Origin of the sequence: Aequorivita todarodis (assembly GCF_028561335.1) — a bacterium.
In the GTDB taxonomy this organism is placed as follows: Bacteria; Bacteroidota; Bacteroidia; order Flavobacteriales; family Flavobacteriaceae; genus Aequorivita; species Aequorivita todarodis.
This window is the reverse complement of record NZ_JAQQTG010000046.1, coordinates 1-57,671: the sequence shown is the minus strand read 5'-3', so window position 1 is coordinate 57,671 and position 57,671 is coordinate 1. Positions and strand designations below refer to the sequence as shown.

The following is a 57,671-nucleotide window of genomic DNA, read 5'->3' as shown; positions in this document are numbered from 1 at the left end:
CTCGAAGGGTTGAGATGGCGTTCGTGGTTGCCGTATTGCAGGCCACAACAATTATTTTGCAATCCAGCCCCAGCAATTTTTCAACATTTTTGATACTGAGTTCGGTGATTTCTTCGGAAGACTTATTTCCGTAGGGCGCATTTTTGCTATCGGCGAGATAGATGCTATTTTCCAACGGAAGCAATTTGTGGATTTCCTGCCAAATGGAGGAGCCGCCAACGCCCGAATCAAAAACACCTATGGGACTATTTTTATCCATAGCGTAAAAATAGCCAATTACTTCAAAATTTGGGCATAAAAAAACTGCCCGTTAGTAGCGGACAGTTTTTTAAAATTTTATCAGTCTTAAAAAGAATTACATTCCCAATTCTTTTTTAACATCGGCCATAAGGTCTTTTCCATCGGCAAGGATTACGCCACTCCCCACGGTTGAATCCAGTACATACTGATAGCCTTGGGCTTTGGCCACCTTTTGGATGGTAGATTGGGCCTTTTCAAGGATTGGCTTGAAAATGTCCGTTCTTTTCTTGTCAAGATCCTGAAGGGCCTGCTGACGGTATGCCTGAATGTTGTCTTGCATGCCTTGAACTTCTTGGAATCTTTTTTGGTTTTCCTCGTCGGTCTTGGTAGTGGCTTCAGCATCATACTGCTTCATTTTGGTCTCAAGTTCCTTGGCCATTGCCTTGATTTCGGTGTCGTACGTTTTTTGCACTTTCTCCAATTGGCTCTGCGCTGCTTTGTATTCTGGCATAGCTTCAATTAACTCTTGTGCATTGATATGTGCAATTTTTGATTGGGCATTCACAAAACTTGTAGCTCCCACGAAAAGTGCAATTGCAACTAATAACGTTTTCATTTTTTTCATTGTAAGTGTATTTAATTTTAAGTGTTATTTTGTTTTAAAAAAGTAATTGATTATTAAGTTATTAAGTTATTTTTTTGACTACTGACTACTGACTACTGACTACTGACTACTGACTACTGACTACTGACTACTGACTACTGACTACTGACCATTTTCACCACCCTCGCCTTCATCTCCACCGCTTGGGGGATTGTTTTTGTTTTGGCGGGCATTCATAATGGAATCTCTCCTTCGCTCTCTTTCCTCAATCAAGCGTTGTCTGCGTTCTTCAAACTCTGCTTTCTTAACGGCGCGAATAGAGTCGCGTTCTTTTTGGCGTTGGGCCATCATTTCTTCGCGCTCGGTTTTTTTGGCTTCAACTATTTTTTCGCGTTCTTCTTGCTTTTCTTGAATTGCCTTTTCTCTTTCGGTAACTGCCCCTTCTTCTTCAAGTGAAAGTTTTTCACGTTGCTCTATTTCACGTTTTTCTTTTTTGTCTGCGGCTTGCACCCTTCTGCCGGCGCGCTCAATGCTGCGTAGCACCAAATCGCTGATATCGTTTCTTTTAGCTGCAAAAAGCATTACAACATCTGCAGATTTATCAAAGATGAAATCATACTTTTTGTTTTCCGCAATTTCCTGAACAATATTGAAAACCTGGTCTTGTATGGGCTGAACCAATTGTCTGCGCTGTATCATCAAATCGCCATTGGGGCCAAAACGGTCCTGCTGATATTTAAGCATTTCGTCTTCCTTGATTTTTATTTCCTCTTCACGCTCATCGATCAATTCTTTTGTCAATAGGACCCGTTCATTTGCCAGGTTCAATTTCATTTGATCAATTTCCTTTTGTTTTTTCTCAATGTCCTGTTTCCAGCGTTGCACCTTCCCTTCTAACTGAATGGAAGCCTCTTTGTATTCGGGAACACTTTCTAGGATATATTCCATATCAATATATCCTATTCTAACGCCTCTTTGTGCTTCTGCCATGAAGGTGAAGCAAAAAAGGGCAAGGGTGAAAAAGAGTATTTTTTTTGTCTTCATATTATTTGGTTGTTGTTTAAGAAAATATCGTGCCAGTTTTAAAATTGTTGTCCAATGATAAAGTGGGTTTGCCATCCGTTTGGTTCTGTTCCGCCCAAAATAGGGTCAAATCCATATCCAAAATCAATTCCGAGCAATCCAAATGCGGGCATAAATATACGCAATCCTGCGCCAGCGGAACGTTTTAGTTCAAAAGGATTGTAGTCCTTGAATCCATCAAAGGATGCTCCACCCTCCGCAAAACCAAGTACATAGATGGATGCCATCTGTGCAAGGGTAACAGGATATCTTACCTCTAACGAAAATTTGTCATAAATCGTATTTCCGTCAACATCAGATAAGGATTGGTTGGGGTAACCTCTTAATTGAATTACCTCGCGGCCGTCCAAACTATAAGCCCCTAGGCCATCGCCACCCACAAAAAATCGTTCGAATGGTGGAACGCCGCGGTCTTTGTTGTAGGCTCCCAAAAATCCGAGTTCGGTATTGGTACGAAGCACTAATTTTTCGTAAAGACGGGTGTACCAAGTGCCCTTGAATTTGATTTTATAATACTCTAGCCATTTAAAACGCTCTTGGTCAATTTCAGAAATCCGTTTGCTGGCATCTACATAATTTGGATTATCCCTTGGAACACCTTCAAGTTGATCCCTTTCCTGGGATAGCGCCTTGTAATCTACATTGTTAAATGACGAATAGGGCAAGGTCAATTTGGCCGTAATACTAAAATCGGAACCTTGGGTAGGGTAAATGGGGTTGGTGGCGGTATTGTTTCGGCTGATGCCGATGGTATATGCCAAGTTGTTTGAATAACCATCGCCAAAGGTAAATAGACCTGTGTTATAATTATTCAAATTATAGTGTTGGAAGCTGATGGCGTTGGACCAAACAAAATAATCATCAGGCCATTTCACTTTTTTGGCAAGACCTACGGAACCGCCTGTTATGGTAAAACTTCGAGATTTGTCCGCCCGCCTGTTATTGTAGTCATAAAAATTCTGGATGGTATGCGAAAAAGACGTGGATAACTGCACGGGCTTTTTACCTCCCAACCAAGGTTCGGTAAGGGACAGACTATAGGTTTGATAGTAACTACTTGCTTGCGCTCTAAGGGATAGCTTTTGCCCATCGCCCATTGGCAAAGGCTTATATGCTTTCAGGTTGAAGAGATTGCGAAGCGAAAAGTTGTTGAACGAAAGGCCCAATGTTCCCACAAAGCCGCCACCGCCATAACCTCCCTGAAGCTCTATCTGGCTGGAACCTTTTTCGACTACGGAATATTCCAAGTCAACAAGGCCGTTGTTTTCATCTACTTTTTTAAAGTTCGGCGTAAGTTGCTCTGGATCAAAGAAACCCAACTGGCCTAATTCACGGATGGTTCGAATAACATCGCGTTTGCTGTATTTCTGATCGGGACGTGTTCTTAATTCTCTATAAATAACGTGGTCGTTGGTGCGGTCGTTTCCTACTACCGTAACGTGGTCAAAGTAGAACAGGCTGCGCTCCATGATCCTGATTTCAAAATCTATGGTGTCGTTGCGAATGGCTACTTCCACAGGGTTTATACGGGCGGCAAGGTAACCGTTGTTTTGGTATAGATTGGTCATGTCTTCTGCGTCTGGAGCCGAATCGTCCTGAATACGCTCCTGCAGCAAGACACCATTATAGACCTCGCCTTTTTTTATTCCCAAAATCTGGCGCAATTGGTTATCTGTAAAAACGCTGTTTCCGATAAATTTAATATCGCCAAAGTAATATTTGTCGCCTTCTTCAAGTTTTATGTCCAAGGCTATGTTTTTCTTGTCGAGCACCCTAAGTGTATCGCTGATTATTCTGGCATCGCGGTATCCGTTTGCTTTGTATTTTTTAAGAATTGATTCTTTGTCTTCCTCAAAGCCTTCTTCGGTGTATTTTGAACGTTTCCAAATACGGACAAAGTTTTTGCGTTTTGTCTTTTTCATGGAACGTCGCAATTTACCATCGGTAAAATGCTCATTTCCTTCAAAGTTGATCTTTTTTACCTTAACACGTTTTCCCCGGTCAACAGAGATAATCATGTCTTTTGAAATTTCCGTGCCTGTTGAATCTGTGACGGCAGGAGTGCTGATGGTTACAGCGGTATTGTAAAAACCTTCTTTTTTGTATTTGTTTGTAATATAATTTTTAGTGGTATTAATAAGGTTTTTCGTTATTTTGGTTCCAGCTTTAAGGTCGTTGTCTTTAATAATTTCCTTTTGCTTGGCCTTGCGCATGCCCTTGCCTTTTATTACTACCTCGTGTAGTTTTGGCAATTCTACAATGTGAAGTTCCAAATCTACATTATCGCCATCAATGTTGGTAACATAAAAAGCAATATCGCTAAAGAGGCCCTGTTCCCAAAGCTTTTTGGTTACTTGGCTGAGTTTTTCACCGGGAATGTAAAGGCGGTCACCTTTTTTAAGGCCCGTAAAAGCAATTACGGTCAGTTCGTTAAAGCTTTGCGCTCCAGAAACGGTGATGTTGTTTATGGTGTATTTTTTACCGCTGTCAAGTTCTTTTTGCTGCGCCTGTAGTGTAAAAACGGAAAGTATTGTAAATACTAAAATACAATAAGATTTTCTGTATGTATGCAATAGGGAACTATTGATTAAGTTGTTCACTGGTTTTTCCAAATCTTCTTTCTCTGTTTTGATAATTTAAAATTGCTTCAAAAAGATGGTTTTTAGTATAATCCGGCCAAAGCGTTTCAGTAAAATACAGTTCGGCATATGCAATTTGCCAAAGCAGAAAATTGCTGATACGCTGTTCTCCACTGGTGCGGATCAATAAATCTACATCTGGTAAATTTTGCGTGTAAAGATGATTATTTATTACCGTTTCATCAATATCATGCGGCGAAATTAGGTTATTTTTAACTTTAAGACTAATCTCTTTTATTGTTTTTGTAATTTCTTCCCTGGAACCGTAACTGAGCGCGAGGGTAAGGGTCATCCGCTTGTTATCCTTTGTTTTATCCATCACATCCAGCAATTCCCTGTGTGCCTTTTTGGGCAAGGCGTCCAGATTGCCGATGGCGTTTAGTTTTATGTCGTTGTCGGAAAGGGTTTTTATCTCTTTTTTGAGGGAAGTGACCAAAAGCTTCATCAACAGCTCTACCTCCATTTTTGGGCGGTTCCAGTTTTCGGTTGAAAAGGCGTAAAGCGTTAAAAACGGGATCCCTATTTCTGCGCTTCCTTCTACAATTTCACGGACGGCTTTGGTGCCGTTTTCATGGCCAATGTAACGAAAAAGACCTTTCTGTTTTGCCCAACGCCCATTGCCGTCCATAATTATGGCAAGGTGCTGTGGCAATTTGTCTTTGTCTATTTGGTCCATCTTCAATTTAAAAGTTACAATAACAAGGTTTTCTTCCGAAGGCAAAAGTAACAGTTATTCCAGTAAATACGTACCAATCGTCGCTATTTGTATTCCCAAATTTAAGGTTTTCAGCATCTGCCAGTCCTTTTACGGGGTTGCTGCCGTCCAGATCATCCGTAAAGGTATAGCGGGCGCCAATTTCAAAACCTATCATGGCATTTTGGCTGATGGTTGCTTTGTAGCCTATGACCATGGGTATGGCAATGCTTGCGGCATTATCATACTCTGTTATTTTTCCGGTCCCTCTTTTATAGAGTGCGGTATAGGTAAAGCCTGTAAGACCCGTATATAAGTAAGGGGTAGAAATGGATTTCTGGGCATGGACATCAAAATCCCAAAAGGTGTATTCTATGCCAATTGATAATTCCTTTACGGTGTTTTCAAACGAATAGCCACGCTCTTTTCTTCTATTGTTGGAGCTTTTTGAGTCGTCGCCCTTTATTTTCGCGACCATAATCGAGCCTCTAAATGCATGCCGTGCGCTGCGGTTCCACTTAAAGATGCCTCCCACTGCAAAACTATTCGGGTTGATGTAGTTGGTGCTCCCAACATCGCCAATATAGTTGGCGCCGCCAATCATTCCGCCTACTTCGTAGGTTTGGGAATGCGCAAAAAACACAGTTGAGAGTATTAAAAATACCGTAGCGAAATACTTCATATACTTTAAAAGTTTGCAAATATAACAATAAACTTGGCTTGACATTATTGGAAGCCAATTTGTCTCTGTTGATTAACAAATTTTGGTTGAATTTATTGTTTGTCCCAAAGGTTTTAAACATTCAAGCACATATGGTAAAGCCGTCGGGATGATTTTCCCCCGCCGCGGCAGGTTAGGGGCATTAATTCCGCTTGTCCTCGCCCCACAAAAGTTTTTTGCGTAGGGTTTTAATGAAGCTGTCATCGTGAAGTTGCAATAATTTGATGGTAAATGGCGCTTTCTTGATAATAATGCTTGTTTCGTTTTCCAAAGTGGCAATGCGTGAATCCATGGAAAGCAAAAAGGAGTTTTCCCTGCCGGAAACCTTTAACGACACAACACTGGAATCGGGCAGTACCAAAGGCCTTGCGTTAAGGTTGTGGGGCGCAATAGGGGTGAGTAAAATATTGTTGGCCTCTGGATCTATCACCGGTCCGCCACAGCTTAGGGAATATCCAGTGGAGCCTGTGGGTGTTGCAACAATTAATCCGTCGGACCAATAGGAGGTAAGGTATTTTTCGTTGACAAGTGTTTCCACCTTTATCATGGAGGTTGTGTTCCGTCTGTTTACCGCAACTTCGTTTAAGGCGAAATTTAGGGGTTGGATTTCTTTGCTCTTCGGAAAAGTTTCTACGGTGAGCAGGCTTCTTTCCGAGATGGAATATTCGCCTTCCAGAATCTGGTTCAGGCTCTCGGTCATTCCTTCCTTTTGAATGGTCGCCAAAAAGCCAAGCCTTCCCGTGTTTATACCAACAATCGGAATGCCCAAATTCCTTACAAAAGTTACGGCTTTCAATATGGTTCCATCTCCGCCAATGCTGAAAAAAAGATCAAAACTGGAATCCAATTCAGTGAAAGTTGAAAAGCCGGAAAAGTTTTTTGTGATGTCCTGATTTTGGTTGATGATGCCCAGAAAATTAACTTCAATAAGCACTTCGGCCTCTTTCTTCTGAAGCGCATCCAGTAACATCTGAATATAGATTTCAGAATTTTCGTGATAAAACTGGCCGTAGATACCTATTTTCATTTAAACTAAACTATTTGTTGAAAGCTGATGTTTTTATTTCTTTTTTACTGAACACTAAATATTAAGGTATTTATCCAAATATTCAGACCGCTCCTTCAAATCTTCCAAAAACTTATCCTCTTCGTGATGGCTTATTACGTTGTAATTATATCTTCGGAAAGTTTGAACAATACTGTTTAGCGCGGTATGGCCCACTTTTAAGGTAACTTGCACAATGTCATTTTCAATTTTTGAAATAAACACGCCAAATATCCGTGTTCCGTTAGATTCCACAATTTGGCAAACTTCGCTGAAAGAATAATCCTGGATTCCCTTTTCAACCACAATAATTCCGCCCGTTTCGTTCAAAAAAGGCGTATTGTTGAAAAGACTCATAATATCGCCCAATTCGTAGTACCCCAAATATTCGTTCTCCATGCCCAACACTGGCATAATATTGCTGTTGTTTAAGGCAAAGGCTTCCAAAATATCCAGCCAGTTGGTATCCTCAAGAACGTGAAAGGGCTCCAGGGCATACTGAAAATCGCTGAGCATTTTGGTGTTGTCAAAGCAATACGCATCGTTTTCAGAAACACAACCTACAAAATGGCCGTCCTTTTCCACGGGAACATGCGAATAGGTAAGCTGGTTGAATACCGTCTGCACATCCTTTATTTTAGAAGAAATATCAAACGGTTCAATATCGTTGATAATATAATTTAGGGTTTCCATCGGAACTGATTTTTAATGCAAATTACTTAAAATAAAGGTTCGTTAGCTTTATGAAGGTTTGTATTTTTGTTAAAAAAAGCCCCATAGTCCCCGAAGGGGGAATCGGAGCACAAAAAAACTGATAACTTTTTTCATGACAAAACTAAGCGTAAACATAAATAAAATAGCCACGCTGCGCAACGCGCGCGGCGGCAATGTGCCCAATCTTTTAAAGGTTGCAGCAGACATTCAGCAATTTGGCGCACAGGGCATCACCATCCACCCAAGACCCGACGAACGCCACATTCGCTATCAGGATGCCTATGATCTGAAAGCCATTGTTACTACGGAATACAATATAGAGGGCAATCCGATGGACAATTTCACGAAAATGGTTTTGGAGATAAAACCTACTCAGGTTACGCTCGTTCCCGATGCCGTGGATGCCATCACTTCCAACGCGGGTTGGGACACGGTGAAACACAAAGATTATTTAAGGGAAATTATTTCTGAATTTAAACGAAACGGGATCCGCACCTCAATATTTGTGGATCCAACCCTGAAAATGGTTGAGGGTGCCGCCGAAACGGGAACCGATAGAATTGAACTCTACACCGAGGAATTTGCAAAGCAATACGCTTTGGGAAACAACGAAGCCATAAAACCTTATGCGGAATGTGCGGTTCTCGCAAATAAACTGAATTTGGGCATCAACGCAGGCCACGATCTTTCCTTGGAGAATATTGCGTTTTTCAAGGAAAACATCCCAAATCTTTTGGAGGTGAGCATTGGCCACGCCCTTATTAGTGAGGCACTTTATGATGGGCTGGAGAAGGTTATTTCAGAATATTTAAAAAAATTAAGCTAATGGTCTTACACTCCCAAATTTTAGGCTCCGGCAAACCTTTCGTAATCCTCCACGGCTTTCTCGGCATGGGCGATAACTGGAAAACCCTCGGCCTGCGCTGGGCCGATGACGGTTATGAAGTACATCTTTTGGACCAGCGCAACCACGGCCGCAGTTTTCAGAGCGAGACCTTTTCCTATAGAGCGATGTCCGAAGATTTAAAAAAGTATTGCGATGAGCACGGTTTAAAGGAAATAATCCTGCTCGGCCATTCCATGGGCGGCAAAGTTGCGATGCAATTCGCAGTAAACCATCCCGAAATGGTTTCGAAGTTAATAGTTGCCGATATTGCGCCAAAAGCCTATCCGCCGCACCATCAGGATATTTTGAAAGCGCTTTCGGCCTTGAATTTTTCAAAAATAAAGTCCCGTGGAGATGCCGAAGATGTGCTTTCAGAATATATAAAGGATGCTGGCACGCGACTCTTCCTTCTTAAAAATCTGTACCGAAAAGATAAAACCGAATTTGCACTTCGCATAAATCTGCCCGTACTTTCTGAAAAAATTGAAGAAGTGGGCGTTGCGCTGCCCGAAGATACTGTCTTTAATGGCGAAACACTTTTTATGGGCGGTGAGAAAAGTGGTTATATTGAACCGTCGGACGAGATTTTGATAAAAAAACATTTCCCAAAGGCAGAAATCAAAACCATTTCAAATGCAGGGCATTGGTTGCATGCCGAAAATCCCGAAGAATTTTATAAAGTGTGCCTTAAATTTCTGGAATAATACGAAATGATTTTTATTGGATATATTCGCTTCGATAGCTTTTAAAAATTAAAAAAAAGGGACTAAATTGTTGTAATTTTTTTATAATATTGTAAAACGATTTCTTATGCACGCATAAGAAATTTGCGAAACATAATTCCTAACTTTTTTAATCCTCAGAATTAACTCTAAAGAAATAATAATTATGAAGAAAGTATTAGTACTTGCCGTTTTTGCACTTGCGAGCGCGGTTACTTATGCGGGCGGTTACCGCGTAAGTTTGCAGGGCAATAAGGCCCTGGCGATGGGCCACACGGGCGTTGCTGTTATAAACAGTAGCGAACTTGTGTTTTTTAATCCAGCCGGATTGGTCTATTTAGAAGATAAATTTAACGTCACTGCGGGTATGCATGGAGTATTTTCAAACATCGCCTACCAGGACACTGAAACGGGGGCTCATGCCCAAACCGATAGCCCGATGGGCACGCCGTTCTATTTTTACGCATCCTATAAAGCCACAGATTGGTTGGCTTTTGGCCTTGGGGTTTATACACCTTACGGAAGTTCAGTAGAGTATGAAGATGATTGGGCAGGCTCGCATTTGGTAAATAATATTGATCTGAAAGCAATTTACTTCCAGCCAACGGTTTCTTTTAAAATTAACGATAAGTTGAGTTTCGGCGGCGGTCCTATCTACGTAACAGGATCCGTAAATTTCAACAGAAACCTGAACCGTACCCTTGCCGATCTTGATGGAAACCGCGCAAATGTTACCATTGATGCTTCTGGGGTTAGCAACTGGGGCTGGGTGGCCAGTGCAATGTTCAACCCAACCGAAAATCTTCACATAGGTGCTACATACCGTTCCGAAATTATTCTGGATGCCGAAGATGGTTCTGCCGAATTTGAAAATATCCCAAACTCTCCCTTAACGCCTTTTGAAAATACTTCCATTAAAGCTTCGTTGCCATTACCTGCGGAAATGACCGTTGGTATGTCTTACGATTTCTGTGAAAGTTGGACCGTCGCGTTTGATTTCAACCGAACTTTTTGGGATGTGTATAAATCGTTGGATATAGACTTTGCCAATGAAGCTATTCCAGATTCAAAAAACGCACGTAATTATAAAAACGCCTCCATCTATCGTTTCGGTATGCAATATGACGCTACTAAAATGTTTACCTTGAGAGCGGGTTATTATTTTGATGAGTCTCCCGTGCGTGAAGGTTATTTCGCTCCCGAAACGCCGCGTAACGATAGCAACAACTTTACGGCTGGCCTTACCGTAAATCTTGGCGAACACTTACAGATTGATGCTTCGTTCCTTTATTCACACTTTAAGGAAGTGGATGCGTCTTACAATTACTACTTTGAGAATGGTGTGGCTGTTCCTTTTAAGGGAACCTACAAAACCAATGCTTTCGTTCCAGGATTGGGGCTAACTTATAAACTCTAATTGAAAAAATCTAAAAGATGAAAAATATACTTAAATATACATTCGCGCTTTTGGCCATTGGCTTCGTAAGCTGCGAGCCCGAATTTGACAGTCCTGTAACCGATAGTGGATTTTACAGTAGCGGCACGGCAAACCTTTCCAAATACGTTTCGGTTGGAAATTCCCTGACCGCGGGTTATGCTGATGGCGCTCTTTACATCACAGGCCAAAAAAACAGCTACCCAAACATTATGGCGCAACAATTTGCCCTTGCAGGTGGCGGTGAATTCTACCAACCTTTGATGAGCGATAACATTGGTGGCTTGCTTTTAAATGGCAGCCAAATTACAGAAAACAGATTTGTACTGGCGGTAGATGCCAATGGAAACCCCGGTCCGGTTCGTTTGGATGGAAATCCAACTACCGATATAACCAATCATCTGTCCAGTACATATAACAATATGGGGGTGCCCGGTGCAAAAAGTTTCCATTTGGTAACGCCGGGGTATGGTAATATTGCTGGAGTTCCAGGTGCTGCTAACCCATATTTTGTTAGATTTGCAAGTAGCGAAAGTGCTTCTGTAATAGGTGATGCAGTGGCTCAAAACCCAACTTTTTTCAGTCTTTGGATCGGAAACAACGATATCTTGAGTTATGCAACCTCTGGCGGCTCTGGAGTTGACCAAACGGGAAATATGGACCCAGCATCTTATGGGCCAAATGACATTACGGATCCGAACGTATTCGCTTCAGTTTACAGCCAAATGGTAGATGCCTTGACCGCCAATGGGGCCAAAGGGGTATTGATTAATATTCCAGAAGTAACTTCCATTCCATTTTTCACAACAGTTCCCTTTGCGCCGCTAAGCCCATTAAATCCTGATTTTGGCCCGCAAATACCAGCCTTGAATGCACAATACGCTCTGTTGAACCAAGCTTTTGCATATTTAGGTGTGCCCGAACGATCTATTCAATTTTCACTCACAGGCCCAAGCGCAGTGGTTGTTCAGGATGAATCGCTTGCAGATATTTCAGCACAGCTTACCCAGGTTTTAATAGGAGGAGGTCTTGATGTGCCTACTGCCACCATTTTTGGCATGCAATACGGACAGGCAAGGCAGGCTACTTCTGCCGATTTGTTGGTGCTTACAAGTTCGTCCGTTATAGGGACTTTAAATACTGATAGACTTGCGCAATTAATGGCGATGGGCGTGCCCCAAGAACAGGCCGCCCAACTATCTGTGAATGGCGTAACCTATCCAATGCAGGACCAATGGGTGTTGATTCCAGCCGAACAGCAATCCATTTCCACAGCTGCTGCATCCTACAACGCAACTATCGAAGCACTTGCGGGTGCAAAAGGACTGGCATTTGTTGATGCAAAAACCGCTTTGGCAAGAGTGGCAAATGGTGGTGTAGCCTATGATGGCGGCGTGCTTACTTCACAATTCGTTACAGGCGGTGCGTTTTCTTTGGATGGGGTGCACCCTACGCCAAGAGGATATGCTTATACCGCAAACCTTATAATCAAAGCAATCAACGAAACCTATGATGCCACCATCCCGATGGTACATATTGGTAATTACGGAACCATAACGGTTACCAACAATTAATATTTGAAGATATATTTAGTAAGGGCCGCTCTCACTTGAGGGCGGTTTTTTTGTTATATTTACTCAAATCTTATCCATATATTTCGTAATACCTCCAACTATGAAACTAATAATCAAATTACTCCTCACGGCCATAGCAGTAGTGGTTTTGGCAAAAATACTCCCCGGCGTGGCCGTTGAAGGCTATGGTTCCGCAATTATCGTTGCTATTGTCATTGCCCTATTGCGATTGTTCGTAAAACCGATCTTGGTCATTTTAACTTTGCCAATTACTATTGTAACCTTTGGGCTGTTCTTGCTAATCATCAACGCCATTATTATTTTATTGGCAGATTATTTCATCGGCGGTTTTATGGTAACGACTATCTGGTGGGCACTACTTTTCAGCCTTTTGCTTTCGCTTTTCCAATCCGTGCTATTTTCGCTTTTACCGGAAGATAAATAATTGGTTGAACAACAGTTTGTAAATGTTTGTCGGGTTTTGCAAAAAGCCGTACTTTTGCATCCCGAAATTCAGAAGAGAAAAAATGAACATTACAAAAAAAGACATTGACAAGCTGAACGCTGTGCTTACGGTTGAGGTTTCAAAAGACGATTATTCCAGCAAAGTTGAAAAAGTGCTGAACAATTACAGAAAGACCGCCAATATTCCAGGTTTCAGAAAAGGTCATATCCCGATGGGAATGGTAAAAAAACAATACGGAAAGGCCGTTTTGGTTGAAGAAGTAAACAAGATTTTGCAAGAGGCACTCCACAAATTCCTTACCGAAGAAAAACTGGATGTGCTGGGCAACCCACTTCCGAAGAATGAAACAGAGATCAACTGGGATGCAGATGATTATTCCTTTGAGTTTGAATTGGGCCTTGCGCCAGAATTCGAAGTTGATGTAAAGGGCAAGGAAGTGGTCCACTACAAAATCATCGCCGATGATGAAATGCTGAACAACCAAGTAAAGACCATCCGCAAGCAATACGGCAAGCTGATTTCCAAAAACGAAGTGGAAAAGGGTGACGAGATAACGGGAACTTTTACTTCAACTGAAAAAGACATTGAAAAGAAAACCACGCTTTCCACAGATGCGATTGCGGGTAAAAAACAGCTTGCAAGCCTAATTGGCGCAAAAGTTGGCGATACGGTTACATTGAAAACAAAGGGAATGTTCGCCGATGACCACGACAACCAGAAATATTTGGGCGTTTCCCACGACGACGCGCACGGGTTGGATATTGAGGTTTCCTTCAAAATTGAAGAAGTGAACAAACGCGAAATGGCCGAATTGAACCAAGAATTGTTCGATAAATTGTTCGGGGAAGGTGTGGTTACTTCCGAAGCGGAATTGAAGGCCAAAATAAAGGAAGATGCCGAAGGACAATTTGCACAGCAAAGCGACCAAAAATTGTTGAACGATGTGATTGATTCATTGATTGAAAACACAAAATTCGACCTTCCGAAGGAATTTTTACAGCGCTGGATTGCAATGACCGGCGAAAAGAGACTGTCCGAAGAAGACGCAAAAGCCGAATACGAAAGGAGTGAAAAAGGCCTTCGTTACCAATTGATCGAGGGAAAACTTCGTGCGGAAAACAATCTGCAAGTAACTTTTGAGGAGTTGAAAGACCATTCAAAAAATATGATAAAAGCGCAGATGGCACAGTTTGGCCAAACCAATCCTACGGAAGAGGAGCTGGAGTCAATCGCCGCGCGTATTCTTTCAAACAAAGAAGAAGTAGAGCGTTTGGGCGAGCAATTGAACACCGCAAAATTGCTGAATTTCTTTAAGGAAAACGCAAAATTGAAGACCAAAGAGGTTACCTACGATCAATTCATTAAGGAAGCCTACGCATAATTCAGCGAAGAAATAGTTATCTTTAGGCGTTGAATTGTTTAATTTAACGCCTTTTTCATTCCCGCGCAGGCGGGAATCTTTTGAGGCTTTCTAAAATCATTTTCGTATCTCTAAAAAAACGGACAAACATTTATGAACTACAGTAACGAATTCAGAAACTTTGCTATAAAAGATCAAGGCATCAACAATATGTACTACGATAAAATAATAAGTAGTATGTACCCTACAAACTTGACCCCAAATATTATTGAAGAACGCCAGATGAACGCCGTGGCAATGGACGTTTTTTCCCGTTTGATGATGGACCGGATCATTTTCCTCGGCACCGGAATCAACGACCAAGTGGCAAACATCGTGCAGGCCCAATTATTGTTTTTGGCAAGTACCGATGCTTCACGAGACATTCAAATATACATCAACTCTCCCGGCGGCAGCGTGTATGCGGGCTTGGGAATTTATGATACCATGCAATTCATCAAACCGGACGTGGCAACCATTTGCACGGGAATGGCAGCCTCCATGGCAGCCGTACTTTTGTGTGCTGGCGAAAAAGGAAAACGCAGCGGGTTGACGCACTCGCGCGTGATGATCCACCAACCTCTGGGCGGTGCGCAAGGCCAGGCGAGCGATATTGAAATTACCGCCCGCGAAATAATTACCCTAAAGGAAGAACTTTATAAGATAATTGCAAAGCACTCTGGCCAAACCTATGAAAAGGTTTATGAGGATAGTGATCGCGATTACTGGATGAAAGCCGATAAGGCTTTGGAATACGGAATGATTGATGAAATTTTGACCCGAAATTAAAGAAAGGGGTTTTTGAAAAAAGATATTATGTCAAAAGAAGATTTAGAATGTTCCTTTTGCGGTCGTAAAAAGTCGGAAACCAACTTGCTCATTGCAGGATTGGACGCGCATATATGCGACCGTTGCATTGAACAGGCCCACGGAATTGTTGTTGAAGAGGCCTTGCATTCGGGAAATACGGAATTGTCCAAGGATTTAATGCTGAAAAAACCTAAGCTCATAAAAGCGTTTTTGGATGAATACGTGATTGGGCAGGAATTCACCAAAAAAGTAATGTCGGTCGCCGTTTACAATCACTACAAAAGATTGCTTCAGCCTAAAAGCGACGACGATATTGAAATACAGAAAAGCAACATCATCATCGTTGGACAAACCGGGACGGGAAAAACCTTGATCGCAAAAACCATTGCAAGAATGTTGAACGTTCCCTTGGCTATAGTTGACGCCACCGTTTTAACCGAGGCTGGATATGTGGGCGAGGACGTCGAAAGTATTTTAACGCGTCTGCTCCAAGCCGCAGATTACAATCTCGAAAAAGCCGAAAACGGAATTGTTTTTATTGACGAGATTGATAAAATAGCCCGTAAGAGCGACAATCCGTCAATTACCCGGGATGTAAGTGGCGAAGGCGTTCAGCAGGCGTTGCTAAAACTTTTGGAAGGAACTACGGTAAACGTGCCACCAAAGGGCGGAAGAAAGCATCCGGACCAAAAATTCATAGAAGTAAATACCGAAAACATACTTTTCATAGCTGGCGGTGCCTTTGATGGCATAGAGCGTCATATTTCAAAAAGATTGAATATGCAGGCTGTTGGTTTTTCAGCTTCCTTAAAGGAAAACCAAATGGAAAAGGACAATATGCTGCGCTACATCATTCCGAAGGATTTAAAGGATTTTGGCTTGATTCCCGAAATAATCGGCCGACTTCCAGTTTTGACTTACATGAATCCGTTGGACAAAGAAACCCTTCGTGCAATCCTTACCGAGCCTAAAAACGCCATCATTAAACAGTACAGAAAATTGTTTGAGATGGACGGGATTGAATTTGTGATTACGGAAGAGGCACTGGATTTCATCGTTGAACAAGCAATAGATTACAAACTGGGAGCCCGCGGACTTCGTTCCTTATGCGAAGCGGTGCTAACCGATGCAATGTATGAAATGCCCGGAACGGATGAAAAGACAATACACGTTACAAAAGAATATGCGGAAGAGAAACTCAACAAATCAACACTTAAAAAGTTGAAGGCGGTTTCATAAAAACTAAAATACCGCTAAAAACAAAAATCCCGATTTTATCGGGTTTTTTTATACCTATACTCTTTTAAGGGGTGGCGAGCAAAGATTTATTCTTGCTGTGAAGAATCTTATTGTGCATCTGCTCTTTTTTGCTTTTCAGATTATAGCCAGCTACTTCATTATCGGTTTTTTTTACCGCCTGTGTGGTTGAACAGGAAGCGAACAAAACCGTAAAAACTAAAAAACAAGCTATAAAAAAAATCTGTTTCATCTTGAAATACCAATGATTTTATAGGTCAAAAGTACTTCGGAAGCAATGCGCCCACAAAAGTTTTAGTTAAAGGTATCGGTAAACTCGTTGAAATGCAATTTTCAAAAAAAGCAGTCGTTAAAGTGTTTAAAATCCACGATTTACAACATCTTGGGGTTTTTTTAAAAGCCCGTTTTTTCTACAAAGTAGAAGTTCGCACTTGCATCCCTAACGTTTTCGCTTTCGATTTTGAACATACGCCTCCACGGCTTCTTTGGTCGTGAACCAATTTCTTCCTTCCTTATGGGCGTCGATCTTTCCCTGGCGTGCCAATAAACTGATGTATTCCTGGCCATAGGGCAGATCGGCTTCCTTTACCAAATTCGAAATTTCGGTATATTCCGTATCATTTCCCGGAATTGCCGATAGGTAAATATTCAGGGTACGCTCCAACGCCTGTGCCATCAAAAGACTAAGTTTTTGGTAGTTTCCGTTGTTTGCACTATTGAGGCCGTCATAATATTTTGCGCGATCGTTCTTCAAAATAATGGCTGGCGGAAAACCTTCTTTCATAAGCAAAAGGTTCATTGCCAAGCGCACCGTACGCCCGTTGCCGTCAAAAAAGGGATGTATCCAGACAAACTTGTGGTGGAATACCGTAGCCAACTCAATACTATTCAAACCTAAAGGATTTTCATTCACGAAATCGATAAGCTCATCAAATAAGGAAGATACCTTCTGTGCATTGGGCGGTGTAAAATTGGCCCCCGCAATCCGGACTCCTGCGTTTCTAAATCTTCCGGCAAAGTCGTCTTCAATATTCCGCAGTACAAGGGCGTGCAGGGAGAGAATATCTTTGCTCGAAATATTACTTTTTTTATCCACTAATTCATAAAGAAGTTTTAATGCAGTTTCGTGGTTAACGGCCTCAAAATGCTCCCGAAGCGATTTGCCCGAAATGGTAACGCCTTCCTGCAGAATCATTTGGGTCTCGCGCAGACTCAATGTATTTCCTTCAATGCTATTGCTGTTGTAGGTCCATTCTACGGAAAGTGCTTCCGTTATTTTTTGCACAGCTCCGCCTGATAAAGGACGGTTTTGTTCAAGCTGTTCCTTTTTCCCAAATAGCCTATCAAAAGTGGGCTGCAATTGTTCCCTATATGCCACGTCTATGTTCCACATGCCACAAAGGTACGAAATTATCGGATAACTTTAAAAACTACGCTATCCGATATTAGTAGTTTTAACGGTTAAGGGTAAGCAATTCCTCCAGAAAGTGCCGTGTATTGGAAAGTCTGGGCACTTTGTGCTGCCCGCCCAGTTTGTTTTTTTCCTTTAACCAATCATAAAAAAGGCGTTCCCGGGCGTGATGGATTTTTGGTGCGTTTAAAGTAGTGTTGTTGAAACGTTTTGCTTCATAATCGCTATTCACTTCCTGTAAGGCCGAGTCCAAAAGTTGGGTAAATGAATTGAGATCATCGGGAGGCGATTTGAATTCGATAATCCATTCGTGCGCCCCTTTTTCCTTTCCATTCATAAAAATGGGGGCGGCGGTATAATCCACGATTTCTGCATTGGTAAGTTGTGAGGCCTTTCGAAGTGCGGCTTCGGCGTTTTCAATAATTAATTCTTCGCCAAAAACATTGATGTGGTGTTTTGTTCTTCCCGTAACTTTTATCCGGTATGGGTCTGTTGAGGTAAAGCGAACGGTATCGCCAATTTTATAGCGCCACAGGCCCGCATTGGTAGTTATAACCACAGCATAGTTTTTCCCTTCCTCAACCTCGCTTAACGGAATCACTTTTTCTTCGGAACTGCCATAGTTTTCCATTGGGATGAATTCATAAAAAATGCCATAGTCCAGCATCAACAACAATTCCTTGTTTTCGTTTCTATCCTGAATGGCAAAAAACCCTTCCGAAGCATTGTAGATTTCATAATATCTAAAAGTGTCTTTCGGCAACAATTTGTTGTATTGGTCAATATAGGGGTCGAAGTTTACGCCGCCGTGAAAATACACTTCCAGATTTGGCCAAACTTCAAAAAGATTATTTTTTCCTGTGGTTTCCATCACTTGGTTCAGCAAAACGAGCATCCATGAGGGCACACCGGCAAGACTCGTTACATTTTCTTTAATGGTTTCGTTTACAATGGCCTGCATCTTGTTTTCCCAGTCGCCCATCAGCGAGACTTCGTTGCTGGGCGTACTGCTGAATTCGGCCCAAAAAGGCATATTGTCTATTAAAATTGCGGAAAGATCACCAAAGACGGTCCCGTTTTCCTCGTAAAGTTGTTTGCTGCCCCCGAGGCGTAAACTCTTCCCCAGGAACAATTGCGCATCCGGATTGTTATTGAGGTACATGCACAACAAATCCTTACTGGCCGCATAGTGGCAGTCTTCCAAGGAATCGTTGGTTACGGGTATAAACTTGCTTTTGGAGTTTGTGGTGCCACTGGATTTTGCAAACCATTTTATGGGCGTGGGCCAAAAAATATTTGCTTCCCCTTTGCGCGCCCGTTCAATTCTCGGCTCGTTTTCTTCGTAGGTTGTTATGGGAATTCGTTCTGCAAAATCGCGATACGTTCGGATACTTCCAAAATCATACTGCCGCCCAATCTCTGTGTTTTTTGCTTTTTGAAGTAAATTGAAAAGTAGTTCTTCCTGAACCTCAATAGGGTACTTCAGAAAAAGGTCTATCTGATGGAACCGTTTCTTTAAAAACCAAGAAGCAATGGAATTTACAATGGGGATTGGCATATTTTTCTGCTATCTTTATGCTATAAAAATAACTATTTTATAATTACGACCTGCCAGCCGAAAGGCAGGTTTTCAACTTTTTTTAAAATGATAATTTTACGGCGCCCCCTCCAAAAAGTTTTTGGCTTAATAAATTTTGAATAAATGAATTACGAAGGAGTACTTACCAAAATGCAGACTGAAAACGGCTCGCCCATTCAGTATTACCTTGTTTTTGAAAACGATTTTTTGAACGTGAACCAGTTGCTGGACAAAAAAATTGCCATCAGTTTTCTGCACTATCAGTGTTTAAATTGTGGTCTTCAGAAGAAAATTTACCGTCAGGGATTTTGTTATGATTGCTTTTACGAAATTCCCCAAGCCGCAGATTGGATCATGAATCCTGAACTGAGCAAGGCGCATTTGGGAATCGAGGATCGCGATCTTGCCTATGAGGAAAAAGTACAGATACAGCCGCACGTTGTTTATCTCGCGAACAGTAGTAGCGTAAAAGTGGGCGTTACCCGCAAAAGCCAGATTCCCACCCGATGGATTGACCAAGGTGCGCACGAGGCTATTGAAATTGTGGAAGTGCCAAACCGATACCTTGCCGGAATTACCGAAGTTGCACTGAAAGATCACGTGAGCGATAAAACCAATTGGCGCACGATGCTTAAAAACGATATTAAGGATGAAAATTTGGTAGAATGGCGAAACAAGCTGAAACAGTTCATTCCCGGGGAAGCCAGTGAATATTATTTAGAAAATAATTCAGAAACCAATCTGCAATTCCCGGTTTTGAAATATCCCGAAAAGCCAAAATCGCTAAACCTTGAAAAAACTCCCTTTTATGAAGGAATTTTAAAAGGAATAAAGGGACAATACCTTATTTTTGACGACGACACCGTGTTCAACATTCGTGGAAACGAAGGATATGTGGTTTCAATAGTTGTAAACTAAAACAAAGGAATTCCATCAAACCACTATCAAATATATACCTCTCCTTGGGAAGCAATATGGGCAACCGCTTTGAGTATCTTCAAAAAGCGGTTGACAGCTTGTTTGAAAAAATTGGGACTGTCGTAAAAATTTCTTCAATATACGAAACCCCGGCAATGGGTTTTGAGGGCGATGCTTTTTTGAATTGTGCCGTATGGCTGCAGACCGATCTGAAACCTTCCAAAGTTTTAAAGACGATTTTGGAAATTGAAAAAACAATGGGACGCGAGCGAAATGCTTCAAAAACCTATACTTCGCGACCGATCGATATCGATATTATTTTTATTGACGGTGAAATTCTACAGACCGAAAATTTGACCGTTCCCCATCCCGAAATGGAAAAACGCAAATTTGTGCTGCAGCCTTTGGCAGAATTGAATTCCCAACTGGTCCATCCTGTTTCGCAAAAGAATATCATTAAACTTTTGGCCGAAACAGATGACGTTAGTGTGCTGGAGAAACAATCCAAATGGCTTACCAATCCGATGAAGGAGAATAACATTTCGCAATACAATTACATCGCCATTGAAGGTAATATCGGGGCCGGGAAAACGAGTTTGGCAACAAAAATCGCGAATGACTTTAACGCAAAACTGATTCTTGAAAGATTTAAGGACAACCCGTTTCTTCCAAAATTCTACGAAGATGCCGCACGTTACGCTTTTCCTTTGGAAATGTCTTTTTTGGCAGATCGCTATCAACAATTGGTGGACGATATTACGCAGTTCGATCTTTTTAAGGAATCGGTAATTGCAGATTATGACGTAAACAAATCGTTGATTTTTGCAAGTATCACGCTCCCAGCGGAGGAATATGCGCTTTACAAAAAACTTTTTCAGGTGATGCACAAGGAGCTTCCAAAACCTGATGTCTATATTTATTTGTACCAAAATACGGAACGTCTTTTGGAAAACATCAAAAAGCGGGGCCGCAAATATGAGCAGAGCATTCGGGCTGAATATCTACAAAAATTGAACACGAGCTATTTGGAATTCATCAAAAACCAACATTCCGAAAGCATAAAGATCATCGACATTTCCGAAATGGATTTTTTGAGGAACCGAGCGGATTATTTAAGAATTTTGAAGGAAATAGTTTCCTGAAAAAGTCACAGTGGCCAGTCGCATTTTGCAGTTTTTTTACTAAAAACTGAAAACTACAACTGCCTACTTAATTTGATTACCTTTGCAAAAAATACGAAATGAGCGCACAAGACAATTACGATAGCGGAAGAGGTTCCAATAAGCCCGGAAAAAATGCACGAAAGAAAAGTATGGCTCGTGGCAATGCTCCTTTAAAATCTGAGAGCCCAAAGAAAAATACCGGAAGACAGCAGGATCCAGCGAAACCAAAGTTGAAATTCGATAAAACGGGCAAAGAAATAGGACGAAGAGAAAAACCCGTAAAAGAAGTTAAAAAAAGCAATCCCGAAGACGGCATTCGCCTAAATAAATACATTGGGAATAGTGGGGTATGCTCCCGCCGAGAGGCTGATACCTTTATAGCCACCGGCTTAGTTACGGTTAATGGGAAGGTTGTAAATGAAATGGGCTATAAAGTTAAAATGACGGACGATGTGCGTTTTGACGGCCGTCGCCTAAATCCGGAGCCAAATACCTATATTTTACTGAACAAACCCAAAGGTTTTGCAACCACTGACAGCAACGCCAAAGGGATGACCGTGATGGATTTGGTCGCAAACGCCACCACTGCAAAGATAAAGCCTTTCGGCCGTTTGGGCAGAAATGCAACAGGTTTGCTGCTCTTTACCAATGATGATGAGTTTGTGCAAAAATTCACCAAAAAAGGAATTCCAAGATTGTTTCATATTGAGCTTGATAAAAACCTTAAATCTGAGCACCTTAAAAAAATAAAGGATGGTTTTACAATTGAAGGCAAAGAAATTTCGGTGGAACAAATAAGCTATGTGGATAATTCGCCAAAAAGTGAAATAGGCCTAAAGATAAAACACACCGGAAACAGCATTATAAGAACCATTTTTGAACATTTGGGATACGATGTGGTTCGCGTAGATTGTGTTACGCTCGGCCCGCTGACCAAAAAAGATTTGCCACGTGGCCGTTGGAGAACCCTTACCGATAAGGAACTCAATATGTTCAGCATGCTTTAAGGAAAGATGAAATTTAGCTGTGTTTCCTTAATTATTGATTTTTTTTTGCACATTTGTACTGTAAATATTTAAAGAATACTATATTTTAAAATGGTTGGTTTTTGAAAAATTTCAAAAGCATAGATTCTAAATGAACAACGCATTTTTATTTCCAATGGCTGCAATTCGGCAGGTTTCGGGCAAAAGTTTCATCATAAACACGTTGCCTATTCGCATTTAAACTCCAAGTTAATTTTTTGTTATACGCTCCCTTTTTTGTGGAATACGCAACAAGAATTTTTAATTTACACTTTTCAACGAAAACAAAAGGATGAACACCAAATACATAGATTTAATTAACCAGACGTATTATTTTCCGCAGGAAGAATTCCGTCTTGGCGACAATGGGTTGGAATTTCACGGCGTTGACTTAATGGCACTTGTGGAGCAATACGGCGCACCGCTTAAATTTACCTACCTTCCAAAAATTTCGGAAAACATAAATTTGGCAAAAAAGTGGTTTGCGGAGGCTATTGAAAAGAACAATTACAAAGGCACCTACAACTACTGCTATTGCACAAAAAGTTCGCATTTCAAACACGTTTTGAATGAAGCGCTTAAAAACGATATTCATATTGAAACCTCTTCGGCTTTTGATATTGATATAGTAGAAAGGTTGAAAAAAACCGGAAAGGTAACCGATAAAACCTATGTAATTTGCAATGGTTTTAAACGCGAGCGCTACATTGAAAATATAGCGCGATTAATAAACGATGGCCACGAAAATTGCATCCCAATTATAGATAATTACGAAGAGATTGAACTGCTATCGGATAGTATTGACAATCACTTCAACGTAGGGATCCGTATCGCTTCGGAAGAAGAACCAAAATTCGAATTCTATACATCCAGATTGGGCATTGGCTACAAAAACATCATTCCTTTTTACGAAGAACAGATAAAAAACAACGAGCGTGTAGATTTAAAAATGCTGCACTTCTTCATCAACACGGGCATTCGCGACACGGCGTATTACTGGAACGAATTGGTAAAATGTTTAAAGGTTTATGTTCGGTTAAAAAAAATCTGCCCTTCCTTGGATAGCTTGAATATCGGCGGGGGTTTCCCCATAAAAAATTCGTTGGCTTTTGAGTATGATTATCAATATATGATCAACGAAATTTTAAACCAAATAAACATTACTTGTGCCGAAGCCGAGGTGCCGGTGCCGCATATTTTTACGGAATTCGGCAGTTTTACCGTGGGCGAGAGCGGTGGCGCCATCTACGAAATACTGTACCAAAAACAACAGAACGACCGCGAGAAGTGGAATATGATAAATTCTTCATTTATCACAACCTTGCCGGACACTTGGGCCATCAGCAAACGTTTCATTATGCTCGCCATAAACCGTTGGAACGATGAATATGAAAGGGTACTGTTGGGTGGTCTGACCTGCGACAGCGATGATTATTACAACAGCGAACAAAACATGGCGGCCATTTACCTGCCAAAATTCAGAAAGGAAAAACCTTTGTATATTGGCTTTTTCAACACGGGAGCCTATCAAGAAACCATTGGGGGCTTCGGAGGGTTACAGCACTGTTTGATTCCTTCCCCAAAGCACATTTTGATTGACAGAGACAAAAACAATAAAATAACGACCAAACTTTTTTCAGAACAACAAACAAGCGAGCAATTGCTAAACATTTTAGGTTATGAGCATTAAGACGTACGCCGGAATCCCGCAAAAACATGCGGCTCTTGAAACATCAAAAATTGTATTGATCCCAGTTCCATACGATGGAACCAGCACTTGGCAAAAAGGTGCCGACAAAGGCCCAGAGGCGTTTTTGGACGCTTCGGAAAACATGGAACTCTATGATATTGAAACCCAAACTGAAGTGTACAAACAGGGGGTGTATTTAGCAGATGCAATTACGGAAAATTCCTCTCCGGAAGCGGTAGTTTCAGAAGTGCACAAAATCACAAAAGATTATATAAAGCGAAATAAGTTCGTAACCATTTTTGGTGGCGAGCACAGCATTTCCATCGGTACAATTAGAGCTTTCAACGAGTGTTTTGACAACCTAACCGTGCTTCATATAGATGCCCACGCCGATTTGCGCAAAGAGTATCACGGTAGCAAATGCAACCACGCTTGCGCTGTTTATGAGGCCGGCCAGACCACAAACCTTGTGCAAGTAGGCATCCGCAGTATGGACGTTGCTGAAACTACTGTTATGGATGAAGAAAAAGTTTTCTTTGCGCACGATATGGCTAAGGATGAATACTGGATGGACAAAGTAATTGAAGCTTTGGGCGAAAACGTTTTCATCACTTTTGACCTTGATGCGTTCGACCCTTCAATCTTGCCATCAACCGGAACTCCGGAGCCGGGCGGGCTTTTTTGGTATGAAACCCTTGATTTCCTAAAGCAGGTTTTTGAAGAAAGAAATGTGGTAGGGTTTGATATTGTAGAGCTTTGTCCAAATCCGGAAGAAAGAGCCTCCGATTTTGTAGCTGCAAAACTTTACTACAAAATGTTGACGTACAAATTCGCCGGAACCGACGAAGAAGAAGAATACGAAAGTAATTTTAACGAAACCAAGAAAGGCGTTTCAAAATTTAATACAGAAGAAGATGAGTACTAGCAAAGGATCTATTTCCCAGTTTATTGAAAAATATTATTTACATTTTAACGCAGCCGCCCTCGTGGATGCCGCAAAAGGCTATGAAGCACAGTTGAACCAAGGTTCAAAAATGCTCGTTTCCCTTGCCGGCGCTATGAGTACTGCGGAATTGGGAAAGATTTTTGCCGAAATGATCCGTCAGGATAAAGTGCATATCATCTCTTGCACGGGCGCAAACCTTGAGGAAGATATTATGAATCTTGTGGCGCACAGCCATTACGAGCGCGTGCCGCATTACCGCGATTTAACGCCGCAGGACGAGTGGGATTTGCTTGAGAGGGGAATGAACCGCGTAACGGATACGTGTATCCCCGAAGAAGAAGCCTTCCGAAGAATCCAAAAGCACATCGTGAAGCTATGGAAAGAAGCCGAGGCAAAGGGGGAGCGCTATCTTCCGCACGAATATATGTATAAACTTCTTTTGAGTGGCGTGATGGAAGAACATTACGAAATAGACTTAAAGGATTCGTGGATGTACGCCGCCGCCGAAAAGAATCTACCTATTATCTGCCCAGGTTGGGAAGATAGCACCATGGGGAATATCTTTGCCAGCTACGTTTTGAAAGGCGAATTGAAAGCTTCCACAATGAAAAGCGGCATTGAGTATATGACCTTTCTTGCCGATTGGTACACTGAGAATTCAAAAAAGGGAATTGGTTTCTTCCAAATTGGCGGGGGAATAGCCGGAGATTTCCCAATCTGTGTGGTCCCAATGCTTTATCAGGATATGGAGCGTACGGATACTCCGTTTTGGAGTTATTTTTGCCAAATCAGTGATTCCACTACAAGTTTTGGAAGTTATTCGGGCGCCGTTCCCAATGAAAAGATTACGTGGGGCAAATTGGATATGGATACTCCTAAATTTATCATAGAGAGTGATGCCACCATTGTGGCACCGTTAATTTTTGCGTATTTGCTTGATATGTAAAAAATTGCGTTAAAATGTTTTTCTAACCCGGACAAATGTCGTAAATTTGGAGACAAATGTATTTGTTATGGGCTATGATGAGCAAAATATCGCTATTAATGAAGTAAATGAAACTTTAAGCGTTTATGTAAAAAACATTGGCAATTTATCGCGGAAAATTTCTTTTGCAGATTTTTTTCGTGATAAAATGCTCATTGTTCAAGCAATTAGAAGAGGGCTCCCTTATAAAATATTCCATCAAATAAAAGCTTTTACGCCATTTACCGATGGAGATTGGGCCTCTTATTTAGATCTTTCCACAAAAACCTTGCAGCGGTATCGCGATGATAAAGATTTTCATTTTAAGTCTATCCATACCGAAAAGATTTTTGAGCTGGCGGAGGTTACCAATTTTGGAATCGAAGTTTTTGGCTCTTCGGAAAAATTCTATAGGTGGTTAAATTCGCCTTCCTTTGCACTTAATGGCTATAAACCCGGTGAGCTTTTAAAAGATTCCTATGGCAAGGAAATGGTCATGGCAGAGCTTAACCGTATAGAGCATGGCATTTTTGCATAATGAGGGTTTTCAGGCTATCCAGAAAAAAATATGCCAGTGACTTGAGCGGAAAGGGAGCGGCCATGTTTGGCAACCGATGGAACTCGAAGGGTATTGAGATGCTTTATACTTCTGAAAGTAGGGCCTTGGCAATGGCTGAAGTAATTGTGCATTTAAGCTTAGCTTCGTTGCCGGATGATTATGTGATGATTGAGATTGAGATTCCGGAAGCTGTTGCATCGGAAGTTATAGAACCGGACTGCTTGGAAACCAATTGGAACGCAAACCCGCCAATATCGAGCACACAGCTTATTGGTGATGGCTTTATTCTTTCAAAAAAAAATTGTGTTCTCAAAGTGCCTTCTGCCGTGGTAAAGGGCGATTTCAATTATTTGCTTAACCCGAATCACAGGGATATTAAAAAGATTAAAATCATTGAGATTACCGACTTTCCTTTTGACGCGAGAATTTTTAACTAAAAACTTACATCCAAAAAATATATGGATCCACAAAAAATAGATAATATCGAACTGAAGTTTTTGACCCTCAAAGACTACGAAGCATTGAAGAATGCAACAATACAGTCCTATGGAGGTATGCCAAATAGCTATTGGAAGATCAACGAGATTGGAAACTTAATAGATATCTTTCCCGAGGGACAAGTAGTAATTATGGCCGATGGCGAAATTGCCGGTTGCGCGCTTTCCATAATTGTAGATTTTGATGAATTGGGTGAAAAACATACCTATCAAGACATTACGGACGATCCTACTTTTAAGATTCACGACCCTGAAGGTGATGTACTATATGGAATTGACGTTTTCATCCGTCCGGATTTTCGTGGCCTGCGTTTGGGAAGAAGATTGTATGATTACAGAAAGGAACTCTGTGAAAACTTAAATTTGAAAAGCATCGTTTTCGGTGGAAGAATGCCGAATTATCACTTGCATGCGGATAAACTTTCCCCAAAACAATATATTGAAAAAGTAAAGCGCAAACAGATTGACGATCCCGTTTTAAACTTTCAAATCTCAAACGATTTTCACCCTGTGCGTGTCTTGAAAGGCTATTTGGAAGGTGATAAAGCGTCAGGTGAGTTTGCGGTTTTAATGGAATGGGACAATATTTATTACACCAAACCCGAAAAAAAACCAAAGCCTTCTGCAGTAAAGAGTGTAGTGCGCCTCGGGCTTATTCAATGGCAAATGCGGAGTTATGCGGGTATGGAAGATTTAATGCACCAAGCTGAATATTTTATTGACTGTGTTGCTGGGTATCGTTGCGATTTTGCCATGTTTCCCGAATTCTTCAATGCCCCGCTTATGGCAGAATACAACCATATGAGCGAACCGGACGCCATACGGGAGCTGGCGCAGCACACCAAGGAAATTACAGAAAGGCTTTCCCAGCTTTCCATTTCATACAATATAAATATTATTACGGGCAGCATGCCCGAAATTGTTCGTGGAAAATTATACAATGTGGGTTATCTATGCCGCCGCGACGGAAGTGTGGAGCGCTACGAAAAGATTCATGTTACGCCCGACGAGGAACGTGTTTGGGGAATGGTGAACGGAAATTCATTAAAAACTTTTGATACCGACTGTGGAAAAATAGGTGTTTTGATATGTTACGATTCAGAATTTCCAGAACTTTCAAGACTGCTTTCAGATGAAGGGATGGATATTCTTTTTGTTCCATTTTTAACCGACACCCAAAACGGCTATTCGCGCGTACGGCTTTGCGCCCAAGCCAGGGCTATTGAAAACGAATGTTATGTTGCAATTGCCGGAAGTGTCGGCAACCTGCCAAAGGTGCATAATATGGACATACAGTACGCCCAAAGCGGGGTATTTACTCCTTGCGATTTCTCTTTCCCCAACAATGGAATTAAGGCTGAAGCAACCCCAAACACCGAAATGATTTTGGTGGCCGATGTGGATATCGACCTACTGCGTGAACTGCATACCTTCGGAGCAGTTCGGAATTTAAAGGATAGACGGAAAGATTTTTATAGATTGGAACGAGTAAAAAAATAAAAGCAAATTACTAACCAGCAAGGCTTTGAAAACCTTGTAGGTTTCAATTATATAGGAAGGAAAATCTCCCAAAAAGAGGAAATTAAGTGCATAGAATAACCTGGCAAGATTTAACTTGTCCTTAAATGGCAATTGTCAAAATAGTAGATAGAAAGTGGGTTATTTTTCTTTATTGGACTTTATCCGCAAATCAAAAACAAAGTCCTTTATTTCCAATAATTTAAAACGGGAGTTTTCGGCAAGTGGATTTAAAACATAATTAAATTCCTGTGGGATTATTATGGAAGGAATCTTTAGGATGGCGTGATTTTGCTTTAGCAATTTTGTACCAAAATCCTTGGTAGATTTTGGTACTGGTGTCTCGCGCCAATTTCCTGGCAAATCTTCTTCTTTCAAGGTATGTATCTGGTTGTCATCAATTTCAAAGACGCATAGGCTTAAGGCACGCGGAATAAAATCAATATTTATGTTAACGGCATATTCCAAAACAGACAGAGCACGACTTTCGGACATATAGATGCAAGGCGAATCAACATGGTTCCACCTTCCACCAAAAAGCTTTGAACCGGTTCCGTTTAAATCTTGGGCATACTGTGTTTTGGTTACTCGATAAACTTTCATACTTAAGAATAAACGCCGTAGGCAATACGGCCGATAAGGTTACGAATTTCCTCGCGCCCAAATTGATTGTCCATAAGATTAAAAGGTTCAGCCCCTGAAAGTGCTTGATTGGGAGTGAACATCCATTTATTGAAATTGTTTTTGTCTTCAAAAACTTCATAGCCAAAGGAATAGATTTCAGCCACGGCGATAATGCCTTCGCTTATGTGATCGCTGAATTTTTGCTCTCCTTTTTTATTGATAAGCGTGGCACGAGTAACTGATAATGCTAGGGCCAAAGCATCATAGTCCAGCGAAGTTTCTTCCTTTAGCTTGGTCAAATAGGTTTTGGTAACACCACCCCTAACAATCTGCATTTTTTGATAAGCGGTCATATCTACTAAGGGAATGGCAAGATTTCCGTCGTAAAAATTTGTAGGAGCCTCTTGGGCATAATTGAGTTTATCGGTGGGTTTATATGACTTTTTCATGCGAGTATTATTTTAAACTTCAAACGGTATAAAATTACATTTTTTTCTTTGTTCCACCAAATCTATTCCTTCTTAATTTTCCGCTTTTTTATAAATTAATTGAAATCGGATGGAGGTTCGCTATTGAATTTGGTAAGCCAACCCGTTCTTTCAGTTATTTTAAATACTATTAGATGGCTCTATCTTATTCTTGTTCGCAAAAGGATCTTTGGAATTGCAAATTTCCCAAACCGCAACACCAATTACCACCATATATTCCAAAGCCACCAACCAAAGATTTTCATCAAAACCATCTTTTCCGTAGGCCGAATAGCTTAATATTACTATAAAACTCCAAACAATCGGGAATTTATATTTCGTAAAGACCGAAAGCAAAAGAGGAGTGGCAATATACCAAGGATGCACCGTGGTTGACAGTAGAAAGTAAATTGAAACCGCAAAAAGCATCGCGGTTATCAATTGTTGGGGCGTTTTATTTTTTCTGAAAAAAGCAATCGCCAAAACAATAAGGAAGACTAAAATAGGAAGAATTTTTCCCGCGGTTCCTATAATATTCCAGCCCACAACCTGAAACCCAATCCATCGGATTATATAATAAACACTTGCGTTAAACTCAAAATTCTGAAACCAAAGTGCAATGGTTGCTGAGAAGTTATGAATAAATTCGGAAGAAAGAAAAGGTAGAAAAGTGAGTATTATCGTAAGTCCAATAATTATATAAAATCCAATTAGCTTTTTAATCGAAACCCAAAACGTTTCTACAACCTTTGGGGTTCTATTAATAGTGAAATATTTTAAAAACAAAGGCAAAAGCAATAACGGAAGTAATTTCACAGAAACAGAAATCCCTATCAAAACCGCCGCCCAAAACCACTTTCCCTTAAACAATAAATACATTCCCCAAATAAAAAAGAAAAGCATTACCCCTTCAAAATGGAGGTTTCCGGTAAGTTCGATTATAATAAATGGATTCAGAAAATACCAAAAAACGTTTTTAACGGGAAGGTCCAATTTTTTTAAAAGTTTCTTTCCGAAGAAAAGAATACCGATATCTGCCAAAATAAGCAGCGTACGAAGAACGATTACGGAGCCCAAAATACTTTTTCCCGCAAACAGCGCGGCAATGGCAAAAAACAATTGATTAACAGGAGGGTAATTACTGAAGTGACTTGCATTTAGGGCGTCCATTCCCTCAATTAATTGTTGTGATTGCTCAATCGTCACTCCGAGCGCAGTCGAGGAGCTGGGGGTGAAAAAATAAGGACTCACGCCCTTCAAAAGCAACCGCCCATCCCACAAAAACCGATAAAAATCCTGCGAAAGATTTGGAGTAGCACCAATAAAAACCAATCGAAATACAACCCCTAAAACGGCTAAAAACCAAAAATTGAGCTTAAATTTTTCAATCAATAGATAGGCAAGAAAAAATAAGGCTGAATAAAGCGAGATGAGTTTTGCAAAATCACTTCGTTCTAAATCATACGTAAAACTGGCATAAAAAGCGATGGAAATAATCGCAAAGAGCAATGGAATTTTATATAGTTTTATGAAATTCAAAACCAACTATTTAAGCATTAAATCAAAAATCTATAATCGTCAATCGGTAATCAATTCAGTCCTGCCATTCTGCAATAAACAGGTTGGTATCGTGCCCGCCGCCGTTATTTCTGTTTGAAGAAAATGCCAATTTTTTTCCATCGTTGGAAAATACAGGGAAAGCATCAAAGGTTCTGCCGTGGGTAACGCGCTCCAGATTCTTTCCATCAATATCAATCAAATATAGATTGAAAGGAAATCCCCGTTCCGCCTCAAAATTGCTGGAAAACAATATTTTTTCCCCTGAAGGGTGGAAGAACGGTGCCCAATTGGCATTGCCCAAATGCGTCAATTGACGCAGTTCGCTGCCGTCTGCATTACAGATAAAAAGCTCCATTTCCGTAGGTTGTACCAAACCTTGGGCGAGCAAATCCTTGTATTCCTTTATTTCCGCTTCGGTTTTTGGGCGGGAAGCACGGAAAATCAATTTTGAACCGTCGGGTGAAAAGAATGCGCCGCCGTCATAGCCCAATTCGTTAGTAATCTGCTTTACGTTCTTTCCGTCAATATCCATGGTGTAAAGCTCTAAATCGCCACTGCGCATGGAGGTAAAAACAATCTTATCGCCTTTGGGCGAAACGGTGGCCTCGGCATCGTAACCAGGTTCATTGGTTAGTTGGGCTGTGATGTTTCCCTCCAAATCAGCAACGAAAATATCGAAGCTGTCATACACCGGCCATACATATTTTCCTTCCCTTTTCAGTGGAACTTCGGGACAGTTTTCGTCTTTTAAATGCGTGCTCCCGTAGAGGATGTGTTTGCCGTCCGGCATAAAATAACTGCAAGTGGTGCGGCCTTTTCCGGTGCTTACCATCGGCGGCTTTTGGTCTTTAAATGTTTCGTCGGCCTGCATCAAAAACATTTGGTCGCAGCTCACGCCCCAATTTTTATAGTTGCTCTGGAAAACCAGCATGCTGTCGTCAAAACTCCAATAGGCCTCGGCGTTATCGCCGCCAAAAGTTACTTGCCGGATGTTTTTGAAGTGTTTTTCCTCGGGGTAAATTAAAGTATCCTTTGTTTGTGGGTCGAGAACCGCCTTTGCCGTTTTTGTGGTTTCTGTACTTGATTCTTTTGAAGTTTCCTTCACTTCATTTTTACAACCCGCAAAAACGGAAACAATGATTAGCGTATAGAATAATTTCATTTTAATGTACTTTTGCACAAAAGTAATGATATGCGTACAATTTTAGTGCTATTTCTGGCAATGCTTGTTTTTTCATGCAAGGAAACAAAGGTGAAATCGGTAACGATGAAAGAAGACGTTGCCGTTTTGGCGAATGACAGTCTCAAGGGAAGAAAAACGGGTTCCGAAGACGAAAAGAAAGCTGCGGAATATATTGCGAAAAGATTTAAAGACTTAGGATTGCAGCCGAAAGGAACCGACGGCTATTTTCAAAAATTCACGTTTAAGGCGAGCAATAACCCACATCAGGAAGCCGAGTTTACATCCGAAGCGACAGATAGCACCCAAACGGGAGAAAATGTAATCGGTTATTTAGATAATAATGCCGAAAATACAGTTGTTATCGGCGCGCATTACGACCATATGGGAATGGGCGGCGAAGGTTCGCTCTACCGCGAAGGAGAAGCAATCCACAACGGCGCGGACGATAACGCGAGCGGCGTGGCTATGATGCTTCATTTGGCAGATTCGCTTCAAAAGAAAGATTCGCCCAAGAAAAATAATTATCTTTTTATTGCTTTTTCGGGGGAAGAAGAGGGTTTGCTGGGTTCAAATTATTTCGTAAAAAACCCGACCATCGACACCAAAAAAGTAACCTATATGCTGAATATGGATATGGTGGGAAGGTTGAATTCTGAAAATACCTTGGCGGTTTATGGCGTGGGTACTTCGCCTATTTTCAAGCAGGTGGTAAACGCCAACGCAGGCGATTTAAACATTGCGGAAAACGAAAGTGGCGTAGGCCCGAGCGACCACACTTCGTTCTATTTGGCCGATATTCCCGTGCTGCACTTTTTCACTGGACAGCATGAAGATTACCACAAACCGAGCGATGATACCGAAAAGGTAAATTTTGAAGGGATGGAAACAGTTTCAAATTATATTTTCAGCATTATAAAAGATTTGGACAGTCAGCCGAAACTTGCCTTTAAAAAAACCAAAAACGAGAGTGAAGTGGTCCCCGACTTTAAAGTTACATTGGGTGTAGTACCTGACTATCTTTTCAGCGGAAAAGGAATGCGGATTGACGGCATCAGCGAAGACCGTCCCGCACAAAAAGCCGGACTTCAAAAAGGCGACATCGTAATAAAAATGGGCGATTATGAAGTAACCGATATGATGAGCTATATGAAAAGCCTTTCAAAATTTGAAAAGGGACAGACTGTGAATGTTACCATAGAACGAAATGGGGAACCGATAATGGTGGAGGTTACCTTTTAAAAAAATAGAAATCACTAAAAAGTAAACCCCAAAGGTCTTAAAGACCTTTGGGGTTTTATCATTTTCTTGCGCCAAGGCATGCCCCGGCTCCCAGCTAAGCTGGCCTTGGATTTCGCACAGCCAAGGCATGCCCTGGCTCCCGTATAGCCAAGGCGTGCCCTGGCTCCCGTACAGCCAAGGCATGCCTTGGCTCAACGATATTACATCATTCCGGGCATTCCGCCGCCCATACCGCCTGGCATTCCGCCACCGGCATTTTCTTCTTTAATGTCAACTAAAGCACATTCGGTGGTAAGAATCATTCCAGCAACCGAAGCCGCGTTTTCAAGTGCGATACGCGTTACTTTTTTAGGATCGATGATTCCGGCTTTTAGCATATCAACGTATTGTTCGGTCTTGGCATCATAACCAAAGTTTTTCTTGCCTTCCAAAACTTTATTGATTACTACGGAGCCTTCGCCACCTGCGTTTTCAACGATGGTACGAAGTGGAGATTCAATGGCGCGGGCCACGATTTGAACTCCTGTTGTTTCGTCCAATGTTTCAGTAGTAAGCTTTTTAAGCACTTCAATAGCGCGAACCAAAGCCACGCCACCACCAGCAACAATACCTTCCTCAACAGCTGCACGGGTTGCGTGAAGTGCATCATCAACACGATCTTTTTTCTCTTTCATTTCTACTTCAGAAGCAGCACCTACGTAAAGAACAGCAACACCGCCCGCCAATTTGGCCAAACGCTCCTGCAATTTTTCCTTGTCGTAATCGCTGGTAGTAGTTTCAATCTGAGCTTTTATTTGGTTCACGCGACCTTTTATGTCGTTTTTGTTTCCTGCACCGTTAACGATGGTCGTGTTGTCTTTATCAATGGTAACGGTTTCCGCAGAACCCAACATATCGATGGTTGCGTTTTCCAAAGTGAAGCCGCGCTCTTCAGCAATAACGGTTCCTCCGGTCAGTACGGCTATATCCTCAAGCATTGCCTTTCTTCTGTCGCCAAAACCGGGTGCTTTTACAGCGGCGATTTTCAACGAACCGCGAAGTTTATTTACTACCAAAGTGGCCAAGGCCTCGCCGTCAACGTCTTCTGCAATAATCAATAACGATTTTCCTTGTTGTGCCACTGGCTCAAGAATAGGAAGTAAATCCTTCATTGAGGAAATTTTCTTGTCGTAAAGCAGCACCATTGGATTTTCCAATTCGGTCTGCATTTTTTCGGTATCGGTCACGAAATAAGGCGAAAGGAATCCTCGGTCAAATTGCATTCCTTCAACCACATCCACGTAGGTTTCGGTTCCTTTAGCTTCTTCAACCGTAATTACCCCTTCTTTTCCAACTTTTCCGAAAGCTTTGGCAATAAGGTCGCCAATTTGCTCGTCATTGTTAGATGAAATAGCGGCAACCTGCTTTATCATTTCAGAAGAATTGCCAACTTTGGTGGTTTGCTTTTCAAGGTTTGCAACGATAGCTTCCACGGCCTTGTCGATACCGCGTTTCAAATCCATAGGATTTGCGCCGGCGGCAACGTTTTTAAGGCCTTCTTTTACGATTGCCTGTGCAAGCACGGTTGCGGTAGTTGTACCGTCCCCGGCAAGATCGTTGGTTTTTGAAGCTACTTCCTTTACCATCTGCGCGCCCATATTTTCAAGTGGGTCTTGCAGTTCAATTTCTTTTGCAACGGTAACACCATCCTTGGTCACCTGTGGCGCGCCAAAGGATTTGCTGATGATTACGTTACGGCCTTTTGGGCCCAAGGTTACTTTTACTGCATTTGCCAATGCGTCAACGCCGCGTTTAATACTGTCGCGGGCTTCTACATCAAATTTTATATCTTTTGCCATAAATCTTAATTTTTTCTTCCGAAGAAATTCGGAAATGTGATTATTGTTTTTTTATGAATTCAATTTTTGTCCTATTTCAAGAAATTTTAAAAAAACCCCGATAGCTATCGGGATGGAATTTAAATTATCGCGAGAATATCATCCTCGCGCATGATGAGATAGTCTTTGCCATCAAATTTCAATTCGCTGCCGGAGTATTTTCCGTAAAGAACGGTATCGCCAACCTTTACGGTCATTTTGTGGTCTTCTTTGCCTTTGCCAACAGCTACTACTTTGCCTTGTTGCGGTTTTTCCTTTGCGGAGTCTGGAATGTAAATACCCGATGCGGTCTTGGTTTCTGCCTCTTGCGGCTGAACCAAAACGCGATCTGCAAGTGGTTGAATTTTTAATGCCATAATAAAATTTTAATTTTATAATTCCCACCCTTCAGCTATCGCTCAGGATAAACTTCGGTGGGAATCTTTTAGTTAAACTTATGTTCAAATGTTTGAATCCTAATTGGCAGAAATTGTGCCACTGCCCATAAACTGACAGTTTTCATAATTAAAATGTCAGCTTGGCAGAAGTTTTTTTCTTAGGACCGGTAGATATGATTATAATCATAGTATAGGATGTCTTGTTTCTTTATTTTTCATTGAAAAACCATTGGAAAAATGAAAATTGCCAAATATTATATTTTATTTATTATTCTGTTATGCCCACGGAGCCATTTTGGACAGGAAAACGAACAACGGTTTAAATTTCACAGCACCTCTTTGTCGCCCAATTTCTACAGCGGAAACAATGCCACAGGCTTTATGGTCAATTTGGATTTGGCATTTGCCATAGACGGGCATATATTAAAAGCGTCCGTTATGGCAGCTGCCGAAGTAGATATCTGGACTTCCTACCAGGACAATTATTATAGTTATGACCTCATGTACGGAAGGGAGTTTATGGCAGGCAGAAGTATAGCTATCGATTTATTTGGAGGAGTGGGATACCTTCATTTTAAAACACGCAATCCGGACAGGCGTCAAAAAGGCTATGTAGATGAGAAGACTCTTGGGTTCCCGCTCCAGGGACGGCTTCGTTTTAGGCACGGAAAAGTATTCAATCTGGGAGTCCAGATTCACGGCAATGTTAACGGGGCCAGTAGTATAATAGCGGTCGGTCCCTTCTTTCAATGGAATTTTCATCCCGAAAAATCACAGAACTGAAAAGGCTCTAACAAAAATGCCAGCTCGAAAAAGCTGGCATTTTAAAAAAATATTGTAGCTATTAATTAATTTGTGGTGTCAGTTGCGGTTGGTGCAGGAGTTTCGGTAGTTGGAACCGCTGGAACTGCGCTCTCGTCAAAAGTTTTTGACTGTACGGTGTTGCCGCCCATTATAAAAACATTGGAAAACAAAATCAACGCCAACATAATGGTTGCAAGCGTCCAAGTACTTTTATCGAGAAAGTCGCTGGTTTTCTGAACGCCGCCAATCTGCGCGCCTCCGCCACCGCCGAAAGACGATGAAAGTCCGCCGCCCTTTGGGTTCTGGACCATTATAACTATGACCAATAAAAAGGCCACTATCATTATTAAAATTAAGAATATTGTAAACGTACTCATGATTGTTCTGAATTAATCAATTTTTCTATTGTCCGAATTTGGTCTGCAAAGAAACCACTTTTTTCGGGATTTTTCAAAATTAAAATTTTATATGCCTGAATTGCTTTTTTATAGTTCTTTTGTTGCAGGTAAACTTTCGCCAAAGTCTCCGTCATTAGTGCATCTGACGTTTGTTGAAAAGATGGAAGCGGTTTTTTTGGCTCTTCTTTTTGGATATTGTTTTCTATATCCGGGGGAATTATTTTTGGACGTTCTTGGATAAACTTGTCTATCAACTCAAATTTTCGCTCCCTGTCATCTTTTTGCGCTTCATCATTTTTTTCGGTGGAAATGTCTTCATTTCGTTCAATAGGCTTTGCCTTTGTCAGTTTCAACCATTCTGCGAAGGAGTGGGTGTCGGTTTTGGTAAATTCCAAAGGTTTGTCCGGTTGCAGTATTTCTTCGGGTTTTTTCTCAATCTTCTCAACCAAATTGGATACAGATGCAACTTTTCTTTGGAAAAGCTCCGGATTCAGAATATCTTCCGCCTTTTGCATTTCGGCCTTTAGTTGCCTGTCTATTTCAAGGCTGATCTGCTCCGAAACATTTTCGGAAATCACTTTAATTTCTTCCACCGAAGCATCGTGCTGTAGAATGGTTTGCGAAATTTCATTCTGAATGAACTTTTCCGAAGTTATGTATTCAAAGAGGATGTCGCGGTCTGTGGTGTGGGCGGCGGTAAGTTTTAGTGCATCGTTATATAGAAAACTGTCCTGGTTTTTCAATCCTTTCAGTTGAAGGGCACGCGCACTTTGGAAATACGGATATTTTTGAATGATTGATTCCAACGCCGATAAGTCCGCAGACGTTATTTTCTGTGGATTGGCGAGGAGATATGTGTAGTTTTCAAGATTCAAGATTCAAGATTCAAGATTCAAAATTCAAGATTCAAAATTCAATATTTCGTATTTTTCCCCCAGCCCCTAAAGGGGAGATTTCCATTTATGCCCTTTAGGGCTGGGGCCATTCAAATTTACCAGTTTGCAAGCGATTTGTTAAAAATATCCTGCGTCAAACGTTCAAAAATAATATCCACCGCGGCATCCAGTTTGGAGCCTGTCAATTGCGTTTGGCCGGGATAATCATAGTAAAAACTAAACGGTTGCTCAAAATCTTTCAAAGGGTCTTTTGTGTTGAAGAAGCGAACGTTTATACTTATTGTTAACCTGTTTTGTGCCGCGGTACTATTTGATGTTGCGGTAATTGGCGCAATATAGTATTGTGTTATTTCGCCTTCGTAAACCAAATCGCCGCTGTTGTTCACGAGGTCCAGACTGGTTTGGTTCAATAGCAGGTCCTGTAATTTCTGTGTAAAATCGCGTGCAATTCCGGGTTCAACAATGGGCGCATTGTTTTGAAAATAATTTACCTGTACCGTTTTTGTGGTGCTGTAATTTATATCGGCCCCGGTAAAGGAGTAGGGGCCGCAGCCTTGCAACAGCAATGCAGAAATTAAAAAAACTAAAATTGAAAATATTTTCGGCATCTCCCTTATTTTATTACTTAAACACTTAACACTTAACACTTAACTCTGAAACACGCGATAAATCGCGAGCCTACGCAATTATATCACAAATCGTATTGTTTTATTTTCCGATAAAGTGTTCTTTCCGAAATACCGAGTTCGTCCGCGGCATCCTTTCGTTTTCCGTTGTATTTTTCGAGCGATTTTTTGATGAGCTCCAATTCCTTTTGGTGAAGCGAAAGGTTTTCTTCTTCCTCAATTTCCTCGGCGTATTCGTATTTGTCCTTTCGTGGCTCTGAAGTGTGTTCCGGAATGCTGAAAACTTCAACATCGGTCTGTGTGCCGTTGTTTTCCTCTTCAATTATTGAAGCCAATTCCTCTTCCACTTCGTTTTCCTTGGAATATATTTTATTGATAAGCGAAGAATTTTCTTCCTTCACTTTTGCTGAATTACCTGTTTTCATCAGTTCCAGGGTAAGTTTTTTAAGGTCGTTCACATCGCGTTTCATATCGAAAAGCACTTTGTAAAGAATTTCCCGTTCGCTGCTGAAATCGCTTTCGGTCTTCTTCGCGTTTACGATTGCGGGAAGATTGCTGCCCATATCGGGCAAATAATGCTTCAAGGTTTCGTATGAAATCTCGCGGTTCTGCTCCAAAACCGAAATCTGTTCGGCCACGTTCCGCAATTGGCGGATATTTCCGCTCCAGCGGTATTTCAACAATAAATCCGTTGCTTGCTCCGTCAATCGGATGGTCGGCATTTTGTATTTCTGCGCAAAATCTGCCGCAAATTTTCGGAAAAGCAAGTGTATGTCTTCCTGCCGTTCACGAAGTGGTGGCAGATTGATTTCTACAGTGCTCAATCTGTAGTACAAGTCTTCGCGGAATTTTCCTTTTTCAATGGCATCTACCATTTTTACGTTGGTAGCGGCCACGATGCGCACATCGGTTTTCTGCGCTGCGGAAGACCCAACTTTTAAAAATTCACCATTCTCCAAAACTCGCAGCAAACGAACTTGTGTGGGAAGCGGTAACTCACCTACTTCATCTAAGAAAATGGTTCCGCCGTCGGCTACTTCAAAATAACCGCTGCGGGTTGCGGTAGCGCCCGTAAACGAGCCTTTTTCGTGGCCAAAAAGCTCACTGTCTATGGTTCCCTCGGGTATGGCACCGCAGTTTACGGCTATGTATTTTCCGTGCTTTCGGTGCGAGAGTGAGTGGATTATTTTTGGGATGCTTTCCTTTCCCACGCCGCTTTCCCCCGTAACCAATACCGAAATGTCCGTTGGGGCAACCTGTATGGCCTTTTCCACGGCACGGTTCAGTTTGGGGTCGTTGCCTATTATTCCGAAACGTTGTTTTGTTGCTTGTATGCTTTCCATAGGCCCCCTAACCCCCAAAGGGGGAAAAGCCCCCTGGCCCCCAAAGGGGGAATGTGGGGCGGTTAATATTCCTTTTCATATTTATATCAATCATAATATTGAGTATTTTAAATAAGGTTACGCCGTTCCCCCTTCGGGGGTTAGGGGGCTAACCCTACCGCTTCGCCAATCAGCGTGGCTGTGGTACAATCGGTTACTTTTACTTTTACAAAATCCCCCGGCTTATAAGTTGACTTCGGAAAAACCGCAACGTTGTTGTGTTCCGTTCTTCCGCTCCATTCGTCTTTGTTCTTTTTCGATTCCTTTTCAATTAAAACTGTCACAGTTTTTCCTAAAAATTCCGCGGTGCGAATGGCGCTGTGCTTTTGTTGGAGCTCCACAATCTCGGTCAATCTTCTACTTTTTGTTGCTTCGGGCACGTCGTCTTTTAGTTTTCGGGCGGCCATGGTGCCTGGTCTTTCGGAATATTTGTACATATACCCAAAATCGTATTTCACATATTCCATCAAACTCAAGGTTTCTTTGTGGTCTTCCTCTGTTTCCGTTGGGAAACCAACAATCATATCCTGCGAAATGGCACAGCCGGGAATGATTTCCCGAGTCTTGTCAATCAATTTCATATACTCCTCCCGCGTGTGCTGACGGTTCATGGCCTTTAAAATGCGTGTACTGCCACTTTGCACCGGAAGGTGAATGTGGTTGCAGATATTTTCATGCTTCGCCACCACGTGCAGCACTTCTTCGTGCATATCCTGCGGGTTGCTGGTGGAAAAGCGAATGCGCATTTTTGGGTGTGCCGTCGCTACCAAATCGAGCAACTGTGCAAAATCGGTTGCCGTTGCCTGTTGCATTTCGGAAGCATTTTTGAAATCCTTTTTCAGTCCGCCGCCGTACCATAAATAACTGTCCACGTTTTGGCCGAGCAGCGTGATTTCCTTATAGCCGTTTTCGGCCAAATCATCCACTTCGCGTAAAATACTTTGCGGGTCGCGGCTGCGTTCGCGACCCCGGGTAAAGGGCACCACACAAAAGGTACACATATTATCGCAACCGCGGGTTATGCTCACAAAAGCGGTTATGCCGTTGCCGCCCAAACGCACGGGCGAAATATCGCCATAGGTTTCTTCTTTACTAAGTATTACGTTTACGGCATCGCGTCCTTCCTCAACTTCCTTCAACAAATTCGGGATGTCTTTGTAGGCATCCGGCCCAACTACCAAATCGACGATTTTTTCTTCCTCCAAAAATTTTTCCTTCAACCGCTCCGCCATACAGCCCAGAACGCCAACCTTCATCTTTGGGTTTGCGTTTCTTTTTACGGCGTTGTATTTTTCCAAACGTTTGCGGACGGTCTGTTCCGCTTTATCGCGGATGGAGCAGGTGTTTACCAAAACCAGATCGGCTTCCTCCAGTAAATTTGTGGTATTGTAGCCTTGGTCTGCAAGTATGGAAGCCACGATTTCGCTATCGCTAAAATTCATGGCGCAGCCGTAGCTTTCAATATATAATTTTCGGGAATTGCCATCGCGCGCTTCCAGTGTGAGCGTGTTTCCCTGTGTGTTTTCGTCAATAATCTTTTCCATGGAAATTTTAAAATAGTAATCACATTCAATTTAGCCATTGAGCCTGCAAAGATACAATTTTAAGCAACGGTGACAAAGTGGCAGATTTCTTTTTAAAAAATATAATTTGCACGGTAGAAATTTACCGTGAACTCACGATTACTTCTATAAAAAATATTCGTGAATTCGCAGCTGATTTCTTTTTCATAGCTTTGTGTGCTAACCAAATGAAAAAGAAATATGGAACCGCGGATTTTTCAGAAAATAGAAGTTGCCAACAAGCCCGACTTTGGCGATATTCTAACAAAAAGTTTTGAGCTTTTTAAAAAAGTGTGGGTGGAGGGAATGTTGCATCTGCTCATCACATTTGCGGTAATTTTGCCCATACCGGTCTTAATTTATGTGCCCTTCATATCCGTTATAATTGAGGCACAGGCCAGCGGACGTCCGGATTTTAACCCTTTTCTGGAATATCCGGTGTATTTGATAGTGGTTTATGTGGTGGCCATCTTTGTATTTGCAATCATTGCAAACGCTATTTCGTATGGCATAATAGCGCACTTTTTTATGGTTTGCAAAAAAACCGACACAGGGGCGCCCATGGAAGCGGGCGGTTATTTTGTGTACGTGAAGAACCATTTTCAAAAGATTTTTGTCCTGACACTCGCCAGCTTCGGCATTGCGCTATTGGCGGCCATTTTATGCTATTTGCCCATTTTTTATGTCATGGTACCGCTGCAACTTGTGGTTGTTATTTTCGCCTTTAATCCACAGCTTTCGGTCTCCGAAATTGTAAAGGCAGGTTTTAAACTGGGCAACAAATTTTGGCTAATAGCCTTTGGTTTGATAATCATTTCATCAATGATTGCGCAATTGGGAATCATTTTATGCGGAATCGGGGTTTTGGCCACGGCCTTTTTCACACATATCCCGATGTATTATTTTTACAAGGATACCATTGGTTTTGACGAAGAATTGCATGCAAATACATTTTAAATAGCAGGTTAAAATCATTTTTTTAAGTGTGGAATTCCACCACTCCCGAAGCCTCGGGACACGAATAATTACGTAAAAACATTCGCAAATTCGCGGCAAAAACCTTCACTGCAATTTTCAAATTTCACACCTTAAATCATTCGTATTAAAAAATTCATATACTTTTGCAATCATAACAATATAGGATATGGCAAAGAATTTAGTGATAGTTGAGTCCCCGGCAAAAGCAAAAACCATTGAAAAATTTCTTGGGAAGGATTTCAAGGTTTCCTCCAGTTTTGGGCACATTGCGGACCTGCCGTCCAAGGAATTGGGCGTGGACGTGGAAGGGGATTTTACACCTAAATATATAGTGAGCAGCGACAAAAAGAAGCTGGTGGCAGAGTTGAAAGCACTGTCCAAAAAAGCCGATACGGTTTGGTTGGCAAGTGATGAGGACCGCGAGGGAGAAGCCATTGCGTGGCATTTGGCCGAAGAATTGAAGCTGGACAAAAACAAGACCAAGCGGATCGTTTTTCACGAAATAACCAAGTCTGCCATTTTAAAGGCCATTGAAAATCCGCGCCAGATTGATTATAATTTGGTAAACGCCCAACAGGCCCGTCGAGTTCTCGACCGTTTGGTGGGTTATGAGCTTTCACCGGTTCTTTGGAAAAAGGTGAAAGGTGGACTTTCCGCAGGACGCGTACAATCGGTTGCGGTGCGGTTGATCGTGGAGCGCGAACGCGAGATTGAAGCCTTTACGCCCGTAGGTTCCTATAGAATCGATGCCGAATTCACAACGGTTGACGGCAGCAAATTCAAGGCGAAACTTCCAAAGAATTTTGAAACGGAAGAAGAGGCACGCGAGTTTCTTCGGAAGAATTTGGGGGCTTCCTATAAAATTTCAGATTTAACGAAAAAGCCCGCCAGTAAAAGCCCGGCGGCACCTTTTACCACTTCAACCTTACAACAGGAAGCAGCCCGGAAATTGTATTTTTCGGTTGGAAAAACGATGACAATCGCCCAACGTTTGTACGAGGCCGGATTGATTACCTATATGCGTACCGACAGCGTGAACCTTAGCAAGGACGCAAAAAACGCGGCGCAAAAGGAAATTATTTCTTCCTATGGAAAGGAATACAGCAAACCCCGCGATTACAAGGGAAAAAGCAAGGGAGCGCAGGAAGCGCACGAGGCCATCCGCCCGACGGATATGGGCCAGCACAGCATTTCCGGCGATCACGACCAAGCGCGTTTGTATGATTTAATTTGGAAACGGACTTTGGCCTCGCAAATGAGCGATGCACAATTGGAGCGTACCAATGTGAAGATTGACGTGCTTTCCAAAGAAAAAGTTTCAGAAAATTTCACTGCAAATGGCGAAATGATAAAGTTTGACGGGTTCCTAAAAGTGTATTTGGAAGGCACCGATTTTGAGGAAGAAGAGCAGGAAGGCATGTTGCCGAATATGAAAAACGGCGATTCACTTGAAAATAATTACATCACCGCCACCGAACGCTTTACGCGTCCGCCCTACCGATACACGGAAGCATCGTTGGTAAAACAGTTGGAGGAACTCGGCATTGGCCGCCCTTCAACCTATGCGCCGACTATTTCTACCATTATCAGCAGAAATTATGTTGAAAAGGGAACCGTGGAAGGCGTGGAGCGAAAATATCTTCAGTTAACGCTTCAAAAGGAAAACATAAAAGACAAAACCTTGACCGAAACCGTTGGATCGGACAAAGGGAAATTGGTTCCCACGGATATCGGAATGATCGTGAACGACTTTTTGGTGGAACATTTCGAAAATATTCTCGATTACAATTTCACCGCAAAAGTAGAGCAGGATTTTGACGACATAGCCGAAGGAAAAGAGGAGTGGACCAAAATGATGAAGGATTTTTACGGAAAATTTCACCCAAGAGTAGAGCACGTTGAAGAAACCGCAGACCGCGAAAGTGGCGAGCGCATTCTTGGCGAAGACCCCGAGACCGGAAAAACCGTTTTGGTACGCCTCGGAAAATACGGCCCCATGGCGCAGATTGGCGCACCGGAGGACGAGGAGAAAAAATTCGCCAGCCTTCGCCCAGACCAGCAATTGCATTTGGTCACCTTTGAAGAGGTAATGGATCTTTTCAAGCTTCCGAAGACTTTGGGCGTTTATGACAATGAGGAAGTTGAGGTAAACAACGGTCGTTTTGGCCCGTATGTACGTTTTGGTAAAACCTTTATCTCGCTTCCGAAGGGAATGGACCCGCTAAATGTGGATATGGCGTTCGCAAAGGAGCTAATTGAAGAAAAGAAAAAAGCAGACGCACCTATATATATGTATGAGGATCTGCCGGTCCAAAAAGGCGTTGGGCGTTTTGGTCCCTTTATAAAGTGGAACAATATGTTCATCAACGTAAACAAAAAGTACGATTTTGACAATCTTTCAAAGGAAGATGTGAAAGAACTTATTGAAGACAAAAAGCAAAAGGAAATAGATAAGTTAATCAACGAATGGCCAGAGGAGAAAATCAGAATTGAAAAGGCGCGTTGGGGCCGTTTCAATTTAATAAAGGGGAAAACAAAAGTGGAACTTCCCAAAGGGACAGAGGCGGATAAAATAACTTTGGAAGAAGCAAAAGATTTGCTCGATAAAAAAAGCCCCAAGAAAAAAACCGCCGCAAAAAAGAAAGCCGGCACTAAGAACCTGCCTGCCGGCAAGGCAGGGAAAACCACGGCCAAGAAAAAATAATGATAGAATTTTTATCCCCCGTTTCTAAAAAAGTATTGGCACATCGGGAAATTTTACCCGTCGGAACTTTGGGGAAGCAAATTGAAGTCCATGCCAAAACCAGGGAATTGCCCAATTTAAAAAATGTAGGGTTTGCGATTCTCGGAATTAAGGAAAACCGTGCCGATATAAATTTTATTGGCGGAGCGATATCCTTCGACCCATACAGAAAAGCCCTTTATTCCTTATATCCGGGCAACTGGAATTACAATATAATCGATCTCGGCGATATTGAAAAAGGCGAAACGGCCGAAGATACCCGTTTTGCCGCAAAAGAAGTAATAGCTGCACTTCTGCAGAAAAAAATCATCCCGCTCATTCTTGGAGGCGGTCAGGACCTGGCTTACGCGCAATACCGCGCTTATGACGGAATAGGTGAAATGGTGAATGTAGTTAATATAGACAACCGCTTTGATCTCGGAAATGCTGAACTGCCCATTTCCAATAAATCATATATTGGAAAAATGGTGGTGGACAAACCCTATAATCTTTTTAATTATAGTACTTTGGGCTATCAATCTTTTTTCAATGCGCCACAAGAAATAGCCTTGATGGATAAACTGTTTTTTGACGCCTATAGATTAGGTGAAATTTGTGCGGATATTACGGTGGTTGAACCCATAATGCGAGATGCCGATATGGTAACATTAGACGTTACCGCAATAAAAAGTGCAGAATTAAGTTATAAAAACAATGACAGCCCCAACGGTTTTGACGGTCGTGAAATATGCGCCATTTCCCGATATGCCGGCATTAGCAATAAAGTAAAATCCTTTGGCGTTTACGAGTTAAGCGATTCAATTGAAAGTAAAAGCGGCGCAATGCTCGTGGCGCAGATATTTTGGTATTTTATTGAAGGATTTAATTTTAGGGTAAAAGATGATGATTTTGATGATGAAGCGCTCTTTACAACCTATAAAGTTCCGGTGGATGATGAGGTGTTGGAATTCAAAAAGAGCAATAAAACCGAAAGATGGTGGATTGTTTTGCCATTTATTTCAAATGTTAATAATAAATTAAAAAGACGTACGTTATTACCTTGCACTTATGGCGAATATTTGGGTGCATGCAATCAGGAAATTCCTGAGCGGTGGTTGAAAGCCCGCCACAAAAATGAAGTATAATCAAACAAGACAAGTAAAAACGGGGATCAATGGTTTTTCAAAAAAAAATTGTTTTTTTGAAATTTTATAGATAGGTTTACGCCCTTGAATCTCGAAATTTAACCTAAATACCTATGAAGAAGTTTATTGCATTAACTGCGATCGTTGCCTTTTTGTTCAGTTGTAACACCGGAGATCGGGGAGAACTGGTTGGGGCAAAAGGTAAAAAATGGTATCCTCAAAAGCCTTACGGAATGACGCTTATCCCGGGTGGATCCTTCATCATGGGTAAAAGTGATGATGATTTTGTTGCCGTGAACGATGCGCCAACAAAGACCGTTACCGTGCGTTCTTTCTATATGGACGAAACCGAAATAACCAATGCCGAGTACCGCCAATTTGTTAATTGGGTACGAGATTCTACTGTAAGGTTGCGTTTGGCTATTATGGCCGATGAAGTGGGGGCAACCCCTGGTGATGGTGGTATAGGTGAGTTTGCCTTTGTGGACCAAGAAAACGAAGAAATGACCCCGTATCAACAATATATGTATGATAACTACTTCGGTATGGGCGAAGACTACTACGCCGGCAGAAAGCTGAACGACAAAATAGATTTGATTTGGGATACTGCTGAGTATCCGGACGAATACTATTCCGAAGTAATGGATACCATGTACATTCCAACGGAAGAGGCCTATAACGGGCAGCGCACCATTGATGTGAGCAAATTGAAATTCCAATATACCTATATGGATATTCAGGCTGCTGCTCGCGATAAGAGCAAGCGGAGAAAGGATTTCATCAAGAAAGAAGAACTGAATATTTATCCAGACACCACCGTTTGGATCAAGGATTTCAACTATTCCTATAACGAGCCCATGCACAACGATTACTTCTGGCACGAGGCTTATGGCGATTATCCCGTGGTGGGTGTTACCTGGAAGCAGGCAAAAGCATTCTGTGCGTGGAGAACTTTGTATAAGAATGCATACCAGAAATCAAGAAAGCAAAATTTTGTAAACTCATTCCGCCTTCCGGGTGAAGCAGAGTGGGAATATGCAGCCCGTGGTGGTCTGGAATCCGCAACCTATCCTTGGGGAGGGCCTTACGCCAAAAACGATAGAGGATGCTTTATGGCAAACTTTAAGCCATTGCGTGGTGATTACGCGGCAGACCAAGCGTTATACACGGTTGAGGCAAAATCGTATGAGCCCAATGACTTTAACCTGTATAATATGGCAGGAAACGTGTCGGAATGGGTAGCTTCTTCTTACGATCCCGCTTCTTACGATTACACTTCTACGATGAACCCAAATGTGAACGATCCGAACAATATGCGAAAGGTAGTTCGCGGTGGTTCCTGGAAAGATGTAGCTTATTTTCTTCAAGTAAGCACGCGTGACTATGAATATGCAGATTCCGCAAGAAGCTATATTGGCTTTAGGACTGTGCAGGATTACATGGGAACCGATGTTGTTTTAAACCAAAACTTTGGTGACGCACGCTAAAAAACTAGAAATAAACCAAATCAACATTAAATATTTAACCTTAACTAAAACACCTCAATTAAAAAACTAATTAATTATGGCACAATCAAGATCATCTAAAAAACTATTTAACATGGCCTACGGCCTTGGGGCATCCATTGTAATTTTAGGCGCACTTTTCAAAATCCTTCACTGGGAATTGGGTCCTTTAAATGGAGGTCTTCTTTTGGCAATCGGTCTAATTACCGAGGCAATCATTTTCGCAATTTCCGCATTTGAACCTGTAGATGACGATTTGGATTGGTCATTGGTTTATCCTGAGTTGGCCGGCGGAACTGCACAGGACAGAAAAAAGAAAGAGCCAGAAGATGCACAAGGACTTCTGTCCAAAAAATTGGACGAAATGCTAAAAGAAGCCCGTATCGATTCTGAATTGATGAACAGTCTTTCTACAAGCATCCGTTCTTTTGAAGGTGCGGCCAAAGGTATGGCCCCAACTGCTGAGGCAATGAACTCCACCAAAAAATACAGCGAGGAAATGGCGCTTGCAGCTGCTCAAATGGATTCCTTGAACAGCCTGTACAAAGTACAGATTGAGTCAACCAGCCGTCAGGCCGAAGCAAACCAAGCGGTTGCTGAAAACGCAGAACAACTAAAACAACAAATGCAGCACTTGGCTACCAACCTATCCTCATTAAACGGAGTTTACGGCGGTATGCTTTCGGCAATGACCAATAGAAATTAAGTTTCCTATTAACCAAAATAATTTTTATAAACTGAAAAACTATTAAAAAATGGCTAAAGGAAACTTATCCCCCAGGCAGAAGATGATTAACCTGATGTATCTGGTTTTCATCGCGATGCTGGCACTTAACATGTCCAAGGAAGTATTATCTGCTTTTGGATTATTGAATGATAAAATAGCTACGGCAAACGAAGCTACCAAACAACGTAACGAAGCGTTCTTGGCAAGTTTGGAAACCAAAGCGGCTGAACAGCCCGAACAATACGGAACGGTATTGGCTGGCGCTCAGAAAATAAAAGAAATTTCCGGAGAATTTGACGCCTATCTTTCAAAATTAAAGGAAGATATGCTTGCAACTGCCAAAGACCCTACAGATTATGAGGTAATGGATAAACCCGATTATTTGAACAATCTCTTTTTCCAAGGAGACAAATATAAAGCGGGAGGTCAAGAGTTTCTCGATAAAGTAGATGGCTACCGAAATTCCATGCTAGAAGTTTTGGGAACTAATTATCCAGATATTCAATCTTTTGTTGAAACCAATTTTTCAACTGCAAAAGTTAAAAACAGAGATGGAAAAGAAGTGCCTTGGCTTAACTATAACTTTGAAGGTTTTCCATTGATTGCATCTATAACCAAGTTAACGCAAATGCAAGCTGATGTTAAAACCGTAAATAGCGAATTGCTCTCTAAATATCTTGCGGGGCAACAGGCAGCAGCTTTATCGTTTACGCAATACAATACACTTTTAGAAACTTCCAAATCTGCATATTACGCTGGAGAACAGTTTGACGGAGGAATTGTTTTAGGGCGTAAGGATCCAAATACAAAGCCAAACAGAGTAGAACTTACTTTGGACGGCAGACCTTTAACCGAAGATCAGTATGCTATTGAGAACGGGAAAGTAATGTTGAAAATAACAGCCGGTTCTCCGGGTGACCACAAAATAGAAGGAAACCTTATTTTTACCGAAAATGGAAAAGACACGGAAATTCCTGTAGATCTTGGATTTTCTACTATCTCAAAACCAAATTCAGCAGTAATCGCTGCAGATAAAATGAACGTGGTTTACCGAGGCGTGGATAACCCAATGACGGTTTCCATTCCAGGTATTCCTGACAATAAAGTAAATGCATCTGCACCTGGTCTTTCAAAAGTTTCAGGCAGCAAATATGTTATGCGTCCGGGCGCTGGAAGAACGGTTACCATTGTTGCAAGCGGAACATTACCAGATGGTACGGGTGTGAGAACCCCTGCAGAATTCCGTATTAAGGATATTCCGCCACCAGTAGGTGCCATCCGTGGCGAAACCGGAATTGTACGTATGGAACGTGGAGGTCTTGAAATCTCAACTATTTCGGCAATATTGCAAGATTTTGATTTCGAATTGAATATTAACGTTACAGGCTTTAGCTTTAAAGTTTCAGGCCAACCGACCGTTAAAGTAAACGGAACCAAGCTGGATGCTGCCGCCAAAGGTGCCTTGAGAAGAGCGCAGCGTGGCGATGCAGTTCAAATTTTCGACATAAATGCAAACCTTGCTGGAAATTCAGGTTATAAATTGAAAAAGATTTCTCCTGTAATTATTGAATTGACAAACTAATAAAATTTAGTATAAAACCCTATCGGTATGAATTTGAAAAATGTTGTTTTATGTGTTTTTGGCCTCGGAATGGCTGCCAGTGCAACGGCACAGGTAAACATTCTTAATGCCAAAACTCCAGAGGATATAGGCAAAAAGACCGAAGCACAGATTGCTTATGACAATGATACGCCTTTACCTTACGGCTATACGGACGAGCGCGATGTGTTGTGGTCCAAAACCACTTGGGAAATAATTGACCTTGACGAAAGAGTCAACTTTCCGTTGTATTATCCTATAGATACAAACAACATTGGCGCAGACAGACGTTCCCTTTACGATGTTTTGGTAAAGAATATCAAAAGCGGAAAAATTGAAAATGTTTATGCAGATTCATACTTTACCGAAAAACGTACCTTAAAGGATATTGAAGCCTCGTTGGTTTATAGCGATACTACCGATTTGGGTATTGAACAATACAATGCCGAAGGAACAGTGGATCCGCAATATGTGCGTCGCTTTTCTTTGGATGCGGGCGATATTGAAGAATGGCACATTAGAGGCTATTGGTATTTGGACAAGCGCCAAGGCGAGCTTAAGTATAGATTGCTGGGAATTTGCCCGGTAGCGAACGAAGCGCGTTCCAAGGCATATCCAGAAGATGGCATTGATTCAAAAGTTGAACTATTTTGGGTTTGGTTCCCCGGAGCACGCGAAGTTTTGCACGAGGCCAAAGCGTTCAACCGAAAGAATACCTCGCAGCCAATCTCTTACGACCATTTGTTGAATTCAAGACGCTTCAACGCTGTTATTTATAAAGAGGACAACGTGCAGGGCGATAGGGATGTTAAAAATTACATCAACGACAACGCGCTAATGCAACTGTTGGAGTCTGAACGGATCAAAGAACAAATACGCAATATTGAAATAGATTTGTGGAATTATTAATCAGTTAATGAAAGCCACAATTTGAAGAAGACCCTTCAAGTTCCATTTCGGAAACTGAAGGGTTTTTTCATTCCCATCCTTCGGTTTCGCTCAGGATAAACTTTAGGGGGAGTCTTTTTGATTGGAGGCCGTAAAAGCTTTAAAAGTAGCATACAATAATGAAACAGGTAGAGTATATAATCGTAGGCCTCGGAATTGCCGGAATCAGTCTGTGCGAGCAGCTCCACAAGCACGGAAAGAGCTTTGTGGTGATCGACAATGGCGCAGAAGGTTCCACGGCAAGATCTGGCGGTGTTTTTAACCCAACCGTTCTGAAACGCTTCACGGCAGCTTGGAATGCTTCAGCTTTTTTTCCTGTGGCGGTTAATTTTTATACGGAACTTTCTGAAAAACTTCAAAATAAAATATATACCCAAATCCCGATTTTAAGAATCTTCAAAAGTGTGGAAGAACAAAACAATTGGTCGGTTGCAAGCGATAAAAAGGAATTGCAGGATTTTCTTTCATCAAAATTTTTAAAGAATGAAAACCCTGCAATTGAAGCGCCTTTCGGTTATGGGGAAGTTTTGGGAACCGTGCAGATTCATACAAATAAATTACTTTCCGGTTACCGAAATTTCTTAAGAGCTGAAGACTCATGGCTTTCTGAAGATTTTCAATACGAAGCAATTCAACAGCAAGACAACGGCGTGGTTTATAAAAATATTTCCGCAAAAAAAATCATATTCGCTGAGGGCGCTTCAGTGATTGAAAATCCTTTTTTTCCAAAGCATGCCATCATTGGAAATAAAGGGGAATACATACTCATAAAAGCGGCCGATTTAAAGTTGGGAGCGCTTTTAAAAGGCCCAGTGTATGTTATTCCTTTAGGAAATGATGAATATAAGGTGGGCGCAACCTACAGCCGGGATGATTACGGTATGGCCCCAACGGAAACCGCGAAAGCGGAAATCCTTTCAAAAATGAAAAGTTTTATCAATTGTCCTTTTGAAATAGTGGGGCAAACCGCAGGAGTACGGCCCACGACCAAAGATCACAGACCTTTGTTGGGAAGCTTAAAAGACAACCCAAACTTGGTTTTCTATAACGGCTTGGGTTCGCGTGGGTTTTTGATGGCGCCGTTACTTTCGGAAATTCTTTTTGAATATTTGGAAGGGGATGTCCCGCTGTCGCAGGAAATGGACATTAAAAGAATGCTTTAATGGCTGCCAACTAAACCTTTGCTTTCTCTTTGCTGTATTTCATAAAAAAGTTAATCCAGATATTTCGGGAAATTCTCACAATTATGGGCAACAATATAACCAGAACGCCTATGATGGAGAAAAAAGTATAATTTCTATCCAGCCCGATAAAGAAATAGGCAATTATAAAAACCGCAACCGAAATAGCCACGCCCACAGCGTAACTTACATACATGGCCCCGTAAAAAAAAGAAGGTTCCATTTTGAACTTTGTATCGCAATGGCTGCACCGGTCGTGCATTTTCAGCGTTTTTGAAAAATTATAAGGATTGCGCTCCACATACATTTTTCCTTTTTGGCACACGGGGCAAGTTCCCGTAAAAATACTGTAGAGTTTGGTGCCTTTAAGGAATTGCATAATGCGCTTTTTTAGCACCGCAAAAATAAGCATCTTTGCAAAAATTTTAGCCCTTTTAAATGGTCAATATCCACAATCTTTCGGTTTCCTTTCAAGGCGACTATTTGTTCGAGAAAATCACTTTTCAGCTAAAGCCCGGCGATCGCGTAGGCTTGGTTGGAAAAAATGGCGCGGGCAAATCTACCTTGCTTAAAATTATTGCGGGAGAACAGGAATATGATACGGGCCAAATAGCGACCGATAAGGAAATTTCAATCGGTTTCTTGAAACAGGATATCGATTTTGAAAAAGGCCGGACCGTTCTGGAGGAATCCTACGAAGCGTTTACTGAAATAAAAAAGCTCGAAAAACAATTAGCCGAAATTAACAGGCAATTGGCGGAACGCACCGATTATGAAAGCGATGGCTATCACCAATTGATGGTTGATTTGAACGAAGTGCAGCACCAATACGAAATCCACGGCGGTTACAACTACCAAGGCGAAACCGAACGGATCCTGCAAGGTTTGGGTTTCCAACGGGAAGATTTTACAAAGCTCACCGAGACCTTTTCGGGCGGATGGCGTATGCGTATTGAACTCGCCAAACTATTGCTTCAAAACAACGATATTTTACTGCTGGATGAGCCCACAAACCACTTGGATATTGAATCCATTCTTTGGTTGGAGGAATTTTTAAAAGGATATGCCGGGGCCGTTGTAATCGTTTCCCACGATAAAATGTTTTTGGACAATGTGACCAATAGGACCATTGAAATTTCCCTCGGGAAGATTTATGATTTCAACAAGCCATATACGCAATATCTAATTCTTCGGAACGAATTGCGCGAGCAGCAATTGGCTTCACAAAAAAACCAGCAGAAGCAGATTGAACAGACCGAGAAATTGATTGATAAGTTCCGGGCGAAGGCGAGTAAAGCCACCATGGCACAATCGCTCATAAAAAAGTTGGACAAAATTGACCGGATTGAAGTGGATGAGGACGACAACAGTGTGATGACGCTGCGTTTCCCCGTTTCCATTACCCCCGGAAAAGTGGTGATTGAGGCTGAAAATATTTCAAAAAGTTACGGCGATAAAAATGTGTTGAGCGGCGTGGACCTTATGGTGGATCGCGATAGCAAGATTGCATTTGTGGGCCAAAACGGGCAGGGAAAATCTACTTTGGCAAAAATTATTGTAGGTGAAATAGAATACGGTGGAAAACTCACTTTGGGCCACAATGTGCAGATTGGTTATTTTGCGCAGAATCAAGCCGATTATTTGGACGGAACAAAAACTGTTTTGGATACGATGATTGACGCTGCCAACGAAAAAAACCGAAGCAAGGTTCGCGATATTTTGGGCTCTTTTCTTTTCCGCGGAGACGAGGTTGAAAAATACGTACGCGTATTGAGCGGGGGAGAGCGAAACCGGTTGGCGCTGGCAAAATTGTTGTTGCAGCCCTTCAACGTTTTGGTGATGGATGAGCCCACGAACCACCTCGACATAAAGTCCAAAAACGTGTTGAAAGATGCGCTAAAGAGCTTCGGGGGAACTTTGATATTGGTTTCCCACGACCGTGATTTTCTGCAAGGGCTGACCAATAAAGTTTACGAATTCAAGGACCATCACATCAAGGAATATTTGGGCGATATTGATTATTTCTTGGAACAGCGAAACCTACAAAACCTTCGCGAAGCTGAAAAAAGAACAGTCGTTTCCGAAGTAAAGGAAAAACGGAGCGCTGGGGAGGAATATGAGATTCAAAAGAAACTTAAATCTGCAAAGAACAAATTGAGCAATGTGGAATCGGCCATTTCTTCCTTGGAGAAAGAGATAGCCAATATTGACACCGAACTGCTTATCAATTACGAAGAGACCATTGCAAAACCCCATTTTTTCGACAAATACCAAGAAAAGAAAAAGAAGCTGAAAAAGTTGATGGAAGAGTGGGAAATACTACAGGAAAGCGTGGAATCCCTTTCCTAAATTTGCTGAAGGTTTATTCCTTTTTGGACATTTTTCTTTTTTCTAAAAAATGCAGTATCTAATTTTGTAAATCACAAATCACAAACTTTGGCATGTACGAGCATTTTTTTCAATGCCCACATTGTTGGGAAGAGATTTCGATGCTGTTGGATTCTTCCGTCCGGCACCAAAAATATATTGAGGATTGCGAAATTTGTTGCAACCCCATTGAACTGGACGTAACCTTTCAGGATGGAGAACTTGTTGGTTTTTCGGCAAATGGAATTGGTCAATAAGTTTTAATTTTATAAATTTAGTGCAACAAAACTTCTAAACTCCTCCTATGCTCTCTTCTTTTACCCTAGCCGATAATATTATAGGTTTTATTATTGATGGGCCTTACGACGAACACGCAATAGAAAGAATACAGACTCAGGTGAAGGAAAGGTTGGAGGTTTTCGACAAGTTAAACTTATATATTGAAGATACCGTAAATGCGGATATTTCGCTTAAGGCAGTTGTGAAGAGTATTCCCTTTAAACTTAAAACAGGAAATCGCTTTGAAAGGGTTGCGGTAGTTACGGACAGAAAATGGCTCCAAATTATAAGCAATCTCGAAAAATTATTTTTTAACGCGGAGATTCGAATTTTTTCGGTCCAGCAGCGGTTAGAGGCTATTCAGTGGATAAGTCATTAGATTGCTTCTTTTTTAGCTCAAAGCATCGTTTTAACGAGCGCGTTTTTTACACTGATCCATAGAAAATTGAAGACAGATTTGGTCTGATCGCGGGTGGCATCTGCTTTGCCTTCCCGGTAATAATCATTTTGTTTTTTGCTGTTTTTTGAAATAAATATATCGGTAATGGCCGAAAGAAACTCGTTTTTTCTTTTTCCGTCTTTTTGCAATACCGTAACCCTGAAATCGGAATAGCTTATCTTCATAGCGGTATTTGAAGTTTCGCGATTGCCGCCAATGGTGAAAAAAGTTTTGTTGGTGCTGCCTTGTAGCCGTACGTTTAAATTTGGCTCCGTAAAACTGTTCATTTTGTTCGCGTTTAGCGGCCCAACGTTTGCCTTAAAAATAAAGGCATCGCTTTTGTTTTGCACGTCGAAATTCCAATCTACGGAAAAGGGTGTGTTTTCCATAAAATCGGCAGTGATCTTTAAAGTGGTTTTTTCCGGACTTTTATAGGTGTTGCTCACATTTGAAATGGCTGCGTTGAGATTTTTAAAATTGATGGAACCGCCCATATTCTCTTCCTTTTGTCTTTCTTCATATTGAATGTTTCCATCTGAAATTTTTAGGGAATCTACGGTTAATTCAAAAGGCAGGTCCCTTAGCATTTTGCTGTAGAGGGGTTTTGTTTTTAAATCGTCGGCCACTAATTTGTCACGGTAAATTTCCAGGGAAGGAGCGTTTAAAGAAACCATTTTGCTTTTCGCGAAAAACAGATTGTTGTTGAAACCAAAATCAAAATCAGCAATGGAGAGCGATTTCAGCGTGAGATTGTAATGGTCGCGCTCTTTTGTTATAATTCTTGAAAGTTGCCTTTTGGAATATTTCGTTTTAAGTTTCAAATTCTTAAAAACAGCGTTGTTGTTCTTTATTGAAAAGTCTTCAACGCTCAGGTTTTCATACGGACTTACTTTTACAAAAACAGTATCGCTCGTAGCCTCAAAATCTTTGTACTCAAAAGGAATTTTGCGCAGAACCGTTCCATTGTCCACTTTTATTCCGTCTATTTCAACGGACAGTCCTGTTGCATAAACTTTGGTGGAATCTTTTGCTTTTTCATAAATAACCAACTTTGTGTTTTTTACTTCAACGCGGTCCACGATAATTGGTTTGTAAATTCGGGCTACAGCTTTTTGAACCGTATCTTTTGAGGATTTCAGCCGGTCTTCGTAATAAACGATTTTTGGGTTTTCCAAGGAAATGGTTTCCACGTGAATTTCACCATTGAGCAAATAGTCCCAATAACTAATGTCTGAAATTTTAAGCTTTTCAACATTTATAAACGTATGCTTGACGCCGTCTTCGCTATTTTTGATAATTAGCGAGGCATTTGTAACAACAAGCGAACCGCCAAAGGATTCCACCGTTATGGCATCATAGGAACGGGCCATATTTTCAGGCAATCTTTCTTCGATGAATTTTTCAAGCTTGTTTTTTAGAATGTAATTGATGGAAATAGCGCCAATTATAAACATTGCGCCGATGGCGAGAAGAATGAAAACTATCTTTCTGAAACGTTTGTCCATACGCTAAAGATAGCTAAAGATACCGATGCAAAAAGTACTTTAATGGCACTTCACAAAAAATTATGTTTTCCGGCTTGTAGGGGTCAAAATCCTTTGTATCTTTGCAGTCCAATATTTCTGTCGGTGTTATGGGCCGAAAGTTAAACGCTAAAGTGGAAATAGTTGGAAACCCATATCGCGGGATAGAGCAGTAGGTAGCTCGTCGGGCTCATAACCCGAAGGTCACAGGTTCGAGTCCTGTTCCCGCTACTAGGAAAACCAAGGCTTCACAGAAATGTGAGGCCTTTTTTTGTGGAGTGGGTACAGAATAGGTACAGAGTATTAAAATTTTGAGGCTTACATTTTCTCTGATATTAAATCATTCTCAATGCATATAGAGAATATTAAAATTTAGAGTTACCAGAAAATTATCTGAAATTAAATCATCTTTTTTCATAATGTGTAAAATTTAAAATTAATAAAAAAATAGCGGGGGCCGGCCCCCGCTATTTTTTTAACTTACACACTTTATGTGATAGTCCCAAATAAAACCTCTTGTTAGTTAACACAGAATCTATCGGGACGAACTCTCACACAGAATAATATAACAAAAACAAAAGAAGCCGTCTCAATAATCTAATTGGGACGGTTTTTTATTTTTTGGTTGATGGCGATGATTTTTTGGTAATTTTAAATTTAGACGCAAAGTTGGCCTTTCTTAGGCACTTTTCTTTCTTAAATT

54 protein-coding genes and 1 tRNA gene (1 of these 55 running past the window's edge) are annotated in these 57,671 nt (G+C 41.5%); 31 read left to right on the top strand and 24 right to left on the bottom strand.

Going from position 1 to position 57,671, the window contains the following annotated elements; all coding sequences use genetic code 11:
• The 8 genes from murI to POV26_RS12605 form a co-directional block, all read right to left on the bottom strand.
• On the bottom strand, positions 1–259 hold the 5' portion of the coding sequence (gene murI, locus POV26_RS12640) for a glutamate racemase (RefSeq protein WP_272856836.1). It extends 533 nt beyond the left edge of the window; 259 of the gene's 792 nt are visible here — the first part of the coding sequence; the start codon lies at positions 257–259; its stop codon lies beyond the left edge, outside the window.
• A 96-nt stretch (positions 260–355) separates the two neighbouring features.
• Positions 356–865, bottom strand: coding sequence for an OmpH/Skp family outer membrane protein (locus tag POV26_RS12635; protein WP_272856835.1), 510 nt, complete (start codon positions 863–865; stop codon positions 356–358).
• Positions 866–1,006: 141 nt separating this feature from the next.
• Complete coding sequence (locus POV26_RS12630; RefSeq protein WP_272856834.1) at positions 1,007–1,888, bottom strand: OmpH/Skp family outer membrane protein; 882 nt, start codon at positions 1,886–1,888, stop codon at positions 1,007–1,009.
• A gap of 38 nt (positions 1,889–1,926) precedes the next feature.
• A complete protein-coding gene (locus POV26_RS12625; RefSeq protein ID WP_272856833.1) occupies positions 1,927–4,527 on the bottom strand; it encodes a BamA/OMP85 family outer membrane protein in 2,601 nt (866 codons plus the stop codon).
• Positions 4,508–5,242: an isoprenyl transferase gene (locus POV26_RS12620; RefSeq protein WP_272856843.1), complete on the bottom strand. Its 735-nt coding sequence runs from the start codon at positions 5,240–5,242 to the stop codon at positions 4,508–4,510. Before POV26_RS12620 ends, POV26_RS12625 begins: the two co-directional genes overlap by 20 nt.
• 7 nt (positions 5,243–5,249) lie before the next feature.
• Positions 5,250–5,942, bottom strand: a complete 693-nt coding sequence (gene porG, locus POV26_RS12615; protein ID WP_272856832.1) for a type IX secretion system protein PorG — start codon at positions 5,940–5,942, stop codon at positions 5,250–5,252.
• Positions 5,943–6,123: 181 nt separating this feature from the next.
• On the bottom strand, positions 6,124–7,008 hold the full coding sequence (locus POV26_RS12610; RefSeq protein WP_272856831.1) for an NAD kinase: 885 nt from the start codon (positions 7,006–7,008) through the stop codon (positions 6,124–6,126).
• A gap of 54 nt (positions 7,009–7,062) precedes the next feature.
• Complete coding sequence (locus tag POV26_RS12605) at positions 7,063–7,719, bottom strand: CBS domain-containing protein (protein ID WP_272856830.1); 657 nt, start codon at positions 7,717–7,719, stop codon at positions 7,063–7,065.
• Positions 7,720–7,852: 133 nt separating this feature from the next.
• On the opposite strand from POV26_RS12605, the gene POV26_RS12600 reads away from it, so the two are divergent.
• The 8 genes from POV26_RS12600 (at position 7,853) to clpX (ending at position 16,271) form a co-directional block, all read left to right on the top strand.
• Positions 7,853–8,566, top strand: coding sequence for a pyridoxine 5'-phosphate synthase (locus POV26_RS12600; RefSeq protein ID WP_272856829.1), 714 nt, complete (start codon positions 7,853–7,855; stop codon positions 8,564–8,566).
• On the top strand, positions 8,566–9,330 hold the full coding sequence (locus tag POV26_RS12595; RefSeq protein WP_272856828.1) for an alpha/beta fold hydrolase: 765 nt from the start codon (positions 8,566–8,568) through the stop codon (positions 9,328–9,330). The genes POV26_RS12600 and POV26_RS12595 overlap by 1 nt, the downstream gene beginning before the upstream one ends.
• 184 nt (positions 9,331–9,514) lie before the next feature.
• On the top strand, positions 9,515–10,765 hold the full coding sequence (locus POV26_RS12590; RefSeq protein ID WP_272856827.1) for an OmpP1/FadL family transporter: 1,251 nt from the start codon (positions 9,515–9,517) through the stop codon (positions 10,763–10,765).
• Between the two features lie 17 nt (positions 10,766–10,782).
• Positions 10,783–12,357: an SGNH/GDSL hydrolase family protein gene (locus tag POV26_RS12585; protein ID WP_272856826.1), complete on the top strand. Its 1,575-nt coding sequence runs from the start codon at positions 10,783–10,785 to the stop codon at positions 12,355–12,357.
• Between the two features lie 100 nt (positions 12,358–12,457).
• Positions 12,458–12,802 (top strand): phage holin family protein, encoded by a 345-nt coding sequence (locus tag POV26_RS12580; RefSeq protein ID WP_272856825.1) that lies wholly within the window; start codon positions 12,458–12,460, stop codon positions 12,800–12,802.
• 82 nt (positions 12,803–12,884) lie between these two features.
• On the top strand, positions 12,885–14,204 hold the full coding sequence (gene tig, locus POV26_RS12575; protein ID WP_272856824.1) for a trigger factor: 1,320 nt from the start codon (positions 12,885–12,887) through the stop codon (positions 14,202–14,204).
• Positions 14,205–14,336: 132 nt separating this feature from the next.
• Positions 14,337–15,011 carry an ATP-dependent Clp endopeptidase proteolytic subunit ClpP gene (gene clpP, locus POV26_RS12570; protein ID WP_272856823.1) on the top strand — a complete coding sequence of 225 codons (675 nt, stop codon included), beginning with the start codon at positions 14,337–14,339 and terminating at the stop codon, positions 15,009–15,011.
• Positions 15,012–15,038: 27 nt separating this feature from the next.
• Complete coding sequence (gene clpX, locus POV26_RS12565; protein ID WP_272856822.1) at positions 15,039–16,271, top strand: ATP-dependent Clp protease ATP-binding subunit ClpX; 1,233 nt, start codon at positions 15,039–15,041, stop codon at positions 16,269–16,271.
• A gap of 64 nt (positions 16,272–16,335) precedes the next feature.
• Here clpX and POV26_RS12560 read toward each other — a convergent pair whose 3' ends face one another.
• From POV26_RS12560 to POV26_RS12550, 3 genes are all read right to left on the bottom strand, one after another.
• Positions 16,336–16,521: a hypothetical protein gene (locus POV26_RS12560; RefSeq protein ID WP_272856821.1), complete on the bottom strand. Its 186-nt coding sequence runs from the start codon at positions 16,519–16,521 to the stop codon at positions 16,336–16,338.
• A gap of 207 nt (positions 16,522–16,728) precedes the next feature.
• On the bottom strand, positions 16,729–17,682 hold the full coding sequence (locus tag POV26_RS12555) for a Fic family protein (RefSeq protein WP_272856820.1): 954 nt from the start codon (positions 17,680–17,682) through the stop codon (positions 16,729–16,731).
• A 61-nt stretch (positions 17,683–17,743) separates the two neighbouring features.
• Complete coding sequence (locus POV26_RS12550; protein WP_272856819.1) at positions 17,744–19,258, bottom strand: GH3 auxin-responsive promoter family protein; 1,515 nt, start codon at positions 19,256–19,258, stop codon at positions 17,744–17,746.
• Positions 19,259–19,402: 144 nt separating this feature from the next.
• On the opposite strand from POV26_RS12550, the gene POV26_RS12545 reads away from it, so the two are divergent.
• The 9 genes from POV26_RS12545 to POV26_RS12505 all read left to right on the top strand — a co-directional run bounded on the left by POV26_RS12545 (position 19,403) and on the right by POV26_RS12505 (position 28,541).
• Positions 19,403–20,197: a DUF2797 domain-containing protein gene (locus POV26_RS12545; RefSeq protein ID WP_272856818.1), complete on the top strand. Its 795-nt coding sequence runs from the start codon at positions 19,403–19,405 to the stop codon at positions 20,195–20,197.
• Positions 20,198–20,211: 14 nt separating this feature from the next.
• Positions 20,212–21,339, top strand: a complete 1,128-nt coding sequence (folK, locus tag POV26_RS12540; RefSeq protein WP_272856842.1) for a 2-amino-4-hydroxy-6-hydroxymethyldihydropteridine diphosphokinase — start codon at positions 20,212–20,214, stop codon at positions 21,337–21,339.
• A 98-nt stretch (positions 21,340–21,437) separates the two neighbouring features.
• A complete protein-coding gene (locus POV26_RS12535) occupies positions 21,438–22,367 on the top strand; it encodes a pseudouridine synthase (RefSeq protein WP_272856817.1) in 930 nt (309 codons plus the stop codon).
• Between the two features lie 310 nt (positions 22,368–22,677).
• The gene (locus tag POV26_RS12530) at positions 22,678–24,075 is read left to right on the top strand and encodes an arginine decarboxylase (protein ID WP_272856816.1); all 1,398 of its coding nucleotides are present in this window, start codon (positions 22,678–22,680) and stop codon (positions 24,073–24,075) included.
• Entirely contained in the window at positions 24,065–25,000 is a 936-nt protein-coding gene (gene speB / locus POV26_RS12525; RefSeq protein WP_272856815.1) for an agmatinase, read from the top strand. Before POV26_RS12530 ends, speB begins: the two co-directional genes overlap by 11 nt.
• Positions 24,990–25,967 carry a deoxyhypusine synthase family protein gene (locus POV26_RS12520; protein ID WP_045079040.1) on the top strand — a complete coding sequence of 326 codons (978 nt, stop codon included), beginning with the start codon at positions 24,990–24,992 and terminating at the stop codon, positions 25,965–25,967. The genes speB and POV26_RS12520 overlap by 11 nt, the downstream gene beginning before the upstream one ends.
• Positions 25,968–26,013: 46 nt before the next feature.
• Complete coding sequence (parS, locus tag POV26_RS12515) at positions 26,014–26,523, top strand: type II RES/Xre toxin-antitoxin system antitoxin (protein ID WP_272856814.1); 510 nt, start codon at positions 26,014–26,016, stop codon at positions 26,521–26,523.
• The gene (locus POV26_RS12510; RefSeq protein WP_272856813.1) at positions 26,523–26,981 is read left to right on the top strand and encodes an RES family NAD+ phosphorylase; all 459 of its coding nucleotides are present in this window, start codon (positions 26,523–26,525) and stop codon (positions 26,979–26,981) included. Before parS ends, POV26_RS12510 begins: the two co-directional genes overlap by 1 nt.
• A 21-nt stretch (positions 26,982–27,002) precedes the next feature.
• Positions 27,003–28,541, top strand: coding sequence for a bifunctional GNAT family N-acetyltransferase/carbon-nitrogen hydrolase family protein (locus tag POV26_RS12505; RefSeq protein ID WP_272856812.1), 1,539 nt, complete (start codon positions 27,003–27,005; stop codon positions 28,539–28,541).
• 159 nt (positions 28,542–28,700) lie between these two features.
• On the opposite strand, the gene POV26_RS12500 is transcribed toward POV26_RS12505, so the two are convergent.
• The 4 genes from POV26_RS12500 to POV26_RS12485 form a co-directional block, all read right to left on the bottom strand.
• Positions 28,701–29,162, bottom strand: a complete 462-nt coding sequence (locus tag POV26_RS12500; protein ID WP_272856811.1) for an RES family NAD+ phosphorylase — start codon at positions 29,160–29,162, stop codon at positions 28,701–28,703.
• A 2-nt stretch (positions 29,163–29,164) separates the two neighbouring features.
• Positions 29,165–29,632 (bottom strand): MbcA/ParS/Xre antitoxin family protein, encoded by a 468-nt coding sequence (locus POV26_RS12495; protein ID WP_272856810.1) that lies wholly within the window; start codon positions 29,630–29,632, stop codon positions 29,165–29,167.
• Between the two features lie 159 nt (positions 29,633–29,791).
• Entirely contained in the window at positions 29,792–31,189 is a 1,398-nt protein-coding gene (locus POV26_RS12490; RefSeq protein ID WP_272856809.1) for an MptA/MptB family glycosyltransferase, read from the bottom strand.
• 55 nt (positions 31,190–31,244) lie between these two features.
• Positions 31,245–32,372, bottom strand: coding sequence for a TolB family protein (locus POV26_RS12485; RefSeq protein WP_272856808.1), 1,128 nt, complete (start codon positions 32,370–32,372; stop codon positions 31,245–31,247).
• 30 nt (positions 32,373–32,402) lie between these two features.
• Here POV26_RS12485 and POV26_RS12480 point away from each other — a divergent pair, with 30 nt between their 5' ends.
• Positions 32,403–33,632 carry a M20/M25/M40 family metallo-hydrolase gene (locus POV26_RS12480; RefSeq protein ID WP_272856807.1) on the top strand — a complete coding sequence of 410 codons (1,230 nt, stop codon included), beginning with the start codon at positions 32,403–32,405 and terminating at the stop codon, positions 33,630–33,632.
• 200 nt (positions 33,633–33,832) lie between these two features.
• Here the strand turns inward: POV26_RS12480 and groL are convergent, their stop codons facing one another.
• Entirely contained in the window at positions 33,833–35,470 is a 1,638-nt protein-coding gene (gene groL, locus POV26_RS12475; RefSeq protein WP_272856806.1) for a chaperonin GroEL, read from the bottom strand.
• A gap of 119 nt (positions 35,471–35,589) precedes the next feature.
• Entirely contained in the window at positions 35,590–35,865 is a 276-nt protein-coding gene (locus POV26_RS12470) for a co-chaperone GroES (protein ID WP_062623053.1), read from the bottom strand.
• 258 nt (positions 35,866–36,123) lie between these two features.
• Between POV26_RS12470 and POV26_RS12465 the strand changes: the two genes are divergently transcribed.
• On the top strand, positions 36,124–36,669 hold the full coding sequence (locus POV26_RS12465) for a hypothetical protein (protein ID WP_272856805.1): 546 nt from the start codon (positions 36,124–36,126) through the stop codon (positions 36,667–36,669).
• A 65-nt stretch (positions 36,670–36,734) separates the two neighbouring features.
• On the opposite strand, the gene secG is transcribed toward POV26_RS12465, so the two are convergent.
• The 5 genes from secG to miaB form a co-directional block, all read right to left on the bottom strand.
• Positions 36,735–37,067 carry a preprotein translocase subunit SecG gene (gene secG / locus POV26_RS12460; RefSeq protein ID WP_272856804.1) on the bottom strand — a complete coding sequence of 111 codons (333 nt, stop codon included), beginning with the start codon at positions 37,065–37,067 and terminating at the stop codon, positions 36,735–36,737.
• Complete coding sequence (locus tag POV26_RS12455) at positions 37,064–37,963, bottom strand: hypothetical protein (RefSeq protein WP_272856803.1); 900 nt, start codon at positions 37,961–37,963, stop codon at positions 37,064–37,066. The genes secG and POV26_RS12455 overlap by 4 nt, the downstream gene beginning before the upstream one ends.
• Before the next feature lie 116 nt (positions 37,964–38,079).
• Positions 38,080–38,592 carry an LptE family protein gene (locus tag POV26_RS12450; protein WP_272856802.1) on the bottom strand — a complete coding sequence of 171 codons (513 nt, stop codon included), beginning with the start codon at positions 38,590–38,592 and terminating at the stop codon, positions 38,080–38,082.
• 83 nt (positions 38,593–38,675) lie between these two features.
• Complete coding sequence (locus POV26_RS12445) at positions 38,676–39,953, bottom strand: sigma-54 interaction domain-containing protein (RefSeq protein ID WP_272856801.1); 1,278 nt, start codon at positions 39,951–39,953, stop codon at positions 38,676–38,678.
• A gap of 140 nt (positions 39,954–40,093) precedes the next feature.
• Positions 40,094–41,536 carry a tRNA (N6-isopentenyl adenosine(37)-C2)-methylthiotransferase MiaB gene (gene miaB, locus POV26_RS12440; RefSeq protein WP_272856800.1) on the bottom strand — a complete coding sequence of 481 codons (1,443 nt, stop codon included), beginning with the start codon at positions 41,534–41,536 and terminating at the stop codon, positions 40,094–40,096.
• A 219-nt stretch (positions 41,537–41,755) separates the two neighbouring features.
• Here miaB and POV26_RS12435 point away from each other — a divergent pair, with 219 nt between their 5' ends.
• The 8 genes from POV26_RS12435 (at position 41,756) to POV26_RS12400 (ending at position 52,342) form a co-directional block, all read left to right on the top strand.
• Positions 41,756–42,511: a hypothetical protein gene (locus POV26_RS12435; RefSeq protein ID WP_272856799.1), complete on the top strand. Its 756-nt coding sequence runs from the start codon at positions 41,756–41,758 to the stop codon at positions 42,509–42,511.
• 187 nt (positions 42,512–42,698) lie between these two features.
• Positions 42,699–45,236, top strand: a complete 2,538-nt coding sequence (gene topA / locus POV26_RS12430; RefSeq protein ID WP_272856798.1) for a type I DNA topoisomerase — start codon at positions 42,699–42,701, stop codon at positions 45,234–45,236.
• Entirely contained in the window at positions 45,236–46,399 is a 1,164-nt protein-coding gene (locus tag POV26_RS12425; protein WP_272856797.1) for a formimidoylglutamase, read from the top strand. The genes topA and POV26_RS12425 overlap by 1 nt, the downstream gene beginning before the upstream one ends.
• 113 nt (positions 46,400–46,512) lie before the next feature.
• Complete coding sequence (gene porK, locus POV26_RS12420) at positions 46,513–47,886, top strand: T9SS ring complex lipoprotein PorK/GldK (RefSeq protein WP_272856796.1); 1,374 nt, start codon at positions 46,513–46,515, stop codon at positions 47,884–47,886.
• A gap of 76 nt (positions 47,887–47,962) precedes the next feature.
• Entirely contained in the window at positions 47,963–48,610 is a 648-nt protein-coding gene (gene porL, locus POV26_RS12415) for a type IX secretion system motor protein PorL/GldL (protein ID WP_272856795.1), read from the top strand.
• A 49-nt stretch (positions 48,611–48,659) separates the two neighbouring features.
• Positions 48,660–50,213: a type IX secretion system motor protein PorM/GldM gene (gene porM / locus POV26_RS12410; RefSeq protein WP_272856794.1), complete on the top strand. Its 1,554-nt coding sequence runs from the start codon at positions 48,660–48,662 to the stop codon at positions 50,211–50,213.
• Positions 50,214–50,240: 27 nt separating this feature from the next.
• The gene (gene porN / locus POV26_RS12405) at positions 50,241–51,140 is read left to right on the top strand and encodes a type IX secretion system ring subunit PorN/GldN (protein WP_272856793.1); all 900 of its coding nucleotides are present in this window, start codon (positions 50,241–50,243) and stop codon (positions 51,138–51,140) included.
• Between the two features lie 158 nt (positions 51,141–51,298).
• Positions 51,299–52,342 carry an NAD(P)/FAD-dependent oxidoreductase gene (locus POV26_RS12400; protein WP_272856792.1) on the top strand — a complete coding sequence of 348 codons (1,044 nt, stop codon included), beginning with the start codon at positions 51,299–51,301 and terminating at the stop codon, positions 52,340–52,342.
• Positions 52,343–52,352: 10 nt separating this feature from the next.
• On the opposite strand, the gene POV26_RS12395 is transcribed toward POV26_RS12400, so the two are convergent.
• Complete coding sequence (locus POV26_RS12395; protein WP_272856791.1) at positions 52,353–52,739, bottom strand: DUF983 domain-containing protein; 387 nt, start codon at positions 52,737–52,739, stop codon at positions 52,353–52,355.
• A 59-nt stretch (positions 52,740–52,798) separates the two neighbouring features.
• Here POV26_RS12395 and POV26_RS12390 point away from each other — a divergent pair, with 59 nt between their 5' ends.
• From POV26_RS12390 to POV26_RS12380, 3 genes are all read left to right on the top strand, one after another.
• The gene (locus tag POV26_RS12390; protein WP_272856790.1) at positions 52,799–54,709 is read left to right on the top strand and encodes an ABC-F family ATP-binding cassette domain-containing protein; all 1,911 of its coding nucleotides are present in this window, start codon (positions 52,799–52,801) and stop codon (positions 54,707–54,709) included.
• Positions 54,710–54,801: 92 nt separating this feature from the next.
• Entirely contained in the window at positions 54,802–54,984 is a 183-nt protein-coding gene (locus tag POV26_RS12385) for a CPXCG motif-containing cysteine-rich protein (RefSeq protein WP_272856789.1), read from the top strand.
• A gap of 47 nt (positions 54,985–55,031) precedes the next feature.
• The gene (locus POV26_RS12380) at positions 55,032–55,385 is read left to right on the top strand and encodes a SpoIIAA family protein (RefSeq protein ID WP_272856788.1); all 354 of its coding nucleotides are present in this window, start codon (positions 55,032–55,034) and stop codon (positions 55,383–55,385) included.
• Between the two features lie 17 nt (positions 55,386–55,402).
• Here POV26_RS12380 and POV26_RS12375 read toward each other — a convergent pair whose 3' ends face one another.
• Complete coding sequence (locus POV26_RS12375) at positions 55,403–56,950, bottom strand: AsmA family protein (RefSeq protein ID WP_272856787.1); 1,548 nt, start codon at positions 56,948–56,950, stop codon at positions 55,403–55,405.
• A 176-nt stretch (positions 56,951–57,126) separates the two neighbouring features.
• Here POV26_RS12375 and POV26_RS12370 point away from each other — a divergent pair.
• Positions 57,127–57,199 (top strand) — tRNA-Met (locus POV26_RS12370).
• Positions 57,200–57,671 lie beyond the last annotated feature (472 nt).

What these genes read in the sequence shown, in the direction of transcription:
- POV26_RS12545 (WP_272856818.1), top strand. Translation starts at nt 19,403, where the DNA reads ATGAATTACGAAGGAGTACTTACCAAAATGCAGACTGAAAACGGCTCG.
- POV26_RS12465 (WP_272856805.1), top strand. Translation starts at nt 36,124, where the DNA reads ATGAAAATTGCCAAATATTATATTTTATTTATTATTCTGTTATGCCCA.
- porN (WP_272856793.1), top strand. Translation starts at nt 50,241, where the DNA reads ATGAATTTGAAAAATGTTGTTTTATGTGTTTTTGGCCTCGGAATGGCT.
- POV26_RS12470 (WP_062623053.1), bottom strand. Translation starts at nt 35,865, where the DNA reads ATGGCATTAAAAATTCAACCACTTGCAGATCGCGTTTTGGTTCAGCCG.
- POV26_RS12610 (WP_272856831.1), bottom strand. Translation starts at nt 7,008, where the DNA reads ATGAAAATAGGTATCTACGGCCAGTTTTATCACGAAAATTCTGAAATC.
- POV26_RS12560 (WP_272856821.1), bottom strand. Translation starts at nt 16,521, where the DNA reads ATGAAACAGATTTTTTTTATAGCTTGTTTTTTAGTTTTTACGGTTTTG.
- secG (WP_272856804.1), bottom strand. Translation starts at nt 37,067, where the DNA reads ATGAGTACGTTTACAATATTCTTAATTTTAATAATGATAGTGGCCTTT.
- porM (WP_272856794.1), top strand. Translation starts at nt 48,660, where the DNA reads ATGGCTAAAGGAAACTTATCCCCCAGGCAGAAGATGATTAACCTGATG.
- POV26_RS12495 (WP_272856810.1), bottom strand. Translation starts at nt 29,632, where the DNA reads ATGAAAAAGTCATATAAACCCACCGATAAACTCAATTATGCCCAAGAG.
- POV26_RS12555 (WP_272856820.1), bottom strand. Translation starts at nt 17,682, where the DNA reads ATGTGGAACATAGACGTGGCATATAGGGAACAATTGCAGCCCACTTTT.
- POV26_RS12590 (WP_272856827.1), top strand. Translation starts at nt 9,515, where the DNA reads ATGAAGAAAGTATTAGTACTTGCCGTTTTTGCACTTGCGAGCGCGGTT.
- POV26_RS12630 (WP_272856834.1), bottom strand. Translation starts at nt 1,888, where the DNA reads ATGAAGACAAAAAAAATACTCTTTTTCACCCTTGCCCTTTTTTGCTTC.
- POV26_RS12485 (WP_272856808.1), bottom strand. Translation starts at nt 32,372, where the DNA reads ATGAAATTATTCTATACGCTAATCATTGTTTCCGTTTTTGCGGGTTGT.
- porG (WP_272856832.1), bottom strand. Translation starts at nt 5,942, where the DNA reads ATGAAGTATTTCGCTACGGTATTTTTAATACTCTCAACTGTGTTTTTT.
- POV26_RS12535 (WP_272856817.1), top strand. Translation starts at nt 21,438, where the DNA reads ATGAGCGCACAAGACAATTACGATAGCGGAAGAGGTTCCAATAAGCCC.
- POV26_RS12520 (WP_045079040.1), top strand. Translation starts at nt 24,990, where the DNA reads ATGAGTACTAGCAAAGGATCTATTTCCCAGTTTATTGAAAAATATTAT.
- POV26_RS12500 (WP_272856811.1), bottom strand. Translation starts at nt 29,162, where the DNA reads ATGAAAGTTTATCGAGTAACCAAAACACAGTATGCCCAAGATTTAAAC.
- POV26_RS12585 (WP_272856826.1), top strand. Translation starts at nt 10,783, where the DNA reads ATGAAAAATATACTTAAATATACATTCGCGCTTTTGGCCATTGGCTTC.
- miaB (WP_272856800.1), bottom strand. Translation starts at nt 41,536, where the DNA reads ATGGAAAAGATTATTGACGAAAACACACAGGGAAACACGCTCACACTG.
- POV26_RS12375 (WP_272856787.1), bottom strand. Translation starts at nt 56,950, where the DNA reads ATGGACAAACGTTTCAGAAAGATAGTTTTCATTCTTCTCGCCATCGGC.
- POV26_RS12425 (WP_272856797.1), top strand. Translation starts at nt 45,236, where the DNA reads ATGATAGAATTTTTATCCCCCGTTTCTAAAAAAGTATTGGCACATCGG.
- POV26_RS12595 (WP_272856828.1), top strand. Translation starts at nt 8,566, where the DNA reads ATGGTCTTACACTCCCAAATTTTAGGCTCCGGCAAACCTTTCGTAATC.
- POV26_RS12580 (WP_272856825.1), top strand. Translation starts at nt 12,458, where the DNA reads ATGAAACTAATAATCAAATTACTCCTCACGGCCATAGCAGTAGTGGTT.
- groL (WP_272856806.1), bottom strand. Translation starts at nt 35,470, where the DNA reads ATGGCAAAAGATATAAAATTTGATGTAGAAGCCCGCGACAGTATTAAA.
- POV26_RS12530 (WP_272856816.1), top strand. Translation starts at nt 22,678, where the DNA reads ATGAACACCAAATACATAGATTTAATTAACCAGACGTATTATTTTCCG.
- POV26_RS12395 (WP_272856791.1), bottom strand. Translation starts at nt 52,739, where the DNA reads ATGCAATTCCTTAAAGGCACCAAACTCTACAGTATTTTTACGGGAACT.
- POV26_RS12385 (WP_272856789.1), top strand. Translation starts at nt 54,802, where the DNA reads ATGTACGAGCATTTTTTTCAATGCCCACATTGTTGGGAAGAGATTTCG.
- POV26_RS12400 (WP_272856792.1), top strand. Translation starts at nt 51,299, where the DNA reads ATGAAACAGGTAGAGTATATAATCGTAGGCCTCGGAATTGCCGGAATC.
- POV26_RS12600 (WP_272856829.1), top strand. Translation starts at nt 7,853, where the DNA reads ATGACAAAACTAAGCGTAAACATAAATAAAATAGCCACGCTGCGCAAC.
- tig (WP_272856824.1), top strand. Translation starts at nt 12,885, where the DNA reads ATGAACATTACAAAAAAAGACATTGACAAGCTGAACGCTGTGCTTACG.
- POV26_RS12390 (WP_272856790.1), top strand. Translation starts at nt 52,799, where the DNA reads ATGGTCAATATCCACAATCTTTCGGTTTCCTTTCAAGGCGACTATTTG.
- POV26_RS12550 (WP_272856819.1), bottom strand. Translation starts at nt 19,258, where the DNA reads ATGCCAATCCCCATTGTAAATTCCATTGCTTCTTGGTTTTTAAAGAAA.
- POV26_RS12445 (WP_272856801.1), bottom strand. Translation starts at nt 39,953, where the DNA reads ATGGAAAGCATACAAGCAACAAAACAACGTTTCGGAATAATAGGCAAC.
- POV26_RS12380 (WP_272856788.1), top strand. Translation starts at nt 55,032, where the DNA reads ATGCTCTCTTCTTTTACCCTAGCCGATAATATTATAGGTTTTATTATT.
- POV26_RS12450 (WP_272856802.1), bottom strand. Translation starts at nt 38,592, where the DNA reads ATGCCGAAAATATTTTCAATTTTAGTTTTTTTAATTTCTGCATTGCTG.
- topA (WP_272856798.1), top strand. Translation starts at nt 42,699, where the DNA reads ATGGCAAAGAATTTAGTGATAGTTGAGTCCCCGGCAAAAGCAAAAACC.
- porL (WP_272856795.1), top strand. Translation starts at nt 47,963, where the DNA reads ATGGCACAATCAAGATCATCTAAAAAACTATTTAACATGGCCTACGGC.
- POV26_RS12635 (WP_272856835.1), bottom strand. Translation starts at nt 865, where the DNA reads ATGAAAAAAATGAAAACGTTATTAGTTGCAATTGCACTTTTCGTGGGA.
- clpX (WP_272856822.1), top strand. Translation starts at nt 15,039, where the DNA reads ATGTCAAAAGAAGATTTAGAATGTTCCTTTTGCGGTCGTAAAAAGTCG.
- POV26_RS12605 (WP_272856830.1), bottom strand. Translation starts at nt 7,719, where the DNA reads ATGGAAACCCTAAATTATATTATCAACGATATTGAACCGTTTGATATT.
- POV26_RS12510 (WP_272856813.1), top strand. Translation starts at nt 26,523, where the DNA reads ATGAGGGTTTTCAGGCTATCCAGAAAAAAATATGCCAGTGACTTGAGC.
- POV26_RS12480 (WP_272856807.1), top strand. Translation starts at nt 32,403, where the DNA reads ATGCGTACAATTTTAGTGCTATTTCTGGCAATGCTTGTTTTTTCATGC.
- porK (WP_272856796.1), top strand. Translation starts at nt 46,513, where the DNA reads ATGAAGAAGTTTATTGCATTAACTGCGATCGTTGCCTTTTTGTTCAGT.
- POV26_RS12505 (WP_272856812.1), top strand. Translation starts at nt 27,003, where the DNA reads ATGGATCCACAAAAAATAGATAATATCGAACTGAAGTTTTTGACCCTC.
- speB (WP_272856815.1), top strand. Translation starts at nt 24,065, where the DNA reads ATGAGCATTAAGACGTACGCCGGAATCCCGCAAAAACATGCGGCTCTT.
- POV26_RS12620 (WP_272856843.1), bottom strand. Translation starts at nt 5,242, where the DNA reads ATGGACCAAATAGACAAAGACAAATTGCCACAGCACCTTGCCATAATT.
- POV26_RS12435 (WP_272856799.1), top strand. Translation starts at nt 41,756, where the DNA reads ATGGAACCGCGGATTTTTCAGAAAATAGAAGTTGCCAACAAGCCCGAC.
- clpP (WP_272856823.1), top strand. Translation starts at nt 14,337, where the DNA reads ATGAACTACAGTAACGAATTCAGAAACTTTGCTATAAAAGATCAAGGC.